At 39.3% G+C, this 57,671-nt stretch carries 41 protein-coding genes and 2 pseudogenes (1 of these 43 running past the window's edge); 25 read left to right on the top strand and 18 right to left on the bottom strand.

From position 1 onward, the window contains the following. On the top strand, positions 1-9,914 hold part of the coding region annotated (locus tag HT725_RS08810) for an FIVAR domain-containing protein (protein WP_173253430.1) (this coding region is incomplete at its 5' end). The annotated region extends 274 nt beyond the left edge of the window; 9,914 of 10,188 annotated nt are visible. Between the two features lie 251 nt (positions 9,915-10,165). On the opposite strand, the pseudogene HT725_RS10295 reads toward HT725_RS08810, so the two are convergent. From HT725_RS10295 to HT725_RS08775, 5 genes and pseudogenes are all read right to left on the bottom strand, one after another. Next, positions 10,166-11,642, bottom strand: a pseudogene (locus HT725_RS10295) (IS66 family transposase). Then, positions 11,617-11,823 carry a transposase gene (locus tag HT725_RS08790; protein WP_101514840.1) on the bottom strand — a complete coding sequence of 69 codons (207 nt, stop codon included), beginning with the start codon at positions 11,821-11,823 and terminating at the stop codon, positions 11,617-11,619. Before HT725_RS08790 ends, HT725_RS10295 begins: the two are co-directional and overlap by 26 nt. Beyond that, positions 11,823-12,227, bottom strand: a complete 405-nt coding sequence (tnpB, locus tag HT725_RS08785) for an IS66 family insertion sequence element accessory protein TnpB (RefSeq protein WP_240147151.1) — start codon at positions 12,225-12,227, stop codon at positions 11,823-11,825. The genes HT725_RS08790 and tnpB overlap by 1 nt, the downstream gene beginning before the upstream one ends. Further along, entirely contained in the window at positions 12,208-12,393 is a 186-nt protein-coding gene (locus HT725_RS08780; RefSeq protein ID WP_173218616.1) for a hypothetical protein, read from the bottom strand. The genes tnpB and HT725_RS08780 overlap by 20 nt, the downstream gene beginning before the upstream one ends. Positions 12,394-12,488: 95 nt before the next feature. Continuing rightward, positions 12,489-14,585 (bottom strand): GH92 family glycosyl hydrolase, encoded by a 2,097-nt coding sequence (locus HT725_RS08775; RefSeq protein WP_173218606.1) that lies wholly within the window; start codon positions 14,583-14,585, stop codon positions 12,489-12,491. Between the two features lie 170 nt (positions 14,586-14,755). On the opposite strand from HT725_RS08775, the gene HT725_RS08770 reads away from it, so the two are divergent. The 8 genes from HT725_RS08770 (at position 14,756) to HT725_RS08735 (ending at position 32,080) form a co-directional block, all read left to right on the top strand. Beyond that, the gene (locus tag HT725_RS08770) at positions 14,756-16,036 is read left to right on the top strand and encodes a glycoside hydrolase family 125 protein (RefSeq protein WP_173218608.1); all 1,281 of its coding nucleotides are present in this window, start codon (positions 14,756-14,758) and stop codon (positions 16,034-16,036) included. Between the two features lie 97 nt (positions 16,037-16,133). Next, entirely contained in the window at positions 16,134-18,779 is a 2,646-nt protein-coding gene (locus tag HT725_RS08765; protein WP_173253429.1) for an alpha-mannosidase, read from the top strand. A gap of 83 nt (positions 18,780-18,862) precedes the next feature. Beyond that, positions 18,863-19,732 (top strand): ROK family protein, encoded by an 870-nt coding sequence (locus HT725_RS08760; RefSeq protein WP_173253431.1) that lies wholly within the window; start codon positions 18,863-18,865, stop codon positions 19,730-19,732. Beyond that, the gene (locus HT725_RS08755) at positions 19,726-21,606 is read left to right on the top strand and encodes a beta-N-acetylhexosaminidase (protein ID WP_173253428.1); all 1,881 of its coding nucleotides are present in this window, start codon (positions 19,726-19,728) and stop codon (positions 21,604-21,606) included. Before HT725_RS08760 ends, HT725_RS08755 begins: the two co-directional genes overlap by 7 nt. A 226-nt stretch (positions 21,607-21,832) precedes the next feature. Then, positions 21,833-27,727 carry a DUF1542 domain-containing protein gene (locus HT725_RS08750; protein WP_173253427.1) on the top strand — a complete coding sequence of 1,965 codons (5,895 nt, stop codon included), beginning with the start codon at positions 21,833-21,835 and terminating at the stop codon, positions 27,725-27,727. 818 nt (positions 27,728-28,545) lie between these two features. Continuing rightward, positions 28,546-29,475 (top strand): sugar ABC transporter permease, encoded by a 930-nt coding sequence (locus HT725_RS08745; protein ID WP_007284784.1) that lies wholly within the window; start codon positions 28,546-28,548, stop codon positions 29,473-29,475. A gap of 13 nt (positions 29,476-29,488) precedes the next feature. Next, positions 29,489-30,412 (top strand): carbohydrate ABC transporter permease, encoded by a 924-nt coding sequence (locus HT725_RS08740; RefSeq protein WP_000818348.1) that lies wholly within the window; start codon positions 29,489-29,491, stop codon positions 30,410-30,412. Positions 30,413-30,601: 189 nt separating this feature from the next. Beyond that, positions 30,602-32,080 (top strand): ABC transporter substrate-binding protein, encoded by a 1,479-nt coding sequence (locus HT725_RS08735; protein ID WP_173253426.1) that lies wholly within the window; start codon positions 30,602-30,604, stop codon positions 32,078-32,080. 145 nt (positions 32,081-32,225) lie between these two features. On the opposite strand, the gene HT725_RS10290 is transcribed toward HT725_RS08735, so the two are convergent. After that, the gene (locus tag HT725_RS10290; protein ID WP_225904702.1) at positions 32,226-32,612 is read right to left on the bottom strand and encodes a hypothetical protein; all 387 of its coding nucleotides are present in this window, start codon (positions 32,610-32,612) and stop codon (positions 32,226-32,228) included. 183 nt (positions 32,613-32,795) lie between these two features. On the opposite strand from HT725_RS10290, the gene HT725_RS08725 reads away from it, so the two are divergent. The 3 genes from HT725_RS08725 to HT725_RS08715 are packed head-to-tail and all read left to right on the top strand — an operon-like array spanning position 32,796 to position 35,227. Next, positions 32,796-33,143 (top strand): LytTR family DNA-binding domain-containing protein, encoded by a 348-nt coding sequence (locus HT725_RS08725; protein ID WP_112444768.1) that lies wholly within the window; start codon positions 32,796-32,798, stop codon positions 33,141-33,143. Next, a complete protein-coding gene (locus tag HT725_RS08720; protein WP_173253425.1) occupies positions 33,140-33,889 on the top strand; it encodes a response regulator transcription factor in 750 nt (249 codons plus the stop codon). The genes HT725_RS08725 and HT725_RS08720 overlap by 4 nt, the downstream gene beginning before the upstream one ends. Before the next feature lie 3 nt (positions 33,890-33,892). After that, positions 33,893-35,227: a GHKL domain-containing protein gene (locus tag HT725_RS08715; RefSeq protein WP_164226698.1), complete on the top strand. Its 1,335-nt coding sequence runs from the start codon at positions 33,893-33,895 to the stop codon at positions 35,225-35,227. Positions 35,228-35,333: 106 nt separating this feature from the next. Here the strand turns inward: HT725_RS08715 and blpC are convergent, their stop codons facing one another. Genes blpC through blpA form a run of 3 tightly spaced genes read right to left on the bottom strand, consistent with a single transcriptional unit; the run spans position 35,334 to position 39,056 of the window. Beyond that, entirely contained in the window at positions 35,334-35,474 is a 141-nt protein-coding gene (blpC, locus tag HT725_RS08710; protein ID WP_164226699.1) for a quorum-sensing system pheromone BlpC, read from the bottom strand. Positions 35,475-35,530: 56 nt separating this feature from the next. Next, positions 35,531-36,892 carry a bacteriocin secretion accessory protein gene (locus HT725_RS08705; RefSeq protein WP_173253424.1) on the bottom strand — a complete coding sequence of 454 codons (1,362 nt, stop codon included), beginning with the start codon at positions 36,890-36,892 and terminating at the stop codon, positions 35,531-35,533. Between the two features lie 10 nt (positions 36,893-36,902). After that, a complete protein-coding gene (gene blpA / locus HT725_RS08700; RefSeq protein WP_173253423.1) occupies positions 36,903-39,056 on the bottom strand; it encodes a peptide cleavage/export ABC transporter BlpA in 2,154 nt (717 codons plus the stop codon). Between the two features lie 307 nt (positions 39,057-39,363). On the opposite strand from blpA, the gene HT725_RS08695 reads away from it, so the two are divergent. The 7 genes from HT725_RS08695 (at position 39,364) to HT725_RS08665 (ending at position 44,465) form a co-directional block, all read left to right on the top strand. Continuing rightward, positions 39,364-39,591: a Blp family class II bacteriocin gene (locus HT725_RS08695; protein WP_112444780.1), complete on the top strand. Its 228-nt coding sequence runs from the start codon at positions 39,364-39,366 to the stop codon at positions 39,589-39,591. A 51-nt stretch (positions 39,592-39,642) separates the two neighbouring features. Further along, positions 39,643-40,017, top strand: a complete 375-nt coding sequence (locus HT725_RS08690) for an immunity protein (protein ID WP_173253422.1) — start codon at positions 39,643-39,645, stop codon at positions 40,015-40,017. 5 nt (positions 40,018-40,022) lie between these two features. After that, complete coding sequence (locus HT725_RS08685; RefSeq protein ID WP_173213201.1) at positions 40,023-40,241, top strand: hypothetical protein; 219 nt, start codon at positions 40,023-40,025, stop codon at positions 40,239-40,241. 79 nt (positions 40,242-40,320) lie between these two features. Then, positions 40,321-40,569, top strand: a complete 249-nt coding sequence (blpZ, locus tag HT725_RS08680; protein ID WP_112444786.1) for an immunity protein BlpZ — start codon at positions 40,321-40,323, stop codon at positions 40,567-40,569. 538 nt (positions 40,570-41,107) lie between these two features. Next, positions 41,108-42,301 (top strand): OFA family MFS transporter, encoded by a 1,194-nt coding sequence (locus HT725_RS08675; RefSeq protein WP_173253421.1) that lies wholly within the window; start codon positions 41,108-41,110, stop codon positions 42,299-42,301. A 195-nt stretch (positions 42,302-42,496) separates the two neighbouring features. Then, positions 42,497-43,483, top strand: a complete 987-nt coding sequence (locus tag HT725_RS08670) for a rhodanese-related sulfurtransferase (RefSeq protein ID WP_173253420.1) — start codon at positions 42,497-42,499, stop codon at positions 43,481-43,483. Between the two features lie 121 nt (positions 43,484-43,604). Continuing rightward, positions 43,605-44,465 carry a DUF4299 family protein gene (locus tag HT725_RS08665; protein ID WP_173253419.1) on the top strand — a complete coding sequence of 287 codons (861 nt, stop codon included), beginning with the start codon at positions 43,605-43,607 and terminating at the stop codon, positions 44,463-44,465. A 168-nt stretch (positions 44,466-44,633) separates the two neighbouring features. Here the strand turns inward: HT725_RS08665 and HT725_RS08660 are convergent, their stop codons facing one another. From HT725_RS08660 to HT725_RS08640, 5 genes are all read right to left on the bottom strand, one after another. Continuing rightward, a complete protein-coding gene (locus tag HT725_RS08660; protein ID WP_173253418.1) occupies positions 44,634-45,698 on the bottom strand; it encodes a DUF6574 domain-containing protein in 1,065 nt (354 codons plus the stop codon). 62 nt (positions 45,699-45,760) lie between these two features. After that, complete coding sequence (locus HT725_RS08655; protein WP_173253417.1) at positions 45,761-46,672, bottom strand: DUF4097 domain-containing protein; 912 nt, start codon at positions 46,670-46,672, stop codon at positions 45,761-45,763. Further along, positions 46,665-47,258, bottom strand: coding sequence for a DUF1700 domain-containing protein (locus HT725_RS08650; RefSeq protein ID WP_000198699.1), 594 nt, complete (start codon positions 47,256-47,258; stop codon positions 46,665-46,667). The genes HT725_RS08655 and HT725_RS08650 overlap by 8 nt, the downstream gene beginning before the upstream one ends. Further along, complete coding sequence (locus HT725_RS08645) at positions 47,245-47,571, bottom strand: PadR family transcriptional regulator (protein WP_000273855.1); 327 nt, start codon at positions 47,569-47,571, stop codon at positions 47,245-47,247. Before HT725_RS08645 ends, HT725_RS08650 begins: the two co-directional genes overlap by 14 nt. 139 nt (positions 47,572-47,710) lie before the next feature. Continuing rightward, positions 47,711-48,877: an MFS transporter gene (locus HT725_RS08640; RefSeq protein ID WP_173253416.1), complete on the bottom strand. Its 1,167-nt coding sequence runs from the start codon at positions 48,875-48,877 to the stop codon at positions 47,711-47,713. Between the two features lie 57 nt (positions 48,878-48,934). Here HT725_RS08640 and HT725_RS10470 point away from each other — a divergent pair. The 3 genes and pseudogenes from HT725_RS10470 to HT725_RS08630 all read left to right on the top strand — a co-directional run. Then, positions 48,935-49,082 (top strand): annotated as a pseudogene (locus HT725_RS10470) (glycosyltransferase family 2 protein); the annotation flags it as partial. Continuing rightward, on the top strand, positions 49,062-49,862 hold the full coding sequence (locus HT725_RS08635) for a glycosyltransferase (RefSeq protein WP_191995621.1): 801 nt from the start codon (positions 49,062-49,064) through the stop codon (positions 49,860-49,862). The pseudogene HT725_RS10470 and the gene HT725_RS08635, both read left to right, overlap by 21 nt. A gap of 85 nt (positions 49,863-49,947) precedes the next feature. Then, positions 49,948-51,798, top strand: coding sequence for a nucleoside-diphosphate sugar epimerase/dehydratase (locus HT725_RS08630; protein ID WP_164226305.1), 1,851 nt, complete (start codon positions 49,948-49,950; stop codon positions 51,796-51,798). 105 nt (positions 51,799-51,903) lie between these two features. On the opposite strand, the gene HT725_RS08625 is transcribed toward HT725_RS08630, so the two are convergent. Genes HT725_RS08625 through sdaAB form a run of 3 tightly spaced genes read right to left on the bottom strand, consistent with a single transcriptional unit; the run spans position 51,904 to position 54,107 of the window. Beyond that, positions 51,904-52,533 (bottom strand): HAD-IA family hydrolase, encoded by a 630-nt coding sequence (locus tag HT725_RS08625; RefSeq protein ID WP_173253414.1) that lies wholly within the window; start codon positions 52,531-52,533, stop codon positions 51,904-51,906. 21 nt (positions 52,534-52,554) lie between these two features. Further along, the gene (sdaAA, locus tag HT725_RS08620) at positions 52,555-53,427 is read right to left on the bottom strand and encodes an L-serine ammonia-lyase, iron-sulfur-dependent, subunit alpha (RefSeq protein WP_000500050.1); all 873 of its coding nucleotides are present in this window, start codon (positions 53,425-53,427) and stop codon (positions 52,555-52,557) included. Positions 53,428-53,435: 8 nt separating this feature from the next. After that, on the bottom strand, positions 53,436-54,107 hold the full coding sequence (gene sdaAB / locus HT725_RS08615) for an L-serine ammonia-lyase, iron-sulfur-dependent subunit beta (protein WP_020899976.1): 672 nt from the start codon (positions 54,105-54,107) through the stop codon (positions 53,436-53,438). A gap of 241 nt (positions 54,108-54,348) precedes the next feature. Between sdaAB and HT725_RS08610 the strand changes: the two genes are divergently transcribed. Beyond that, a complete protein-coding gene (locus HT725_RS08610) occupies positions 54,349-54,969 on the top strand; it encodes a LysM domain-containing protein (RefSeq protein WP_173253413.1) in 621 nt (206 codons plus the stop codon). Positions 54,970-55,019: 50 nt separating this feature from the next. On the opposite strand, the gene HT725_RS08605 is transcribed toward HT725_RS08610, so the two are convergent. Further along, on the bottom strand, positions 55,020-55,883 hold the full coding sequence (locus HT725_RS08605; protein WP_173213233.1) for a helix-turn-helix transcriptional regulator: 864 nt from the start codon (positions 55,881-55,883) through the stop codon (positions 55,020-55,022). Positions 55,884-56,063: 180 nt separating this feature from the next. On the opposite strand from HT725_RS08605, the gene HT725_RS08600 reads away from it, so the two are divergent. Continuing rightward, positions 56,064-56,909 carry an ABC transporter ATP-binding protein gene (locus HT725_RS08600; RefSeq protein ID WP_173253412.1) on the top strand — a complete coding sequence of 282 codons (846 nt, stop codon included), beginning with the start codon at positions 56,064-56,066 and terminating at the stop codon, positions 56,907-56,909. Positions 56,910-56,924: 15 nt separating this feature from the next. Further along, the gene (locus tag HT725_RS08595; RefSeq protein ID WP_173218682.1) at positions 56,925-57,653 is read left to right on the top strand and encodes a hypothetical protein; all 729 of its coding nucleotides are present in this window, start codon (positions 56,925-56,927) and stop codon (positions 57,651-57,653) included. Positions 57,654-57,671 lie beyond the last annotated feature (18 nt).

Raw genomic sequence — 57,671 nt, 5'->3', positions numbered from 1 at the left:
CGACTCAAGGGAATCTGCAAGCTTTGTTGGCAAACCTAACCCTAGACTCTATGAAGGCTCTCCACGATGAAGTGGAAGCGGGTCTAGCAGCAGCTAATGCAGTTTTGAGCGACCCTAAAGCGACACAAGCGCAAGTTGACGAGCAAACAAGGGCTATGGAAGCCCTAATCAGCCGTGTCAACCAAGCCTTGACGCCTGCCCTAGAAAATCCAACAATCTTGGAAAAAGCAGGTCTAGCATCTACAGACCTCACATCTACAGGTATAACTTCTACCGGACTCGCTACTCCAGACGGAGCTGTGACCGAGCAACCAACCGGAGGGAAGCGTCGTAGAGGAGGAGGCTTGAGCGCGACAGCACCAGCTGCAACCCAAGACGCTTCATCTGCTGGAGGGAACGCAACTACTCCTGGAGCTAGCTCTAGCTCTCAAGCTACTCCACAGGCACTCCCAACCTACACCAACACAGAAGGTAAAAATGGTGTTTATGACCTAAAAAAAGAGTTAGAGTTTATCACTAATCAACTCCGAGCTAACAATGCGTCGGAAGATAAAATCCAAGCAGCCAAGGCAGCCGTTGATAAGTTCAATGAAGCCTTCTCTAAAGGAGACACTATCAGTCAATCAGATTTTGATGCGGCCTTAGCAGATCTGAAAAAATCACGTGAACTTATCGAAGGAGTTCTTGCTGAAAAAGAGGCTAATGGAGCGGTTGTTTCAAATCCCCTTGAACCACGGGTTTCTAAGAGGAATGAGTCTGGTTATTCACTTGATGATGATGAAGATGACATCGAACATGAGCAATCTTCAGATACAGAACCAACAACCATCCAACCGCGTTCGAACAGGACACCTCGCTCAGTTGATAGTGTTGGAATATATAATAATAAAAATAGGTACTACTTTGATAGAGGACAAGACCCCGCTAGTCCATATAGCCGATACACTTATGCGTTTTTTAATGAGCGTGCTGTCAGAGGTTCTGGAAATCCAGATAGAATTAGTAGACTACAAGGATATTTGAAAGAAACAGTAACCCCAACAACAGAAGGTTTTAGATGGAATATTGAGATTAACCCTGGAAGAAATGATTTAGATGGTATTAGCTTCATGTTTACGGTGCCTAACGGCCAAAATATTAAACAAGATACAGTAACAGTAACTAAAACCGATAACGCTGGAACAACTTCGAATTCAACCCAGGGTAGAGGTAATAATCAAGATATGGTTACTGGATCATTGAGTGCGGCTGGAGCAAACAGTGTAGTGAAGGGAACTCCCGAGAATACGAATGCTGCTGGAGTAGGAACTCCAGGAAGCCCTAATTACTATTTAGTAGGAAATGTAGATGAGTTTTATAGAAGCGGATTAGCAATCCGAAATACACAACCAGATGCATTCCACAGTAGAGGGGATAGCGAAACTGTACCAGCTAACTCAGAATTACAATCAAGAGCAGAAAGAGAGTTAGGAAATCAGAAACTACAGAGAATTAAAGATTCTAGAGGAGTAACTTATTACGGTAGAATAGCAGGGAATACGAGTTATACAATTACTTTCAAAACGCAAGGTAATAACGATTTAAATAAATTAGATTATTTATCTGTATTAAAAGGTATTAAAAATGGAGAAAAAACTTATTTAGGAAGTATAGTGCACGTTAGAACAGATAGTGAGAAGGGATTTGCTGATAAAAACATATATCGTCTTCAAGGTAATGGCTATTATGAAGTTGAACAAAATACGGCATATTATACGTCTAGATACCTAGGAGAAGGAATAAAAGTTAAAGAGAAAAATGGTAGCGCTGCTTATGCTTATGAAAGATATGAAGATAAGCCGTTAGATCCAAATGTTAAAGGAGTTTTAACGAATGGTGGTTTAGAAGGTTCTGACAAGGCTTTCGATATAGATGGTCAATCTTATGGTGATTATTATAACGAAGGTGATCAAAAGATAGATAAAGAGACTGCTAAAAATAATGTATTGAATAATGGACAAATCATCAGATGGTACAAAGGAGATAGTGAGCTTACTAAAGAACAAGTAACTTTAGATGCTATATCTACAGCAGGGGTTCACACTTATAAGTATAAAGTTTCGTATAATGATGGTTCCTCTAATGAAGGAGAAATCCATTTTGTAACAAAACCTAAAAAACCTGAAATAACAACAGATATAGAAACAAAACTAGGGCAAACACATGATGTTACAGTGAGAAATATTGAACCACATAGTGAGGTGACATTATATAGAAAAGGTGTAAATAATCAAGCTGATTCACTTATAGGTACAGTTACAGCTAACGGTCAAGGAAATCAAGTTACGTTTTCAAGAGTCAATCTTCAAGCTGGGACTTACTATGTGAAACAAAAAGTGGGAGGAAGTTGGTTAAATCGCCAAAATAGCAGTATTGAAGGAGTTTATTCTGATCCTTCTTCTGATAAAAAAGTAGACGGATTAAGAGTAGGGACTACTGGTTTCTTTGGTAGCGGTGATAGAATCGATAGAAAACCAATAGGAGAATATTTAGTAAAAGACAACCCAAGAGATGCGGAGTTACTCCACGCCTTTATAGCTGAGTCTCCAGATGGAATTAAAAATGTAGACGTGGAAAATCCAGACAACTTACCTGGATTCACTAAAAATCAACCGTCTAACGCATCTAGTGCCACAAGAAAAGGGATAAATGTACGTGTGCCGGCAAGAAATATTCAGGGTTCTTATAAACTTATATTTAAAGCAACTTCTAATAGTGGTGTAACGAAAACATTTACCACGGTTATTAACTATCCGCCAGCAGCCCCATCTTTTGAAACAACATCAGAAAACTTGAAAGGGAAAGCTCAAGAGAATCTAAAAACAACCCAGCCGCCTATCGTTATAAATGTAAAATCTGTGAGTGTTAGTAATGGTAGGGTGCAAGATGGTAAAAAATGGAAAGTCTTTTTGGTTAGAGGTGGACGCAATAATGATGATTATCCTTCTAAAGCAGTAGATTATGAAATTATCGCTGAAACAAATCCAAGAGATGGAGATGGAAGAGCCGAATTTACACCTGATACTTTCAAGGTGGATAAATTAGGAACTCACCCACTTCGACTTATAACTGCATTGATAGATGAAAAAACAGGAAAAATAGATGAAAACTTGGTTTCTACCTTGAGTACCGATAGTATACAAGCGACTAATCCAATAACAAAACACCAAATAAAGCCGGAAGTAAGTCAAGATCCAGATACTTTAGAAGTTACTGCCAAAGTTGGACAAGGTGGGGCTAATAGGGCGAGGGTTACTTATTTCCCTCCGGGAGTCTTTGGCGCTAACGAAACATTCACTAAAGTAGGAAATTCATGGGTCAAAGATTCACAAAACAATAACAATATAACTATTTCGAATAATTCAGATGGAACAGGGACAATCCATATTCCATACGGGACGAGTATAAAGAACTATCCAGTTGGAGTTAGTCAACGTGAAGAAGGACAAAGTCTAGATTCAGATAATAATAATGTAATAGTAAAAGGAGATGAAACGGCACCGAAGGTGAGTTTAGGAGATACTGTTCTTCCGACTACTGCAAATGATGCTACAACTCCGATATACAAGGTTGTACAAGGAAGTGCATTTGCACCGAAACTTAAGATTTGGGATAATATAGGTAGTGTCAAGGAGTTGAATATAACAGATATCCCTGCTGGAATTACTAAACAGAATTTTGGAGATCAGTTCCAAAGTCAAACAAATGCCAAAGAAAATAGTAAATATAGTGGTTCGACATTTAGTGGGAATGTTGCAGATACGCAAGAGGTAGGGCAACATACAGCTCAAATTACCGTAAAAGACGCATCAAATAATACAGCTACTTACTACTTGCGTTATGAGATTCTTCCAAAGGTAGAAGTTAAACAAGCTAAGTTTCCGCAAGTTAAAAGTAAAGCATTACAAAATGGAGACAATCCTGAAACTTATATTCAATTCAAAAGTAATAATCAAAATGTTACTAAGCCAGCAGCGGATGTAGCTTGGGAAAGCCAACCAAATACAGCAGTTGAAGGTCTGGATAAAACAGGAGTAGTAAAAGTTACCTACCATGTAACAGATGAGAACGGTCAACCTAGAGATGAAGTTAAAAATGTAACAATCAATACGCCAGTCTATCACGCGACTGTAAATGGTAACGGTATTTATGAAACAACAGTAGGCACTAACTTCTCAGCTTCTACCAGTGCAACAGGGAAGTATTTAACTTCTAACTTTAACACTAATGTTAAATATTATTGGAAATCAAACAGAGAGAATGGATATTCTGAATATGGAGGAGATACACGTAGCCAAACTGCAGATTATCTAGGAAAACGTACGGATACAATTCGAGTTTTCTATCCAAATTCTAATGATCGTCAGGATTTTCAAGATAAACGTTCAGAAGACCATGTGATTACGTTTGTGTCTAAACCTAAAGTGCCATCTGTTGATGCTACCTCACTAGCTGGAAAAGCGAATAAGACAAGCCAAACGGTAACAGTTAATAACGTTACACCAGGAACAACAGTTAAATTATACAATGGAGATATTGAGATTGGTTCTGTAAATGTGCCGAAAGTTAATAATGAGTCTTATACAGCTGTTAAAAATAATGTTACGGTAACAGTAAATGGTAGATTACCGCTTTCTGACAATATTCGTGCAAAAACGATTTATATGCCGAATGATAAAGATCAAAAAGTAGAATCTGATTTTAGCGCTGGTGTAAGTAGTACGACACAGGCACCATCGAAACCAAGTATTTCTCAAAGTCCAGAAGATTTAGTAGTGAAAGCGAAAGTAGGGCAAGATGGGGCTACAAAAGTGACACTTACTTATGTTAATGCAAATGGAGTCACTAAAACAGTAAGATTTACGAAAAACAATGGAAACTGGGATAAAGATAATGCGAATGCTGATGCTACAGTATCAATTACAAATGAGACTGATGGTCTAGGTGAAATTCAACTTCAACAAGATACAGCACAGGCAGGTTCTGAAGTGACTGTTAAACAAAAAACGGACACATCAGATTACAGTCCTTCAATAACAATAAAAGCTCTAAGTAGATTAGATGGTATAACAAATGTTGCTCAAGCAGATGGGTCTGTGGATATCCGTGTTCCGGAAGATGCGACTCGTATGAGTTTAACTTATACACCGACAGGGCAAACTACGTCAACAACATTAGAATACACGAAAAACGGTAGAACATGGACATCTCATAATGGAATAAATACTTATTCTGATGAGCGAAAAATTTCTATTCCAAAAGGTACTGTTGAAGATGGTACTACAGTTTCGGTTATTGCTTCAAACGATAGTAAAACAACTACTAATGTAAAAAGTAAAGCTAAGTTTGAACAACCTAGTGCAACGACTAGTGCTACACGTCAAAATGGAGATGTAGAAGTTACATTACCAACAAACGCTGAAGAAGTTACACTAAACTATAAAAATAAAGAAAATGTAATGTCGACAGTAACTGTATCTAAACGCCAAGGTAATACTTGGACAGTAGGAAACTTACCAGATGGAGTAAGCTTCAGTGATGGTAAGGTTACATTTGATTACAGAAAAGTAAATAGAGATACTCCTATTACAACATCTGCTACTAGAGGAACAGGAGAGGAGAAATCACAACAGAGTACACAGACAGTTACTATACCAGAGCATGTAGCTCCGAGAGCGACGAATGTTGTTATTCCAGCTAATGGAACACCAAGTAATGAACAATTATCTGCAGGTGTAGAAGCTAATAATAAACGAACAGTTGTTGCTAAGGAACAACAAACCGCTGTTGCGGCTGGAACTAAAAAGGTGGTTAAAACTACATTAACTTATCAAGACAATTCAACAGAAGAAGTTGATGTAACGGTAATTTCACGACCACTAGCTCCGAGTGTTGATAATTTAGAAACTCGTTCTTCAGTTTCTGGACTTCTATCAACTGCTCGTACTATTTCAGGTCAAGCTATGGCAGGAGCCGAAAAAGTAAAATTAACTTTACAAGATGGTAACGAGAAAGAAATTAATGTTTCTAGCGATGGTAGATGGACTTATACACTAACATCAACTGAATTACTTACACAAACAACCTCTAGATTTAATGCGAAATACAGTGATAGACAAATTAGTGTTGTACAAGTTAAAAATGGTGTAGATTCAGAACCAACTAGAGTTGGTGTTCTAATGGGTAGAGCTACTGTAGATACTCCACTTCAAGCTGGTCGTACTATAACTGTACACATACCACATGATACAACTGGTGGATATATCCGCATAGGAGGTTCAGTAAGAAATGGTGGAGTAGACATCGGATTGAAGAAAGTGGGAGATAATTGGACTTTAGAAACAGACACAGCTACGACTAATAAACTTGAATTAACAGCAGAAGTAGATCCAGATAATCAAGCTATGACTAAAGTTACACTAAAAGTTAAAGATAATAGTATATATAATTCACCGTTTACAATCGGTTCAGAGCAAGGGGCTGTAAAATTCAGAGCACACTTCTATAATGGAGGAGCAATTAATCAACCAATTGATGTTAATCGTCAGGCTGAATTAAATTGGATTCTTTCAGAAACTCCTACAAATACAAGACCGACAATCAAACTAACTAAAGAAGCTGGGACTGAGACACCTAAACTTAAGGATAATCATGTATTCGCTTCACCAACAGTTGATGAACTTAAAGGATATTTTGAGGGAAGTGACGTTGAGGACGATAATGGTCTAACAGTAGGTTATGCAGCTTCGAACACAGGAAAATTACGAGTTCGTGTATTTAAAGACAGAGATACATCTGCGAACAGACAAGGTACATCAGTATCTGCTGTAAATAACAGAATACCAGCAGGAAATTATACACTTGTGTTGTCTACTGTTGATGCTGCAGGTGAGGAATCTAATGTTATTGAGAAGAACATTGTTGTTAAAACTATGGCAGACTTCTACAGAGGTTTGTTAAAATATCCAACAGAAGCAGAAAAAGCGACTTTTGGTAACGATGATCTTGAAGGTGATAATTTCAAACAAGAAGCAAAAACACGTTTTGCAGACAAAGTTCGAGAAGCGAATCAAGGAAATGCTAAACTTCCTGCAGATGTGACTTACACAACAGGAGCTGATAATGAGAAAGCCAGAACAGTTGTTGCTAACTTCCCAGATGGTTCTACTATTGATATTTCTCATGCATTAGTAGCAAAACCAACGAAACCTACAATTAACCCAACAGAAGGTCAAGGAGAAAGTGCTAAATTAAGTGATACGGATCGTACAATTTCTGGTACAGCGCTTCTAAGTGCAACGAAGGTAACTATTCATTTCCAAGATGGTCGTGGTGAAAGAGGAAGTCAAGATGTAACACCGGTTAATGGAAAATGGAGCTATAACTTACCAGCAAATCGTTATCTTCGCCAGACTGATGACACATCAGTTATAGGTTCGTCGTCAGTTCCGTTATCAGTAACACAGACAGTCTTTGATGCTGTTAGTGATAAAGAGAATATCTATGTAGCAAAACAAAGAAACTTCGAAGGTAGAACAATCACGCAACCAAAAGGAAGCGAAGAACTAAAAGCTTTAAAAACTGATGCTAGGAAGGGGATTAAGTATACTGAGAAAAATATAGAAAAAGAGTTCCCAAGTGATTTTGATGCAACATGGCTACAAACACCGAATATTGATACAGTAGGAAAAGGAACATATAAAGTACAAGTAACAGAAAAAGAACAATCTGACACAAGTAGACCTGGCGAGTACGATGTAACAATTATAGTAACAAATCCAAAACCTGTAGAGTTGACCTACGAGAATAAGGACAACGGTACAACTCGTATTAAATTACCGACAGATGCGGATAAAGTAAGGTTAACAATTCCAAAAGGAAATAGAATTGAAGAATATACTCTTACTTCAGAAAATAATTGGGCACTACCATCTAACTCTGGAATAACAAGAGAAGGAGATTACTTAGTCCTAAACTCTAATTCTGTCGATGGGAATCGTCAAGTAACAGCAATAGCTACTAAAGGTGAAGGAGAACTTAAGAGTCAAGAGACACCAACTTCTATTCTGATTCCTACACATGATGTTCAAGTGTCAAAAATCACGAAAAAAGCGGGCGAGTCAACGGCAAATGAAGAGTTATTTGCTGCGATTGATGTAGATAATAAAGACTCAGTATCTTTAAAACAAGGTACAAATTATCCGACTACAGTAGGAACTTATAATCTGGAAGTTGTGGTAACTTATGCAGATAGAAGTACTGAAATAGTTAGAGTACCTTATGAAGTAACGGCAGTTGACAAATCAGGCTTAACAACAGCTAAAGATGAATTAGCAGCAGCGATAGCAGCAAATGCAGACAAAGTGGACAAACCACAAAGCAAAGTAACAGCGTACGAAACAGCTAAGCAAGACGCAGAAACAGCTAAGCAAGACGCAGAAACTGTAATTGGAGATGGCAATGCGACAGCAGAACAAGTAAGAACTGCATTAAATAAAGTAGAAGCAGCTAAAACGAAATTAGAAAACGCAACAACAGCGTTGAACAATGCAGCAACAACGCCAGCTAAGGACAAATTATCAAAAGAAGCAGCGGCATTAGACAATAGAGCAGATACAACAAACAAAACACCAAACAGTGTTACAGCATACAATAATAAAGTAGCTGAAGCGCAAAATGATATAACGCAAGCGAAAGCAGCGGCGCAAGCAGTAGCAGAGAAAGGTGATAATGCAACAGCAACAGAAGTATCAGATGCACAAGCGAAGGTAACCGCAGCACAAGAGAAATTAGACGAAGCTAAGAAACTGTTAGTAGCTGTAGAAAACAAATCAGGCTTAACAACAGCTAAAGATGAATTAGATACAGAGGTTAATAAGGTTGTAGATACAGAAGGTAAGACACCAGCGTCAGTAGCAGAGTACAATGCAGCAAAACAAGCAGCACAAGCAGCATCTGCAGCAGCGCAAAAAGTATTAGACAACCAAAACGCAACAGAACAAGAAATCCAAGCAGAGATAACGAAAGTAAATGCAGCGAAAGATAAGTTAACAGCGGCAGCAAATGGATTAAAACCAGCAGCAACAGCGCAAGCAAAACAAGGATTAGAGGCACCAGTATCAACAGACGGAATGACACCAGATAATAGTGGTAACACTCCAGTCCCTGGTGTGACGACAGACGATAGTAGCAACATCATTCCTGCTACTCCATCGTCTACTGTTGGACAGGCTCAAGCAAGTACTCCAGCTCAAGAAACACCAGTTTCTACAAACACTCCAAACAATTCAGGCAATACGGTGACTCCTAGCGAGACTCGTCCTGTTGACAAGTCTGAGCTTGCTCGATTGGTTGAAGAACTGGAAACTCGTTTGAAAGACTTGGATGGTATAGATAGTACAACGCTTGAGTCAGCTAAAGCTCTTCTTACAGAGATTAAACAAGCTCTTAATGACGAAAGTTTGACAGGGTTCGATTTGCGTGATATTGTTAGAAGAATGAGAGAGGTAATAGACTCCTTGAAAGGTGTGAAAGAAGACCAGCAAAATCAAGAAAAAGATCAGATGAAATACGATAGTCAGACAACTACTGAATTTTCATATGTAGTAATGCTTGGCAGTCTAATTGCCCTCCTTGGTCTCCTTCTCTTCCTCATCGCTCGTCGTAAGAAAGAGTCAGAACTCAAGAAATTACTCAAGGAACTAAGCAAGCTTGAAGCAGAATTGGATTCTACAAGTGTAGATGCGAAAGTTCTCGACCAAGCACGAGAAGCACTCGCTCAAGCAGTTGCCTTCCTAGCCAATGAGAAAGAGTCTGACCACACAGAAGATGAGTTGATTGAGAAACTCAAAGCTATTCTTGCTCAGCTAAGATAAGCAAAGTTTAGACGAGTCGTAAACTAGCTAGAATAGTGATTGAAAGAATGTTGGAAAAACTCAATTTGAGGTGAACATTCAGAAAATCTTTCTCTGATAAAACGCATAATATCAAGCTTTTTAAGGCAAGGTATTATGCGTTTTTATCATTTTGAAACTTTTTCTTCCGTAACGTAACCGCCCAATAACGAAGTCTATTGAAAAATCTCCAGACTAGAGAACTCACGGATAGTTCCTAATCTGGAGATTTCTTATTTGCACTTTTCTTGTACAACTTTAGTCCATGGTAAATAAGCCTCTAAAACCTCTTTGTTTACGAGAGTTTCCTCGTTTGGAAGACATTCTAGAAGATAGGATAGATATTTCTCACTATTTAGTTGATGACGTTTAGCTATTTCCAATAAGCTCATAATAATAGCTCTTGCTTTAGCTCCTTCAAAACTTTGAGAAAACAACCACCCTCGCTTTTTTAAACTGAGCTCAGGCTAAAAGAGTCCACTGGACTCTTTTACTCCGTCCCATAACCAATGATTTAATGGCGCGTTCAGCTAGATTATTGGAAAGGACCAGATGTCCGTCTTTCAAAATGGCCTTAAAGGTTTCTTCATACTTGAGACTGTATTCAATTGCCCTTCCTAGTTTTGAACCAGGTAAAACTGACTGACGCCGACACCAAGCAAAGAAGTCTTCCATTAGGGGTTGGAGCTCTTCTTGACGTTTCTGTAGTCGTTCATCAGCTGGCAAAACCTCCCAGTCTCTTTCCAAGGCAAATAACTGGTCACAATAAGCTAAACCTTTAGCTCCTAAGGATGACTTATCTGCTTGCTTGGGGGTGGATTCAAAAAACTTCCTTCTCACATGCGCCCAACATCCAACAAGTTCAGCTTCTTCCAGTTGACGATAAGCTTCTAGCGGTTCGCAGTTTACCAAGCTTAGCGTCGCCTTGCTCCTAAACCTTGGACTGCTATCCCATAGGCAGAACTAGAGGACTAAAGTCCTAAGTTACTGCCGTAACATGTCACAATGCACATATCCAGAATAATCTCCTAGGAATTCTTGTACTACTGAACCACTTCGACGCTGATCATGGTGGTACAGCGTGATTCCTTGCTTCTCAGCTTTCCCAGACAAAAAAGTCCAATAGTAGGTCAGATGGCTATCACTCTCTAGCACCCTATAAGAAGTTTCATCCGCATGAAGTAAGGGCTGAGTCAATAGTCTCTCTCGCAAGAGGTTATAGAGGGGCTCCAAATAGTATTGACTCGCCTTGATATGCCAATTAGAGATTTCCTTACGTGTGATTGGTAAACCCATCTTAGCCCAATCTTCTTCTTGGCGATAATTGGGGACCTTCAGATTAAACTTCTGATGGATGGTGTGAGCGATAATAGAAGCTGAGCCAAGGCTATGCGCCAAAGGGGCTTTAGGGATAGGAGCTTTCACAATTTTATCACTCGGATTTTTCTCACTGCATGCTTGGCACTTATAAGCGTGTTGGGTATGATCTATTCGTTTTAATTGCGCAGGAATAAAGACTAATTCTTGTCCTTGAAAACTCGCTCCAATCTCTTTTAGCTCTCCCTGACAGTCAGGGCAAATGCAGTCCTCTAAGCGATGATGAACTTCTTCTGAATCAAATTGGGCAAGAAGAGCTTGACGTTTCCCTTTAGCTTTCTTACGTTTATAGGTGATTTCTTCTCTTTCAACTGGGAACCTCTCCATCTTCATCAGATGAAGCTTCCTCCTCAAAAAGGCTGACTTGTCCAGATGGACAAACACTTTTCTCAGAGGATTTTCCATAGAGCTTTTGCGTTAGATAAGCCACTTGTTCACGCAGAAGGGTAAGTTCATTGGTGAGACTATCAATTGTAGCACTCTGTTGTTGAATGATTTTTAATAAGTCTTTCATCATCTTCCCTCTCTGTTTTCTAACTTTATTATACTAAAAAGAAAGTCCTCATTTAAATAGAAATCACGACTTTCTGATGAATTTATTTGGGGAGTGATAGAAAAGCCCTTCATAAGCCAATCTACTTGTTCAGGCGTGAGAGCTTTGACATCCTTTTCTGTACTTGGCCAAGTCAGTTTACCATTCTCAAAGCGTTTATAAAGTAGCCAAAATCTTTGACCATCCCAGTAAAGGGCTTTAAAGCGGTCTTTACGTCCACCACAAAAGAGAAAGACTTGATCTGAGAAAGGATCCAATTCAAAGTTGGTTTTAACGAGATAAGCCAGTGAATCAATGCCTTGTCTCATATCCGTTTTCCCACATACGAGATAGACCTGCCCTAGGCTAGATAGATGAATTGTCATAAAGCAACACCTTATCCAAAAGCCGTTCTACCATTTCGAGATTGAGAGATTGAAAAAAACTTAGTTCAAGCTTGCCAATACGAACTTTAAGCAGAATATCATTTCTCTTTTTAGAATAAAAAGGACGAGATTGTGGAATCTCTACAGGAACAATAGGCTGTGGTATTACAATATCCTCCAATAGTTTTACTTTACGAATAGTATACAGGAGGTCTTCCATGAATGATAGATACCTTGTTATGACGCGCTTACTTTTGTATTTCAGGAAGTGAACGGCTGACTTGGTAACCAGCTGAGGGTAAAGGTTAACTGCTCAACTTTTAGGAGATCTTGGTGTTGAATAGTTGATACTAGTTTTTTGTCCAGTCGGCATTCTTTGACAAAGTTGAAGTGGCTGTGGTTTTGCTCCGTATGAATATCTAGCCATTTATTTTCTTTAGCAAGGTAGATACGGAGATGGTCAAAGAGAGGGATTCCGAGATCATAGATTGATTTTCCTGGACAGGTCGGATAAAATCCGAGAGCTGACCAGATGTACCAAGCAGAGAGACTACCATTGTCTTCATCGCCAGGATAGGCTTGCCAGCTTGGATGAAAGGCTTTCTGACGGAGTGTCTTGATAAGAAGGGCAGTATAGTCAGGGTAGTTACTGTAGCGGAAGAGATAAGGAATGTGGAAGCTAGGCTGGTTGGAAATAGCTATTTGTCCAAAAGGAGCAGTAGCCATTTCGCTCATTTCGTGAATCTCGTAACCATAGCCTGTTGTCTCAAAGAGGGGAGCATCTTGACAGGCTTTCAAAAGATAGTTGCTGAAGGCTTCTTTTCCACCCATAAGTTGGATTAAGTCTGGGATGTCGTGGAGGACGCCTAAAGTCGCTTGAATGGCAGAGCATTCGGCATAATCACGTCCCCAACTATAAGGAGAGAAGTCAGGGCGGAAGTTGCCTTGCTTGTCTCGCGCTCGCATGTAACCTGTCTCAGCATCAAATAGATGGCGGTAATTTTGTGAAGCAGTCCTATAGGTTTCCGCGATGTCATTCTGACCAAGTTTTTTGGCACAGCTGGCGATACAAAAGTCACTATAGGCATAGTCTAGGGTATGACTGACACTTTCGTGGTTGTCGGTAGAGAGGTAGCCTAGTTCTTGGTATTGGGCTAGTCCGTGGCGACCATTGATGCCGAGAGGGTCGAACTTGCTGGCTGTTTCAAGCATGGCTTGAAGGAGTTCTTCTTCCAAGTTGGGAGCCATGTCCTTGCAGGCGCTATCTGCGATAATGCCGTCTAAAAGAGTACCCGGCATCATGCCACGTTCATCTGGAGCCAACCACTTTGGAAGGTAACCAGTATCGCGGTAGCTATTGAGAAATCCTTCTAAAAAGCGACGATAGTGTTCCGGTATGATAAGGGCAAAGAGGGGGAAGGTGGTGCGGAAGGTATCCCAGAAACCATTGTTGCTGAAGAGAACCCCGGGCTTGACAGTACCAGTAGCCAGATCCATGTGGATGGCTTGCCTTGACTCATCAACCTCATAAAAAGTCTGTGGGAAGAGGAAGAGTCTGTAGAGGCAGTGGTCAAAGAAGGTTCGGTCAGCCTCTCCTGTCTCTATAACGTCAAAACGATGGAGGAGATTTTCCCAGTCCGCTTGGGCATTTGTTTTACAGTTATCAAAATCGTCTGGAGGTAGATTAAGAACAGCTTGAGAGTGAGAGATGAAAGAAGTGGCTAGCTGAATTTCAGCATGACTACTTGCTAAGTCAATTCGCCAGTCCCCACCTTCTTGGCTGATAGCAAGAACATCCGTATTCATTTGCAGGGCAGTGAACATCGTTAGTGGATTTTTGTTGGTTTCAGTTTTTCCTTCTTGTCGTAGGGCAAGATTCCTCTTATCTACTTGCTCCACGGTCAGTTCATCTGCTGCGTGAAGATAGAGGGAGAGGGCTTTGCCTTGCTTTTGCTCCAAACGAATAGAAGCACCGTAGCAAGTCGGTGTGAGCTGGGTTTCAATCTGATAGCGCAGGGAGAAAATTTTCAGATAATGAGGTTGGAAAGAGGCCTTATCCATATCATAGGAAGACTGACGATGGAAGAGGCTGTCTCCACCTAGCTGGCCTGTGACAGGAGTCAGGAGGAGCCAAGAGTAGTCCCCAATCCAAGGACTGGGCTGGTGGGTTAGTCGAATCCCCTGAAAGATAGGCAGATGCGGATCGAAAAACCAAGAGCCCTCCTGGTCACTGGTCTGGGGTACAAAGTAATTCATCCCAAAAGGCACGCCTGTGTATGGCAGGGTATTTCCCCGAGAAAAGGCATGCTTGCTGGCAGTTCCAAATCGGGTATTGATGCTTTCAAGTAGTGGTTTCATAGTCTTTCCTTTAGCTGTTTTTCTACATTATATCAGAAAAAGATAGCCTTTAGAAAAGGAGTTTCAAAGATAACTATTTTGTAGAAAAATGACTATCATTTGTGTATGTATTTTCTGTCTCAAAAGCTATATACTGAAAATGAAACTTGTTTGAAAGAGGATACTGCACGATGATTTATTCAAAAGAAATTGTTAGAGAATGGCTAGGTGAAGTAGCAGAACGTGCTAAGGACCATCCAGAGTGGGTGGATGTTTTCGAGCGTTGCTACACCGACACCTTGGACAATACAGTTGAAATCCTAGAAGATGGTTCAACCTTTGTGCTCACAGGAGATATTCCTGCTATGTGGCTTCGGGATTCGACAGCTCAACTCAGACCCTACCTGCATGTGGCTAAAAGAGATTCGCTCCTGCGTCAGACCATTGCAGGTTTGGTCAAACGTCAGATGACCTTGGTACTCAAGGATCCTTATGCCAATTCCTTCAACATTGAGGAAAACTGGAAGGGGCACCATGAGACTGACCACACAGACCTTAATGGCTGGATTTGGGAACGCAAGTATGAGGTGGACTCGCTTTGCTATCCTTTGCAGTTGGCTTATCTCCTCTGGAAAGAGACTGGCGAGACTAGTCAGTTTGATGAGACTTTTGTCGCAGCGACTAAGGAAATTCTCCATCTTTGGACGGTGGAACAAGACCACAAGAACTCTCCTTATCGTTTTGTCCGAGATACGGACCGCAAGGAAGACACCTTGGTAAATGATGGCTTTGGACCTGATTTTGCAGTGACAGGCATGACCTGGTCAGCCTTTCGTCCGAGTGATGATTGCTGTCAGTATAGTTACTTGATTCCGTCAAATATGTTTGCTGTAGTAGTCTTGGGTTATGTGCAAGAAATCTTTGCAGCATTAAACCTAGCTGATAGCCAGAGTGTTATCACTGATGCTAAGCGCCTCCAGTCTGAAATCCAAGAAGGTATCGAAAACTATGCTTACACCACCAACAGCAAGGGCGAAAAGATTTATGCCTTTGAAGTGGATGGTCTAGGAAATGCTAGCATCATGGATGATCCAAACGTACCAAGTCTGCTGGCTGCACCTTATCTGGGCTACTGCGATGTCAACGATAAAGTGTATCAAGCAACTCGTCGTACCATTCTGAGCCCTGAAAATCCCTACTTCTACCAAGGAGAATACGCTAGTGGTCTCGGAAGTTCTCATACCTTCTATCGCTATATCTGGCCAATCGCCCTTTCTATCCAAGGCTTGACAACAAGAGATAAGGCAGAGAAAAAATTCTTGCTGGATCAGCTGGTTGCTTGCGATGGTGGTACAGGTGTTATGCACGAAAGCTTCCACGTGGATGACCCAACTCTCTACTCTCGTGAATGGTTCTCTTGGGCCAACATGATGTTCTGTGAGTTGGTCTTGGATTACTTGGATATTCGCTAAGGAGCGCGCTTTCGCTCAACCGATTCTTGTCAGAATCACAAATTTACATTTAAAACGTTAACAATAAAAATTTAAATTTAGAATGAGGTTTTACTTCATGGAAAATGTTGTTGTACATATTATCTCACATAGTCACTGGGATCGTGAGTGGTACTTGCCTTTTGAAAGCCACCGTATGCAGTTGGTGGAATTGTTTGACAATCTTTTTGATCTCTTTGAAAATGATCCTGAGTTCAAGAGTTTCCATTTAGATGGACAAACTATTGTCCTTGATGACTACTTGGAGATTCGTCCTGAAAATCGCGACAAAGTCCAACGGTACATTGACAAAGGAAAATTGAAAATTGGTCCTTTTTACATCTTGCAAGATGACTACTTGATTTCAAGTGAAGCCAATGTCCGTAATACATTGATTGGTCAAGCAGAATGTGCAAAATGGGGCAAATCAACCCAGATTGGTTACTTCCCAGATACCTTTGGAAATATGGGGCAAGCACCTCAAATCCTTCAAAAATCAGGGATTCACGTAGCAGCCTTTGGGCGTGGTGTGAAGCCGATTGGATTTGACAACCAAGTCCTCGAAGATGAGCAGTTTACTTCCCAGTTTTCAGAAATGTACTGGCAGGGTGCGGACGGAAGTCGTGTCCTCGGTATCCTCTTTGCCAACTGGTACAGTAATGGGAATGAAATTCCAGTTGATAAAGATGAGGCCTTGACCTTCTGGAAACAAAAATTGTCAGATGTGCGTGCCTATGCTTCGACCAACCAATGGTTGATGATGAACGGATGTGACCACCAGCCTGTGCAGAAAAATCTGAGCGAAGCTATTCGTGTGGCAAATGAACTCTTCCCAGATGTAACCTTTGTTCATAGTTCTTTTGATGAATATGTTCAAGCCGTGGAAAGTGCCCTACCAGAGCAATTATCAACGGTTACAGGTGAGTTGACCAGTCAGGAAACAGATGGTTGGTACACACTTGCCAACACTTCTTCATCTCGTATTTATCTCAAACAAGCCTTCCAAGAAAATAGCAATCTCCTAGAGCAAGTAGTGGAGCCACTAACTATCATCACTGGTGGTCATAACCACAAGGACCAGTTGACCTATGCTTGGAAAACTCTTTTGCAGAACGCGCCCCATGATAGCATCTGTGGCTGTAGCGTGGACGAAGTTCACCGAGAGATGGAAACTCGTTTTGCCAAGGTCAACCAAGTAGGAAACTTTGTTAAGAGCAATCTTCTTAACGAATGGAAGGGTAAAATCGCTACGTCTAAGGCTCAAAGTGACTATCTCTTTACGGTTATTAACACAGGTTTGCATGATAAGGTTGATACTGTCAGCACAGTGATTGATGTTGCGACTTGTGATTTCAAGGAATTGCACCCAACAGAAGGATACAAGAAGATGGCTGCTCTTATCTTGCCAAGCTACCGTGTGGAGGACTTGGATGGGCGTCCTGTAGAGGCTAAAATCGAAGACCTCGGAGCTAATTTTGAGTACGATTTACCAAAAGATAAGTTCCGCCAAGCTCGTATTGCTCGTCAAGTGCGCGTGACCATTCCAGTTCACCTAGCGCCACTTTCTTGGACAACTTTCCAATTGCTGGAAGGAGAACAAGAACACCGTGAGGGTATTTACCAAAACGGAGTGATTGATACACCATTCGTAACGGTGAGTGTGGATGACAACATCACAGTTTATGACAAGACAACTCACGAAGCCTACGAAGATTTTATCCGCTTTGAAGATCGTGGGGACATCGGAAACGAGTATATCTATTTCCAACCAAAAGGAACAGAGCCAATCTATGCAGAATTAAAGGGCTACGAGGTCTTGGAAAACACAGCTCGCTACGCTAAGATTTTGCTCAAACATGAATTGACCGTGCCTGTCAGTGCAGATGAAAAGCTAGAAGAAGAGCAAAAAGGCATCATCGAGTTTATGAAGCGTGAAGCTGGACGTTCAGAAGAATTGACAAGCATTCCTCTTGAAACTGAGATGACTATCTTCGTTGATAATCCACAAATCCGTTGCAAGACTCGCTTTACCAACACTGCCAAAGATCATCGTATCCGTCTCTTGGTCAAGACTCACAACATGCGTCCAAGCAATGATTCTGAAAGCATCTATGAGGTGGTGACACGACCAAACAAACCAGCTGCTTCATGGGAAAATCCTGAAAATCCTCAACACCAACAAGCCTTTGTTAGTCTGTATGACGATGAAAAAGGTGTGACCGTATCCAACAAGGGATTGAATGAATACGAAATCCTTGGAGACGACACTATTGCCGTGACTATTTTGCGTACGTCAGGTGAGCTAGGTGACTGGGGTTACTTCCCAACACCAGAAGCACAATGCTTGCGTGAGTTTGAAGTCGAGTTTGCGCTTGAATGCCACCAGGCCCAAGAACGCTTCTCAGCCTATCGTCGTGCTAAAGCCTTGCAGACACCATTTACCAGCCTTCAACTTGCTAGACAAGAAGGAAGCGTGGCTGCGACTGGTAGCCTCTTGAGTCATGCGGCCCTCAGCTTACCGCAAATCTGTCCAACAGCCTTTAAGGTAGCTGAAAATGAAGAAGGCTATGTTCTTCGTTACTACAATATGTGTAGTGAAAATGTACGTGTACCAGAAAGTCAACATCTCTTCCTTGACCTACTTGAACGACCATACCCAGTTCATTTAGGACTATTGGCTCCACAAGAAATTCGTACAGAATTGATTAAAAAAGAAGAAATCTAATTTCAAAAAGTAAACATAAAAAGAAAGGAGGGGCGAAAAGGTAAGAACTAACTGCTGATTCGCCCCTTTTTATGGTAAAAACAATGACCATTGCAACGATTGATATCGGAGGGACTGGGATTAAGTTTGCCAGTCTGACTCCTGATGGGAAAATACTAGATAAGACAAGTATTTCAACGCCTGAAAACTTGGAGGATTTACTAGCGTGGCTAGATCAACGCTTGTCAGAACAGGATTACAGTGGGATTGCTATGAGCGTTCCAGGCGCGGTCAATCAAGAGACAGGTGTGATTGATGGCTTCAGTGCGGTGCCCTACATTCACGGCTTTTCTTGGTATGAGGCGCTTAGCTCTTATCAGATTCCTGTCCATCTGGAAAATGATGCCAACTGCGTTGGACTCAGTGAATTACTAGCTCATCCAGAGCTTGAAAATGCAGCCTGTGTCGTGATTGGGACAGGGATTGGCGGAGCCATGATGATCAATGGCAGACTGCACCGAGGTCGCCAAGGTCTGGGTGGAGAATTTGGCTACATGACAACTCTTGCTCCTGCTGAAAAGCTCAACAACTGGTCGCAACTAGCGTCAACTGGGAATATGGTACGATACGTGATTGAAAAATCTGGTCAGACTGATTGGGACGGTCGCAAGATTTACCAAGAGGCTGCAGCAGGAAATGCCCTTTGTCAAGAAGCCATTGAGCGCATGAACCGTAATCTGGCGCAAGGCTTGCTCAATATTCAGTATCTCATCGATCCAGATGTCATCAGTCTGGGAGGCTCTATCAGTCAAAATCCAGATTTTATTCAAGGTGTCAAGAAGGCTGTAGATGACTTTGTCGATACCTACGAAGAATACACGGTCGCACCAGTTATCCAAGCTTGCACCTATCATGCAGATGCCAATCTCTACGGTGCCCTTGTCAACTGGTTACAGGAGGAAAATCAATGGTAATTTTTACAGGACTTAGTTCCAAACAAACTCAGGCAATCGACTTGCTGACAAAGCATATTTCTTTACCAGATGTTGAGGTGTTAGTCACTCAGTCTGATCAAGCTTCTATCTCTATCAAGGGTGAGGATGGTCACTATCAATTGACCTACCGCAAACCTCACCAACTTTATCGTGCCTTGTCCTTGTTGGCAACAGCTCTAGTAGAAGGTGACAAGGTAGAGATTGAGGAACAAGCAGCTTACGAAGATTTAGCCTATATGGCTGACTGTTCGCGCAATGCGGTGCTGAATGTCGCTTCTGCCAAGCAGATGATTGAACTCTTAGCTCTCATGGGCTATTCAACCTTTGAACTTTACATGGAAGACACTTACCAGATTGAGGGGCAGCCTTACTTTGGCTATTTCCGTGGAGCTTATTCAGCAGAGGAATTACAGGAAATCGAAGCCTATGCCCAGCAGTTTGACATGACTTTTGTGCCTTGTATCCAGACCTTGGCCCACTTGTCAGCCTTCGTCAAATGGGGTGTCAAAGAAGTCCAGGAGCTTCGTGATGTGGAGGATATTCTTCTCATTGGCGAAGAAAAGGTTTATAACCTGATTGATGGCATGTTTGCTACTCTATCTAAACTACAAACTCGCAAGGTCAATATCGGGATGGACGAAGCCCACTTGGTTGGCTTGGGACGTTATTTGATATTGAACGGTGTGGTGGATCGTAGTCTCCTAATGTGTCAACACTTGGAGCGCGTGCTGGATATTGCTGACAAATATGGTTTTCACTGCCAGATGTGGAGCGATATGTTCTTTAAACTTATGTCAGCGGATGGCCAGTACGACCGTGATGTGGAAATTCCAGAGGAAACTCGTGTCTACCTAGACCGTCTCAAAGACCGTGTGACTCTGGTTTACTGGGACTATTATCAGGATAGCGAGGAAAAATACAATCGCAATTTCCGCAACCACCACAAGATTAGCCATGATCTTGCCTTCGCAGGAGGTGCTTGGAAGTGGATTGGATTTACACCTCACAACCATTTTAGCCGTCTAGTGGCTATCGAGGCTAATAAAGCCTGCCGTGCCAATCAGATTAAAGAAGTCATCGTAACTGGTTGGGGAGACAATGGTGGTGAAACTGCCCAGTTTTCTATTCTCCCAAGCTTGCAAATTTGGGCCGAACTAAGCTATCGCAATGACCTAGACCGTTTGTCTGCTCACTTTCAGACCAATACTGGTCTATCGGTTGAAGATTTTATGCAGATTGACCTTGCCAACCTCTTGCCAGACCTGCCAGATAATCTCAGTGGTATCAATCCCAACCGCTATGTCTTTTATCAGGATGTTCTCTGTCCGATTCTTGATCAACACATGATACCTGAACAGGACAAACCACACTTTGCTCAGGCAGCTGAGACCCTTGCTGAAATCAAAGAAAAAGCTGGTGCTTACTCTTACCTCTTTGAAACTCAGGCTCAGTTGAACCAGATTTTAAGTAGCAAAGTCGATGTGGGACGGCGCATTCGTCAAGCCTATCAAGCAGATGATAAAGAAAGTCTGCAAGAAATCGCAAGACAAGAATTACCAGAACTCAGAATCCAAATTGAAGACTTCCATGCCCTCTTTAGCCATCAATGGTTGAAGGAAAACAAGGTCTTTGGTTTGGATACAGTTGACATCCGTATGGGCGGACTCTTGCAACGCATCAAGCGAGCAGAAAGCCGCATCGAGGCTTATCTGGCTGGTCAGCTTGACCGCATCGACGAACTAGAAGTGGAAATCCTGCCATTTAACGACTTCTACGCAGACAAGGGCTTCGTAGCCACAACAGCCAACCAATGGCATACCATTGCGACAGCTTCGACGATTTATACAACCTAAAACAAGAACACCTTGCCTGGTGCAGGGTGTTTCGCGTGAAACAGAAGAATTGGATAAGATGCATGATACCAAGCTTAGTTCATAACATTTGATTTATAAAACAAAAAAGAGTATAATGAGTTATGCCAGTCTAAAATATGCATAAATATTTTAGGGGGGGGGGCTTTTTATTTGTCCTTCCATTATATATTAACCGATAATTATCGGAAAAGGAGCAAAATGATATATGTTTTATAAAGGTAATGAAGATAGAGAAAAACGCTTGCGGTTTTCGATTCGTAAGGTTAGTTTTGGTGCTGCTAGTGTTGCAGTAGCAGCCTTGTTCATGTTTCCAGGAAATGGGACAGTGTCTGCCACAGAGCAAGGTGTAACCCCAACTAATGAGGGAAGACAAGGCTCACCACTGAAAGACCCAGATGTCCAGAATGGAACCTACGGGGCGACTCCAGTAGTCAGTCAGTTGGATGGAAATTCTGGTAGCAGTGAGACTACTGCTCCGGAAGGTCAAGAAGAAACAACTACTCCAACATCTACTGATGCAAGCGCACTATCAGTCGAATCACCTACTGTTTCAAAAGAGAAAGAAGAAACATCTACTACTGCCACTCCAGCGCCAGTAGTATCATCGACTGCTTCAGCAACAGAAAAAGCAGAAGAAAAAGCTACATCTGACTTGGATAAAAAACAGCTGGAAGATTACGTAGCAGAAATTGATGCTAAATTAGCCTCAGGTAGCTATGCGACTAAGACAGATGAAAGTGTTGCAACCCTTAAAGAACATTTAGAATTAGCAAAACTTGCCCTAACAACAGCCACAAGTCAAGAGGAGTTGACAAAAGCTTATAGAAGACTCTTTATGACAGCGAGCAGCGGTTTACGTAGTAAGCCTAAAGCGCAAGTGGAAAGTCCTAAACTAGATACCACAGAAGGAAAAGCGACTGTCGGTAAGAAAGCTAGCAATACTGAGAAAGCTACAGGAAGCAACTCTATCGCAAACTCAGGACAACATGATCCACGTAATAGACAAGCCCTAGATAGAAATAATCCATTCCGAACAGGTGAGACAACGACTGATACTGATCCAGCTGCGAACCAGACTTACACAGCACCAAGCGCTGATGCGAGTTTAGGTACATTAGTTAATGCGTTAAAAAATTTACCCGACGTAATTGAAAATAATGCAAAAGTAAAAGATATGAATACTCTTGGTGATGAGAAAAATGTAGCTCCTGGAACTGTAAAAGAAATAACTGAATTTGGTGGATGGAAAGCAGTAGGAGAAAATGGAAAATTTGCAATTGCAAAAGCTACTGATAAGGGAGTTTTCCCTCTTGAAACTATCAATATTCCAAATACAAATCAAGCCTGGATAGAGGAACAATCATTTGACAGAAATAGTAAATATATGCTTTTCCTTTCGAAAGTTAGAACAAAAGCCAATCAAAATGAAGAAGCTTTTGATGGAAAATCATACTTATCTTCAGGAGAAGGAGGACCGAATGGAGCAGTTGTTGCTAGGGGAACAAAATGGTTCGATGGGATTGAGAAAACATTTAAATCATATACTCCTGACACTGGAAGTAAAGTGAAAATTAAATTTAAAACAGGATATACTGGGATTGTAGAAGCGGGCTCAAGAAAGACACGTGCAAATTATAAAGTTACAGTTTTTAATACTACCGATGGAAAAAATGAACAAATTTACTCTGCAGAATTTGATCCAGGTGTAAGTAAATCAAATTCCGAGATGACAGTTGTAGCAGCTCAAAATGGTAGTGGCGGAGCAGTTCGTGTAGGAGGAACAACTGAAACTGCAAAAAATACGGCTCTAGAAACATTGTCGCAACCTAGATATAAGCCTGGTTCTGGAGGTACATTTGAAAGTAAGGATATTGTATTAGCACCTGGTGTAAAAACTTATAAAGTAGTTATTCGAGCGGCAAATGACGAATTGTTAGGTATGAGTTATCAATCTAGCTTTTTACAATATGCATTACCGATTACAGGGCTAGATTATACAATTAATCAAGAAACGAATGAAGTAGCAAAAAATTTATTACAACGTGTTTATAATAAATTGAAAGAAACAGAGGCTGCTGATACTAAAGGTAAGACAGAAACAACTATCAACGCTTATAAAGCTCAATTAGAAAATGTTAAAAATTTATTAGAAGGTGATTTAAAAGCTACTCAAGATTATAAAAATCTTGCAACTGCTGTATTAACAGATCAAGAAGCTCTAAGAACTGATAAATCAAAGTTGAATACATCAAATACTAATTTATTAGATTTAATAAATGAAAATCCAGATCCAAGAATCGGGAAGACACCAAATTCAAAAGTACCGTATGAGACTGCGAAACAAGCAGCAGAAGAAGCTCAAAGAGAAGCACAGGGAATATTGAGCCAAGAAAATCCAGATCCAGATGTAGTAGCTGCTGCTGTAAGTAAACTAAATGAAAAATTAGCAGAGTTAAAAGCAGCTAAAGCGGGATTAGTAGTAGCTGCGACTGATGCACAAAAATCAAAATTGGCAACAGATGTAGTAAAATTAGTAAAAGCAGACACAAAAGGAAAAACTCAAGATAGCATTGATGCGTATGAAATAAAATATAATGCATTAAAAGCAGAATTAGATACAGCAATAGAAGCAGCAAAAGCTGTAGCGAATGCTCAAGAAAATGCAAGCAAAGTGTCAGCGTTAGAGGCACAAGAAAAAGTTACAGAAGTAAAAGAAAAATTAGCAGAAGCAAAAGAATTACTAAAAGATAAAGGAGATGTAACAGAATTAAAAGTAGCTAAGAATGATTTAAATAATTATATTAATCAGCAATTAAATTTAAACGTAACCCAAGGAAAAACAACGTCTACAAAAAATGCTTATGATACTGCTAATCTAGCAGCACAAAAGTCGGTAAATGATGCCCAGTTGGTAATTGATAGTCAAAATTCAACAATTGAAGATGTCGCAAATGCATTAGCAGATGTGAACGCTAAGAAAACTGCGTTAGAGGCAGCCAAAAAAGCCTTGGCAGATAAAGTAACTGAAGAACAAAAAGCAGCGTTAGGAAATGTAGAAACAGACTTAGCAGTGTTAGGTGAAAATGACTTAGAAGGAAAAACACCAACAAGTAAACAAGCCTATACAGCAGAAGTAGAAAAGATTAAAACTGCGATAGAAGAAGTAAAACGTGAAGCAAAAGACCTTGTAGCTAATGCCGATGATAGAACACAAGAATCAGCAAAATTGGTACAAGCTAAAATTGAAGGGTTAAAAGCGAAGTTAGAAGCAGCTAAAGCGGGATTAGTAGAAAAAGCAAATAAAACAGAACTAACAGATGCCAAACAAGCTTTAGATGACCAAACAAAAGAAGCTGACCCAACAACAGGTAAAACAACTTCTACAAAAGCAGCGTATGAAGCGGCGAAACGTGCAGCACAAGAAGAAGTGAAAGCAGCCGCAATCGTGATTGCCAATGAAGACGCTACGACAAAAGAAGTGGCAGAAGCGTTGGCAAAAGTGAACGCTAAGAAAGCAGACCTTGAAAAAGCAAAAGCAGCCTTAGTAGATAAAATAACTCAAGACCAAAAAGATGAGTTAGCGAATGCTGATGAGGATCTTAAATTAGCAGACAAAACTGGTAAAACGAATGATAGTATCAAAGCTTATAATGATGAAGTTGGCAAACTAAGTGCAGAATTAGAAGCAGCGAAGCAAGCAGCTAAAGATTTATTAGCTAAAGGAGATAATGCTGGTGAATTAGAAGCTTACAGACTTCAAGCTAAGATTGACAAGTTGAAATCTAAACTAGCAACAGCAGCAAAACTTCTAAAAGATATTGATAAATCAGCTGTTAAGAAAGAAGTTGAAGAAGCTGCTAAGAATGCAACAGATACTATTGAAGCGAATGTAGATTTGCCAGCTGATAAAAAAGCAGAAGCGAAAGCAAAAATAGCCGACGAAGCAAATAAAGCAATTGCTAAGGAAGCAGCCAAAGCAGACTTAGAAGCAGCTCAAGCAATTAAAGAAAAAGTGATTGCTGGCAACGAGAAACTTTCTGATGACGAAAAACAAGCCGTTAAAGAACAAGTTCAGAATGTTGTAGATGAAGCTAAGAAAGCTATAGATGCTGCAACAGAGCAAGTAGCGGTAGATAATGCAAAAACAACTGGTAAAGAGGCTATAGATGCACTAAATCCAGTAGGAAAAGAAAAAGCATTAGATGAGATCCAAAAAGTAACAGAAGCTAAGTTAGAAGCAATTGATAAGAACGAGAAATTATCAGAAAAAGAAAAAATCAAAGCGAAAGCAGAAGTTGCAAAAGCTGCCATTGCTGTAGTGGAAGCTATCAATGAAGCAACAGATCAAGCAACAGTAGATGCCAAAGTGACGGAAGGTACTAAGGCTATCTCATCAGTTGCGGAAGTTGGAAAAGATCAGGCTAAGGCAGCAATAGACTCAGCCCTATCTGCTAAGGAAACTGCAATCGACGCCAACGATAAACTTTCAGACGCAGAAAAATCAGCAGCCAAAGCAGCAGCTAAGAAAGCCGCAGAAGATGTTAAGAAAGCTATTGAAGCAGCTACAACACAAGCAGAAGTAGATGCCAAAGTGACGGAAGGAAGCCAAGCTATCTCATCAGTTGCAGAAGTTGGAAAAGATCAGGCTAAGGCAGCAGTAGACTCAGCCCTATCTGCTAAGGAAACTGCAATTGACAGCAACGCTAAACTTTCAGAAGCAGAAAAATCAGCAGCCAAAGCAGTGGCTAAGAAAGCGGCAGAAGATGCTAAGAAAGCTATTGAATCAGCTACAATACAAGCAGAAGTAGATGAAGCTAAAACAACAGGAATAACAGCTATATCAGCATTAAATCCAGTAGGGAAAGAGAAAGCCCTAGCAGAAATTGATACAGCTTTAGCAGAAAAATCAAAAGTGATTGATGCAAGAACTGATTTATTGACAGCAGAAAAAACTACTGCCAAAAAAGCCGCAGAATCAGAAGCAGAAACAGCTAAGGATGCGATTCGTAAGGCAATGAGTCAAGACGATGTCGCTAAAGTAACAGAAGTTGGAAAAGCTAATATTGCAAAGATTGATCCAGTAGGTGCAAAAGCAGCATTTAAGAAAGCTGTTGAAGAAGTACTGGCAGATAAGCTGAAAGAAATCGATGCGAGAACAGATTTAACTTTGGAAGAAAAAGATAAGAAAAAAGAGTCGGTAAGAGAAGAAGCGGAAGCAGCTAATATTGCAATCGACAACTCCACAACCCAAGCAGAACTCGATAAAGTTCTCAGAACCTTCTTATACCAAGTTGATCAAGATGCACTTGTAGCTGATCTTCCAGAATTAAAACTAGAAGATGCCCTGAAAGCTTTAATCAATGGAGTAGTGAAAGTTGAACGCGGTACAGCCCTGTCCCAAGCAGATGTGTTAGCGAAATTAGATTTACCAGAAGAAATCTCAGTCCTCAATATGGTATTGCCTGATACGAATACTGTCGGCACTAAAGTTGCTACAGTGACATTAAGACTAGCGGATGGAAGTGTACAAAAACTTGAAGTTCCAGTTGAAGTGATTTCACAAAACAATCAAGATATGATACCTCCATATAATGGTGGAAACTACGGCCCTTCTGCCGATGACGGAATGACGAACACTCAAGCCAAAGTGAATAAATCCAAGTTAGAAAGTGCTATTCATCAGCTAGATGAGCTAATCATCCAAGAATCCTCTAAGCTTGATGCAGAAACTGCAAAAGAAGCGAATGCATTATCAGCAGATGCTAAGAAAGTATTTGCTAACGCAGACGCAAGTCAAGCAGAAGTAGATACAATGGTGAAACGTATTGAAGACTTCATGGCTAAAGTTTCTCCAGTAGCTGACCATGTAACTCCAGCTAATGACCAAGATGCTCAAACACCAGCTGTAGCTCCAGCTACTACTCAAGCAGCAAATGCCAACCAAGAAGCATCAGCACAAGCAAATGCGCCTAAAGCATCTAAAGAATTGCCAAATACAGGTACAGCAGATTCTACTGTAGCTATGGTAGCAGCTGCCGCAAGTGCCTTACTTGGTCTTGGTCTTGCAGGACGTCGTCGTAAAGAAGACGAAGAAGCTTAATTGGTAGATTGTTTGATAATTATCAGATGATAAGTCCGATTTTCAAAGCTGAAACAAGTACCTCTCATAAGAAAATCTCCTAGCAGGAAAGCCTGCTAGGAGATTTTTGCATGTCAGGAAGTGGACGGCAAACTGTAACCATTCAATAACGAGGTATATTGAAAAATTTTCAGACTCGAAAACTCACTGATAGTTACTAAGCTGGAGATTTCTTATTTGCACTTTTTATAGGGAGTCAGTCTCGGAGAAATCAGACACTATAATGAACTGAGTCTGGACTAGTACAATATCGCTTCTAAAACATTGTTATAAATTGATTTGGCCTTGCCTTATACTCAATGAAAATCNNTTGCAGATGGAAGCTGACGTAGTTTGAAGAGATTTTCGAAGAGTATTAGCTTTCTAAAAAAGTTGAGAAAATCAGTACCTTTATTTTTAGACAGAGCTCATGATGAGTTTTGAGAAAAAACGTTAAAAAGAGAAAAACCTCTATTGTCAAAAGTATAAGGAACTTGATAATAGGCCTTTTTTCTAAAAATAGTGGGCTTCATTGCTCCTAAAATTTAGTTTGAGAGACTAGCACAGGGTAACAGAGTGACGCCATCACGGGGCTAATAGAGATAAAATAAACAATTGATTTAGGACATTTGTTTGATAGTGGTGATAAAGTTTTAAATCTGCTACATAATTTGTGGAGTTTTTTCTATAATTAGGAGTTTAACCTAATCTGCAAATAGGAGTATACTAATAATGTAATCGTTATCAAAAGTCTAAAAAAGAATTTTTAGATGGATATCAAAATAAAAAGGGAGGAAATTATGAATAAGTTTTCAAAAACCTTGAGAGACAACTGGATCTTTCTCTTGATGGTTTTGCCAGGGGCACTCTGGTTGATTCTATTCTTCTACATTCCAGTATTTGGGAACGTGGTTGCCTTCAAAGACTACCACATGACCAGTAATGGTTTCATAGATAGTATCATAAATAGTAAATGGGTCGGACTCGATAATTTCAGATTCTTATTTAGTTCAAGAGACGCCTTTATTATCACACGAAATACGGTCCTCTACAATCTTGGCTTCATCTTTCTAGGTTTAGTTGTGTCTGTAGGGATTGCCATTATCCTCAGTGAACTCCGTTCCAAGAGAATGGTGAAGATTTTCCAAACTTCTATGTTGTTCCCTTACTTCTTGTCTTGGGTTATCATCAGTTTCTTTACAGATGCCTTCCTAAATATTGATAAAGGGGTGTTCAATCATTTATTGGAAAGTCTTGGTCTAAAAGAAGTCAACTTCTACGCTGATTTGGGAATCTGGCCTTATCTCCTACTTTTCCTAGGTATTTGGAAAGGTTTTGGATATAGCAGTGTCATGTACTATGCGACAATCATGGGAATTGATCCAACCTACTATGAAGCAGCGACAGTGGACGGAGCCAGCAAATGGCAGCGGATTCGCAATGTAACCATTCCGCAGTTGACACCATTGGTAACTGTATTGACCATCCTTGCAGTTGGAAATATCTTCCGTGCAGACTTCGGTCTTTTCTATCAAATCCCTCACAATGCTGGTCAGCTTTATAACGTAACCAACGTCTTGGACGTATATGTATATAATGGTTTGACCCAGACAGCGGACATCGGGATGGCTTCAGCAGCAGGTCTCTACCAATCAGTAGTCGGCTTGATTCTGGTGGTTCTATCAAACTTACTGGCAAGACGAGTTGATCCAAACTCAGCTTTGTTCTAGAAAGGAGGAGAATATGGCAGAAAAGAAAATTAAAAAAGAAAAAATTGATAATGTCGGCATTCACTCCTTCAGTAAGAAAGCAGATATCTTCTTCAGTATCATTTCGGGTTTGATTGCCCTCTCTTGTATCCTACCTTTTGTATTCGTTATCATTATTTCAGTGACAGACGAGAAAAGCCTCCTCCAATACGGCTACAGCTTCTTCCCATCCCAATTTGGATTAGACGGTTTTGAGTTTTTGGCACAGTTTAAGGATAAAATCTTACAAGCCCTCTTCATCTCAGTCTTTGTAACCGTAGTTGGGACATTTACAAATGTCTTTATCACAACAACCTATGCCTACGCTATTTCACGGACAACCTTTAAGTATCGCAGATTCTTTACCATCTTCGTTCTGCTCAGTATGTTGTTCAACGCTGGTTTGGTACCAGGTTATATCATGGTGACTCGTGTGCTTCAGCTTGGGGATACTGTTTGGGCCTTGATTGTTCCAATGCTTCTCTCACCATTTAACATCATCTTGATGCGTTCCTTCTTCAAGAAGACCATTCCAGAAGCCATTCTCGAATCGGCTCGTATCGATGGTGCCAGTGAGGCTCGGATTTTCTTCCAAATCTGTTTGCCATTGTCACTACCAGGTATCGCAACCATCACGCTTTTGACAGCACTTGGTTTCTGGAATGACTGGTTCAACGCCCTTCTTTACATCAAGAGTGACAACTTGTATCCATTGCAATATTTGCTCATGCAAATCCAACAAAATATGGACTACATTGCCAAAGCGGTCGGCTTGACTGGTCAACTGGGAGTTGCTCTACCGAAAGAAACAGGTCGTATGGCCATGGTTGTGGTTGCAACCCTTCCAATCGCGATTTTGTATCCATTCTTCCAACGCTACTTTGTAAAAGGTTTAACTATCGGTGGTGTGAAAGAATAGTGCTTATTGAGAAAGAACCTTTCTCAGTTCCCAACTTCCCTTGTGTGAAGTTAATACTCTTCGAAAATCTCTTCAAACCGCGTCAACGTCGCCTTGCCGTAGATATATGTTCCTGACTTCGTCAGTTTCATTGAGTATAAGATCATTACATTGTTTATAAGTTTAAAAATAAAAAAAGGAGTTTTTATCATGAAAAACTGGAAAAAATATGCTTTTGCATCTGCTAGTGTAGTCGCTTTGGCTGCAGGTCTTGCTGCTTGTGGAAATTTGACAGGTAACAGCAAAAAAGCTGCTGATTCAGGTGACAAACCTGTTATCAAAATGTACCAAATCGGTGACAAACCAGACAACTTGGATGAATTGTTAGCAAATGCCAACAAAATCATCGAAGAAAAAGTTGGTGCCAAATTGGATATCCAATACCTTGGCTGGGGTGACTATGGTAAGAAAATGTCAGTTATCACATCATCTGGTGAAAACTATGATATTGCCTTTGCAGATAACTACATTGTAAATGCTCAAAAAGGTGCTTACGCTGACTTGACAGAATTGTACAAAAAAGAAGGTAAAGACCTTTACAAAGCACTTGACCCAGCCTACATCAAGGGTAATACTGTAAATGGTAAGATTTACGCTGTTCCAGTTGCGGCCAACGTTGCATCATCTCAAAACTTTGCCTTCAACGGAACTCTCCTTGCCAAATATGGTATCGATATTTCAGGTGTTACTTCTTACGAAACTCTTGAGCCAGTCTTGAAACAAATCAAAGAAAAAGCTCCAGACGTAGTACCATTTGCAGCTACTAAGAACTTCATCCCTTCTGAGAACTTTGACTACCCAGTAGCAAACGGGCTTCCATTCGTTATTGACCTTGAAGGGGATACTACTAAGATTGTAAACCGTTATGACGTTCCTCGTTTCAAAGAACACTTGAAGACTCTTCACAAATTCTATGAAGCTGGATACATTCCAAAAGACGTAGCAACAAGCGATACTTCCTTTGACCTTCAACAAGATACTTGGTTCGTTCGTGAAGAAACAGTAGGACCAGCTGACTACGGTAACAGCTTGCTTTCACGTGTTGCTAACAAAGATATCCAAATCAAATCATTCACTAACTTCATTAAGAAAAACCAAACAACACAAGTTGCTAACTTTGTCATCTCAAACAACTCTAAGAACAAAGAAAAATCAATGGAAGTGTTGAACCTCTTGAATACGAACCCAGAACTCTTGAACGGCCTTGTTTACGGCCCAGAAGGCAAGAACTGGGAAAAAATTGAAGGTAAAGAAAACCGTGTTCGCGTTCTTGATGGCTACAAAGGAAACACTCACATGGGTGGATGGAACACTGGTAACAACTGGATCCTTTACATCAACGAAAACGTTACAGATCAACAAATTGCAGATTCTAAGAAAGAATTGGCAGAAGCTAAAGAATCTCCAGCGCTTGGATTTATCTTTAACACTGACAATGTGAAATCTGAAATCTCAGCTATTTCTAACACAATGCAACAATTTGATACAGCTATCAACACTGGTACTGTAGACCCAGATAAAGCGATTCCAGAATTGATGGAAAAATTGAAATCTGAAGGTGCCTACGAAAAAGTATTGAACGAAATGCAAAAACAATACGATGAATTCTTGAAAAACAAAAAATCATAAGATCAATTGATTTCGTGTATTCATTCCTAACTCCTAAAATAAGAATCACTGCTTTCCTCAGGTTGGTCTGGGGAGGGCAGTGATTTTTTGAAAGTTGTTGAAGCCATGTATGCTGAGGAAATGTATAAAGACTACCAAACCTAATTTATTTCAGGTTATTATAAATACCATCTAAATATGAGTGAATTTCTTGTCGTATAGATTGTAAAGAATGATTTCTAGCTGTATCAATGACACCGAATATTCTGTAATGACTACGGAAAAGTTTATCATAATCAATGTAACTTCCTATGATGATAATGTTGGCAAATTCAGAACGGAGTCGTATATCTTCTATATAAGAATACATTGTATCTGAAGATAAAAACATTGATTTTATGATAAAATAGGTAGTAGTGTTATAGGAATAGATGATACGCCTAGAAACTATAATTCTCGTTTTTGTTGATAAGTTTTCTTTAATATAAGAATTGATGTCACTTGTGATGATATATCCTAATAATGAAAAATGTAGAATTTGAATTGTATCCATATTTCTCCTCTGGCTCTATCATATCAAAAACATCCGATAGAAGATGTCGAAATCTTAGATTGTATAACTGTTAGCATGAAATGTTGAAAAATAACCATTTATGATAACTCAGATACCTTTTAAGATTTTTTCCATCATAGGATACTAGTTTTGATATGATATAGGAGAGTAAGGAGGAAAAATATGCAAGAATATATTTTAAGCCAAGGCAGAGCAGTTGTTAAAGTGCCTCATTCTAAGGTTTACTATGTGACAACACATCCTACGAAGGCACATGCTGTTATTTTTATTACAGCTGATGGAGTATTTGAGAAGTATATGAGCCTAGCTAGAGTTGAGGAAATGAGTCTGGGGAAATTGTTCAGGTGTCATAGAAAGTTTCTTGTTAACTTATCCAAAGTAATAGGATTGAAGTATGAAACGAAGACCATTTTATTTATGGATGAAAGAGTATCGGATATTATCTGCTCTAGAAGATATTTTAAAACTGTAAAAGAAAGATGGTTAAATACTAAAGGAGACGAGAAATGAATATCTTTATATTAGAGGATGATTTTATACAGCAGACTAGGATGGAAAATCTGGTGTATGATATTTTAGAGAAGAATTGTTGGGAAGTAAAGCACTGTGGTGTTTATGGTAAACCGAATCAATTGTTAGAAGATATGATGGAACGTGGAGGTCATCAACTTTTCTTTTTGGATATTGAAATTAAAAACGATGTTAGAAAAGGGTTAGATATTGCTTTGGAAATCAGAGATAGAGATCCAAATGCAGTCATTGTTTTTGTAACAACTCATTCAGAATTTATGCCTGTTAGTTTTCAATATCAAGTATCAGCTTTAGATTTTATTGATAAGGAATTGCCTGAAAGCTCTTTTAGGGAACGTGTGGAAAAGGCAATCGCTTATGTTCACAAGAATAAACATCAACTAATGACTGAAGATTCTTTTGTGTTTACAAATTCTAAAGCACTCGTTCAGGTTCCATTTTCGGATTTGCTTTATATAGAAACGTCAATGATTCCTCATAAGCTAGTTCTTTATTCTATGAGAGAAAGAATAGAATTTTACGGTAAAATTTCTGATATATTGAAGCAAGAACCCAGATTGGTTCAGTGTCATCGTTCTTTTATTGTGAATCCTTATAATATCTCTTCAATAGATAAGGAAGAAAAACTAGTCTATTTGAAGAACGGGTCAAGTTGCCTAGTATCTAGGTTAAAAATGAGGGAATTGCTGAATATAGTTAAAGATTTACATGATAGTAAGGAGTAGTAAATGTCTTTTGTGTTAGTATCTTTGAATTTTTACATACTTTTATTTCTTCATGCAAAAATTTATGGCTATCAATTGACTATAAAGAGATCTTTAGAGTTATTGCTTTTCTATTTTTTATTAGAGTTTTTACTTTTAATCTTGATTAAGACGTTCTATATCCCTGTTGTTATTACAGTACTAGATTATCCCATCTTTTTTATTATCTACACATTTTTGTTGGATAAAAAGAAGTACAGTCTGATATTGACACTTTTTTATGCTCTGTTTCCTATCACATTTTGGTCGATTATCTATGATTTCTTTGTTGATTTTATTATTCCTAATTTTGCTAGTTTAACAGACATATATGTTTATTACGATGCCACAATTTTCTCGATTTTAGCAAGTCTCCTATCTTTGCTTATAATAAAAGTTTTTCAGTATGATTTTAGCTATCTAAGAAGTAAAGTGTTGGATAAACATTTAGCTCAAATAATGAGGATTGCTAATGCTGCAATGTTGGGTTATTTTATCTTGGTTCCTTTTATTGGTTATATTAAAAAAATCTTGAACTTATCTATAAATCATTATCAAGGAGCTATAACTGCAATCTATTTCTTTTTATTTATCTATTTTGTCAATATACTGGATAGAAATGTACGTGAGGAATTGCAAAAAGATTTAGTACTTCAAAAAGAGATTCAACTTCAAAATCTTAAGAGCTATAGTAAACAAGTAGAAGGACTTTATCAAGAGGTTAGAAGCTTTAGGCATGATTATGCAAATATCTTAACAAGTTTAAAGATAGGAATAGACCGAAAAGATATTGATTTAGTTGCTCAAATTTATGACAGTGTCTTGAAAGACTCAGGGAAAAATTTAAAAGATACAAAATTTGATGTAGTGAGATTGAGAAATATAGAGGATTTATCCTTGAAGAGTTTATTAATCTCAAAATTATCCGAGGCTCAGAGTTTACTAGTGCCAGTTTCTTTGGAAATAGAAAAACCAATTACTATCAAAAAGATTGAGGAAATTGATTTTTTAACAGTTGTTTCTATATTGTTAGATAACGCGATAGAGGCCGCTGCAAGCGCCACTGTCGAGGAACCTCTAAGTGTTTGTTTTTTTGAAGATATTAGAAGTAATAAGCAAGTTTTAATTATCCAAAATCCGACCCTAGATAGAGAGATTGATGTTACAAAAATATTTGAGAGAGGAATGTCGTCTAAAGGGCAGAATAGAGGAGTTGGTTTGTCTAATGTTAATAGTATTTTGACAAAATACCCAAATATCATTCTAAAAACTACAAGTTCTAATTTTAGATTTAAACAAGTCTTAGAGATAGAAGTATAGGTGGGGATGGGTGACTTGTATCTTCTATAATCTTTTCATGATAAAACGCATAGTATCAGTCATTTTGAAATCTGATATTATGCGTTTTTATAATTCTATAGATTTTTTATGGTTTGAAAGTAGTCCGTAATTTTAATGGTGTTGTTATAGTTTCATATAGCTCTTCCCACCATCCTCCACCTGTAATCTGGTTGAGTTCAGTAGTTGTTAGTTTTTGAAATGAAGTTAGGTTTTGTTTCTTATCCATGTTATGATTCTCCTTTTTGATAAGATAATAAATAGTTATAGAGTGTTATCTGAAAATTAATCAGAATGGGTTAAAATTTTATCTTTGAAATAATCAAAATATGTTTTCTTTGCAGTTACACTAGTGACGCGACCTTGTAAGCCGTATTGGATGAGTTTACTATCCTCATTAGATAGTTTTGCAAGAGCGGTTAATTTAAAGAGATTTCCTTGCTCTGTTCTGGTAGGAGTTTGATCAATTGTCTGAAGTTGGCCGATGATGGTGGTGCAGTGATTTCCAATCTTCTCCAGTTTTAATCTTACAGTTTGTCCTTTATCTAGTAGAGGTAGATAGTCAGAAGATACGTAGTAAGTGATTAGTACTTCTCTTGTATCTGTGATGACAGGGAATATTTGAGCAATTTCTGTACCAGTTGGAATTCTATTTTTACCTTCAAATTCACTGTTTAAGTGAATGATACCTTTACTTGGAGCGGTTAAAGTATTGTTTTCTAAGCGCTGCGTTGCTTGATCTAGCTGTACTTTTAATTCTGTTAATTGATTCTCCACTGTTAGTTGTTGCTGTGAGGCTGTTTGTAAAAACTGTGTGCGGAGTACTTCAATTTTGGTTGCTAAACTGTTATCATAAGTTGCTACACTTCCGATACCAGCTTGCTGAATTTTGAGGCTTGCGATAGATGATTCAAGACCTGCAATACTTTGATTAATCTGAGATAAAAATGGCTCCTCTGCAGTTCCTTGTGTTTGTCTTTGTGAGGCTACAAGATAACGATTCAAAATTGACTGGTGCGGATTGCCAGTTGGTAAGCGTGCTCTGTTATTTATGATAGCATCTCTCAGCTCTTGATATTCTCCAATCTGTTGTTGAACTTTTGTAATTTCTTGTTCGATGGCTGATGAACTGCTATTGGCAAGATTAGCTTGATTTGAAACTTCAGTGTTAGTCTTTGAGATACCCAGTTCAATATCATGAGCTTGTTTAGTAAAATTCATAAAGGTATTATGGTAGCCAAATTCATCCTCGCCAGAAAAAAGATCAGTCGCTTTTTCTAAGCTTTGTTTCAAAATTCCAAGTCCTTCTTTTTGCTTCTCAAGTCTTTGTAATTGAGTTTCTAAGGCAGTTTTCTGACTTTCTTCCATTGTTTCAGAGTATTTGATGAGTAAGTCACCTTTTTCAACTACTTGATTTGCCACTAAATGATTAGCAAGGATAGGATTATCACTGGTTGACTGAATAGATGCAATGACACTTGTAGGGGCGATTTCTCCTTGGGAAGTAACAGTAATTTCTTTTGTGGCAACAAGGGAGAAAATCAAGATGAAAGTAAACAGTAATGAAAGAGGTATAATTAACACTGTCGCATAGTTATGGTAACGTCTCTGATAAAACTCGACGCTTCTAAAAAGATTAGGATTCATGACATTCTCCTTATTTATTGAATAGATGATGGTAGAAGCCTTGCGTCTGCATTAACTCTTGATGACTACCAACTTCAATGATTTTCCCCTGGTCAAGAACAATGACACGGTTAGTCCGTTCAGCTATACTGAGACGATGGGCTACAAAGAGAATGGTTTTATCAGTGAGGGACATAAGATTATCTATAACTTTTTTCTCAGTCAAGACATCAAGACCGCTAGTAGCTTCATCTAGTATTAAAACAGGAGCTTTAGTTAAAAGAGCACGAGCGAGAGCGATTCGTTGCTTTTGTCCTCCTGATAGACCAGCTCCATCAGAGAGCTGAGTTTGATAGCCCATAGGCATTCTTTCAATGTCTTGACGGATTTCAGCTAATTCACAAGCTCTTAGAATATCTTCTTGGCTAATCATATGATTACCGCCCAAGGTTAAATTTTCCAAGATAGAGCCATTAAAGATATAGGCTTGTTGAGGTAGGTAATTGATATGACGGCGCAAAACTTTTTTATCAATGTTTTTAATATCCTGATGATTGATGGAAATATGTCCTTTGTAGGGTTCAAAGAAATTGACAATCATTTTGGCTAAAGTTGTTTTACCAGAACCACTAACTCCAACTAGGCTAACCTTATCTCCTTGTTTAATCGTGAGATTAATATCTGTTAAGGTATCTCGTCCAAAACCATACTTATAAGAAAGGTCATCAAATTCAATATCGCCCATCAAAAAAGGTGAATGAACAGGATTTTCTTGAACTTGAAATTCAGATTCGACTAGATAGACTTCGTTCAAACGGTTATTAGCAACCTTCGCAGATTGGAGTTTGGTTTGGAGGTTGATAATATTTTCCATAGGAGTTGTAAAGTAAGAAAGAAGTGTGTTAAAGGTAATCAGCTGACCGATAGAAATTTTACTCGACATGACTAATTGAGCGCCAAACCATAGGATAAGGATATTCAGAACTAATTTTGTTCCCTGCTTTAAACTCGTTTGTAAAATAGAATATTTACTGAGTTTAAAGGATTTTTCCAAATACTCTACAAATTCGCTGTCTATATTTTGATAGCGATTTTCTTCACTCGTGAGCGACTTTATAGTTTCAATCCCGTTGATATCTTCGATAATGGCAGAGCTAACCATAGAATTACTTTGCATGACATCATGGTTCATTTTTTCGAAAGGCTTCATAAAAGAAAAGATGATGAACATGTATATAGGAATGGAAATAAGAGAAAGAAGGAAGAGATTAGGGTTTTGTGCCAGTAAGACGCCCCCTACAAGAATCAGAATAGAAACATCCAGAAAAAGAGAAAGAATGGTAGAAGCCAAGGCATCTATAATAGAGTTAGCATCTGTGAACCGTGAAATGATTTCTCCTGTACGACGTGTCGCAAAGAAAGACATAGGAAGTTCAAAAATATGGCGAATATAGGATAAAATCACATCAATGCTTAATCTCTGGCTCAGAACGGTTAGGAGATAATCTCTGGAGAAGCTCATGACTTGTTGGAGGATATAGGTGATAACCAGACCAACTGAGATGATTCCTAAAGTTGATTTCATCTGATTTGGAATGTATTCATCCAAGATTCCTTGAAGATAATAAGAACCACCTATATTGATAATCGTGACCAATAAGCTTGAGAGAACAATGTAAGCAATGAGAGATTTTTGTTTGAAAATCAGAGGAAGGAAGCTTAGTAGGCCATTCTTTTTATCTTTATGGGGTTGATAGCTGGGTTTGGGAGCTAGAAAAATAGCTACTCCAGTCCATTCAGAGAAAAAGCGTTCTTTTGACATTTTGGTGATTTTTACAGAAGAGTCAGGATCACCAATAATCAGATAGTCTTTCTTTGTTTGATAGACAACATAGTAATGTTGGAGTTTTCCTTCTTTGTTAACGTGAACGATAAAAGGATAGGGGACATCACTCATATCAAAGAGAGTTTTATCTGCTTGAACAGGTCTTGTTTCAAAGCCCATTTCATCAGCGGCTTTTACAATGCCAAGAGCAGTCGTCCCTTCTTTATTGGTCTTTGCAAGTTCTCTCAAGTGAGCTAGAGAAAAATCTGAACCATAGAATTTAGCAATCGAGGCTAAGGCAGCAACACCACAGTCTCTAGCATCTATTTGAGGAACAAATGTACGTTTATAAGAAGTCATTGGCAATTCCTTTCATATAGTGTATATGTCTATTATGCCAAACTTTGCTAAAAAACTTCTTGTTAAATCGTAAATGGTATTTATATTGTCATGAACAGTAATTTTTATTAAGTAAGATGAACCATCGATTTTTATAGTTGATGATAGTATATATTAGTTTTAGGCTTTGATAAAATTTATGAAAAACATTTCGTGATGAAAAAAAGACATTTTATGATTTTAAAAAATGATATTAGTTAATTATGATATATTGATGTTGTCAAGGTTGCAACAGGACAAAAATTAAAAATAAAAAGGAGTATTTGTCATGGATACAAAAATGATGTCACAATTTTCTGTTATGGATAATGAAATGCTTGCTCGTGTTGAAGGTGGAGATAAAGTAGGGGCTGGAGAAGTTGTTCAAGCATTAGGAATTTGTACAATAGGAGGTGCAGCTCTGGGGAGTGTTATCCCAGTTGTGGGAACTCTTGCCGGCGGGGTTTTAGGAGCACAGTTTTGTACAGCGGCTTGGGGAGCTTTTAGAGCAAGTTAAACTTTTAGCGATATAGTAGATTGGAAATAGTAGTAAAAGGAGGTGATTTATATGAAATACAGATTATTTCTTATTATTTTCTTGAGTAGTGTTTTGGATATTCTTTTAGGTACATTTTTGAAAATCTCGAATGTATCGATTGGGTGGATTGTTCTCTACAGTGGCTTATTTGAAGCAGGAGTTTTCCTTCTTGCTAATAAAGGTTTGGCGGTAAAAATCAAGGAATCAGACATTCAAAAACGCTTTAAATTTATTTTTGGAAAAACGGTATGGTTTCAAATTCTTTTGCTCATCTTTTTGGCGGTAAAACTTTATCTTGGTTTGGATGAGAGACTGATTTTACTTTATGGAAATATTTTCATTGTCTTTAATGCCTTAGTTTATCTTTTGTCTACTAGCCAAATTAATTTAACAAAGAAAGTGTGAAAAGAATGGAACAATCAGTAAATAATTTTATCATTTTATCCGATGAAAAATTAACAATGATAACAGCTGGTGATAAACAACTTGCAGACAGATTTTTAAGTGGAGTAGGAGGTGCAGTTGAGGGGCTTTCGCTTTGTGCACAGACAATCCCCTTCCCAACTCCGCAGATTTATTTAATTTGTGCAGCTGGTGGGGCGGCAGCTTCAGTTTTATGGCCACATTAGAGGATTTAGTTAGGATATAGAATTATTAATCTGGGTATCTCTTTACGCTTATACTCTCTATACTGTATAGGAACGTATCATGTATAAACACTTATTTTTTCCATATTCAAAAATCTTAGACTGGTTGACACCCTATATTCTAGTCTTGGCTTCTGACACCATTGCATTTAATGTTTTTGTGCTAACCTTTGTATCTGTAGTGGTTTTTTCTTTCCTGAATCCCATGCTAGCTTTTATAGCTATATTCTTAGGGGCTGGCTATGTTGTCGGGTTTTGGTTATTAAAATGGTTTGTTTTAGAGAGATTGGAGGTAAAGGATGACTTGTAGGAAGGTGTACTTAGTGTTTAAGTGGTTATCTTTATGGTCGTTTTCAATAAAGATTATACCTTGTTTTTGATTTTTAGTATAGTAACGTCAAATGTAGCTCCTTACATTCATTCCTAACTCCTAAAATAAGAATCACTGCTTTCCTCAGGTTGGTCTGGGGAGGGCAGTGGTTTTTTACCTTATTTAGATAATTATCCGAATTAGATGATATAAACAATATTAAAATGATAACAGATGATTAAAATATTAAAATTTCTTATATCTTTATTAATTTTTCTTAAGTAGATTTTTAGAATAAAGTAGCTTATAATAAGAGTACAATGAAAGCGCTTAACATTGTGAAAATTCATCTTGTTCTGATTTAAGAGATCTATAGATACAAATTTTTAAGCAGTCGTATATAGATGTATGTCATTTACACAGTTCTATATACTTAAAAATTTATAGAATGATCAATTTAAACGAGGTAGGTGAAAAAATGATAAAAGTTGTTCTCTATTCTTTTTAGGAACAAGAAATTTTACATGAGGTTATTCAAATGAAAAAAACACCCAATCGATGGTTAATTTTGGCAGCAGCCATTTTAACGAATCTATCTCTAGGTGCTGGTTACGCCTGGTCAGTCTTTCAAAAGGCGCTGCTAGAAACCAATGCTAGTCAAGGATGGGTTCAAGCCCAAACTTCTTTGGCCTTTAGTATTTCTTTTGCAATGGTACCTGTTGGTATGATTATTTTCGGTCCTAAGGTTGATTCAGCAGGACCTAAGAAATTTGTATTCCTAGGTGGTATTCTATTCGGTGCTGGTATGTTTGCTACTGGATTTGCTACTTCTCTTCCAGTCCTGTACCTCACTTACGGGGTTGTCCTAGGACTTGGTATTGGTTCAGCTTATGGAGCATCTACTTCAGTTGCCACTAAGTGGTTCCCAGATAAAAAAGGTTTAGCTGGTGGTTTGACAGCAGCAGGTTTCGGGTTAGGCCCGCTCATTATCGGTCCAGTTGCCAAAGCTTTGATTGCTTCTATGGGTGTTTACTCAACATTCAAAGTATTGGGTATCATTCTTCTAATTGTTATTTGCACTTCTTCATTGGTAATGGAAAAAGCTCCTGCAGCAGCGTCGGCAGCTGGAACAGCTCAACCAGAAGGTAAAACTTACAAAGAAATGCTTCGTGATGGAAATTACTGGCTTCTATGGTTGATTTACGTTCTTGGTGCTACTGGTGGAATGATGATTATCGGTACTACAGCATCAATTTCTGACCAGTATAAACTTGTAGGAGAAGCTACACTATTCGTTATGCTGGTATCTATCGCTAATACATTTGGTCGTATCTTCTGGGGTACGGTATCTGATAAGATTGGTCGCTATCCTACCGTTATTGCCATGTTTGGAGCGGTTGCTACTGGTTTGTTGCTCACAGCCTTATTCAAAGGTCCTGGAAGCATCTTGGCCATCCTTGGAATTATGATGGTTGCCTTGTCATTTGGAGGCTTCCTCGGTTCATTCCCAGGAATTACTGCTGAAAACTGGGGAGTTACATACGTAGGGACAAACTATGGATGGATGTTTACTGCTTATGGCGTAGCTGCTATTGCTGGTCCTCAGTTAGGAGCACGTCTTGCACAGGAAAACCAAGGAGATTATACAATGGCCTTCTTTATCGTTATCGGCATGGCTATCCTTGGTATTCTACTCCAACTGTTCTATATGGCTAAAGCTAAAAAAGTTTAAAAATGAATCCTTGGAAAATCCAAGGATTTTTTAAAATATGATTGATACTAAGTGTAGTGTACAAGAAATTTTTTTCTAAATTGAAATATAGCAATTTCCAGTCAAATAAATTGCATTCGTTTTCTCAAGCAGGTATACTAGTATGGATAAATAAAAAATTTAGAAAATTTAAGAATAGAAAAGAGAACAAATCTTATGGCAAAAGATATTCGTGTCTTACTTTACTACCTTTATACTCCAATTGAAAATGCAGAGCAATTTGCTGCAGACCACTTGGCTTTCTGTAAATCAATCGGCCTTAAAGGCCGTATCCTAGTCGCTGACGAGGGAATTAACGGAACAGTTTCAGGTGACTATGAAACAACTCAAAAATACATGGACTACGTTCACAGCATCCCAGGCATGGAAGACCTCTGGTTCAAAATTGACGAAGAAAGTGAACAAGCTTTCAAGAAGATGTTTGTTCGCTACAAGAAAGAGATTGTCCACCTTGGTTTGGAAGACAACGACTTTGACAATGACATTAACCCACTTGAAACAACAGGTGCTTACTTGTCTCCAAAAGAGTTCAAAGAAGCCCTTCTTGATAAAGATACCGTTGTCCTTGACACACGTAACGATTATGAGTACGACCTAGGACATTTCCGTGGGGCTATCCGACCAGACATCCGCAACTTCCGTGAATTGCCACAATGGGTTCGTGATAACAAGGAAAAATTCATGGACAAGCGTGTCGTGGTTTACTGTACAGGTGGCGTTCGCTGTGAGAAATTCTCAGGCTGGATGGTTCGTGAAGGTTACAAAGATGTTGGTCAATTGCACGGAGGAATCGCAACTTACGGTAAAGACCCAGAAGTCCAAGGTGAGCTTTGGGATGGGAAAATGTACGTCTTTGACGAGCGTATCGCCGTAGATGTCAACCATGTCAACCCAACTATCGTAGGGAAAGACTGGTTTGATGGAACACCATGTGAACGTTATGTCAACTGTGGAAATCCATTCTGTAATCGTCGCATCCTGACGTCAGAAGAAAATGAAGACAAGTACCTTCGTGGATGCTCACACGAGTGCCGTGTTCACCCACGTAACCGCTATGTTTCAGAAAATGAATTGACACAAGCTGAAGTGATCGAGCGCCTAGCCGCTATCGGTGAAAGCTTGGATCAAGCAGCTACTGTATAAGATCAAACAGTCCTCAGGGGCTGTTTTTCTATGCTTTGTACTCAAAAATCTAAAGTTTGTTTCTGTATCTTTCAGGAAAATAAGGTATACTGTATGTAAACGATTTCAAAGGAGCCCAGTTATGGCGAAAACATTTTTTATTCCAAATAAACAGAGCATTTTAGGAGAACAGGAGATTTTGACTGCCAAGTCGATCTTGGCCTTGGTAGATGGCTTGGAGTCACATAGCTATGATGCAGTCTATCTCCGTCAGCCTCTTAACCGTCTCGAATATATCGAGTGTGCGATAGTGGGGCAATCACAATTTCTCTTTAAAGTTAGCTATGCTGATGGTCAAAAGGCTTACCGTATCGATCTTCCTGACCTATTAACGAAGACAGACTGGCGGATTATCAAGTCGTTTTTAGATGCCCTGCTTGCTTATACAGGAACTGAGATTGAAGGACTAGATGGTTTTGATTTTGAAGCGTATTTCCAGGCAAGTATTCAAGCCTATCTAGCAGACACTGTAGCCCATTTTACGATTTGCCAAGGAATTTTTAATCCTGTTTTCTTTAGTCATGAGGATTTGAAAAGCTTTTTAGAGGAAGATGGCTTGGCTCAATTTGAAGCGCGTGTACGTGCGGTTCAAGAGACAGATGCCTACTTTGCAAGAGTTTCCTTCTATCAGGATGGAGGAGGGCAAGTGCATGGCGTTTACCATCTGGCTCAAGGAGTCAAGACAGTGTTGCCGAGAGAACCATTTGTTCCTGTAGCCTATATGGAGCAATTGGTGGATAAGGAAGTCCAGTGGGAAATCGACTTGGTTCAAATTACAGGAGATGGCTCTAAACCAGAAGACTATGAAGCCATCGCTCGCTTGGACTATGCAAAATTCCTAGAGTCATTACCATCAGAATCTTACCACCAACTAGATGCCAATCAATTAGAAATACAACCCATCTTAGACAAAGATTTTAAAGCATTAGCACAAGAAGAGTAAAGCAGAAGCAGGTCAATCGACTTGCTTTTTGATATATAAAAAATCCTGCCATGGAAGACAGGATTGCTACTCAATGAAAATCAAAGANNGACTGACAAAGTCAGGAACATATATCTACGGTAAGGCGAAGCTGACGTGGTTTGAAGAGATTTTCGAATAGTATGAAGTTTAAAGAAAGGTTAAGATACGGAGATAATCCCCAATCAGTGCCACTTCAGCTACAAAGAAGAGGAGGATAATGACTCCGTTCACAAGGACAGATAAGAATAACTGATAGAAGGAGTCGGTTTCACTTGCTTGACTAGGTCTCGTAATGATATGGAGGCTAGCAAGCAGAATGATTCCAATGCTAATCACACACAAAAGGGCTGAAAATCGTAGGCTATCAAAGAAGGCAAAGAAACTAGCAATGGCAGTTAGGAAGATTGGAATTGCCAAGAGTTGACTATATTGTTGGAGAACCTTTTCTAGCGTCCAGTCCTTTTCTTGGTAGATAAATCGTCTCACAACGAAACTGCCCAAGAGGAATGAAAAGAAGAAGAGTGTTGTTGCTACTAGGATAGAGATAATCGAAAAGAGATTTAATGAAGCAAATTGTTCAGGGAAGTGATTATGCATAGTTGCTATATGTCCATAGTAAGCATGTTTGATGTGGTAGATACTAAAGAAAAAGGAAGATGCAGAAAACAGAATGAGCAAGAGAAAGGCTGTGTAGCTGTGTGTGCTACTTGTTTCAAGCTTGCTTGTAGGAGATTTGAGAGCCTCCACTAGCCAAGACCAAAAATCAAGCACTTGCTCTTTCCATCTATCCGTAGATTTTGGAGCTTGGTCGGGAATATAAGGACTTTCTAAGGATTTACTGAGAAGAAGTGGCTCTTTCGTAGTTGTTTTTTGCTGAGGAAGTGCTTCTGGACTCTCTTCAGCTATAGTGACTTTTTCTGTTTCTTTAGAAAGGTCTGGCTCTTCTTCAGTAGAATCTAATGCTTTCTTTTCTTCTATTTCTGTTCTCGTTTCACCGTCTTCAGGCGTTTCAATTGTCTCTTCTTGCTGGCTTTCCAGTTCGACTGCAGCTTGAGAGACTTCCTCCTCTACTTGAGTATTTTTTTCAATTGGTGTATCGAGATCGGCTATCGTTTCTTCAGCCTTGTCTGCAACCTCTTGAGCTTGCTCTTCAGGCTTGTTCTTGCTTGTTGTTTTTACAAAATCATTACTTTCAAACCATTCTTGTTTCATGGTAGAACCTCCTTTTTAGTTAGATAAATATGCTTCTATAGTAGCAGATGTAAGCGTTTTTGTCAACGTCTGCTTGGTGTGGATATTAGTTCAATATCATCATCAGATCTAGCAATGAGTTGATCCTTGACATCGGTTTTTTCAGTTTTGTAAGGGTTGCTTAATTCCGTGCCTCTTGATTCAGGCTCTTCTCTTGTGAATTGGAAGATAGAACCGTAGTTACTTGAGATGTCCCAGTTAATTCGTTGGCTTTCTTTCTGGTCTAGGATGATTCTGAAATAATCTTTGGCAGTTAGTTCAACCTTACCATGGACTTGGATATTTTCAGCGTGGAAGTGATTCTCTGTTGACTCTAGCTGACTATCTGTAAGGTCTGTATCAAAGATATTGACGATATTGGGAGTTGTGAGTTTACTGTTTTTGATACGACTTCCTTCAATTCGGAGGATATAGCTGTTTGTATTGAGGGTCGCATTTTCAAGGCTAGCATTTATGATGGTGGTTTGTCCACGATTGCTTGAGATGTTGATCCCTTTTAGAGTTCTCCCTTTTGGCAGTCTGAGAATAACTTCTTCAAAACGACTAGAGTAGCTACTTGCGATATGAAGAATTCCGCCAATTCCAGAAGAGATAAATGGACTTTCAGACAGTTTCTTATCAGTGAGACTCAGAGTTCTATCGTTCTGATTGGTGATAAGATCATGGTGAGCAGAAAGAGATGGATGGTAAGAAATGTGGATTTGATCATCGAAAGAGTCTGTGATGGTCAGCGCGTGTTGGTGGAGAGTGATTTCTAGGTTTTCGACTTCCTTGCCAAAGGTTAGTTCTTCCGTACGGCTATCATAGACAGGTTCTTTGGACAAGGAAAGTAGGCTCTTAATCCCATCAGATTGGATACCTACAAAGAGCAGGATAAAGCCGATAACGGTAGTCACCACACCAAAAATGAGAAATCCTTTTGTCAATTTACGCATGCTGGTCACCTCTCTTTCCTTTTTTAAGAACAAATTGCACCAAGCGAACAATGAGTAGACCGAAGAAGCGAGCTACATAGGAAATACCTAGTAAGACTAGTGAAGAAGCACCGATAGCCAGTAAACCAGAACCGAAAATCAAGATAAAGGCTGATTTGGCTTGGGCTAGGACAGTGAAACTTTCAACTAAAAATAGGAATCCGCCGATGATACCCAGTATGGAAACCGCAAAGAAAGCCAAGATGACAGTCAAGGCTGCCACAAAGATTGCGAACAGGGACACGAGGATGGCGATTCCCAGAGGAATACCGATGGGTGCTGCAAGGAGGGCTAACAAGGCGATATGCAAAATTTGTCGGTTATTTTTTTGAGCAGGTGCCTCATTGATTTTTTTATCGAGAAGATTAGAGAGAACTTCGTGGGCCGCTTCTTTGGGAGTTCCCAAACTAGCAATGAGTTCTTCTTCTCCTTCGACTCCAGCATCGTCAAAGAGTTCCCTGAAATAGTCCATGGCTTCAATTTGGTCAGCCTGAGGCAGTTTTTTGAGATAAAGTTCTAGCTGAGTCAGGTATTCAGTTCTTGTCATGGCGGATACTCCCTTCTATGATGCCATTGATGGTGTCTGTATAGAGTGTCCATTCATCTTTTAGGGTCAAGAGTTGCTCTATACCACCATTTGTCAAGGAGTAGTATTTGCGCATGCGACCTTGGAACTCTCTAGAATAGGTTGTCAGAAAGCTATTGCCTTCCAATTTTTTTAGGATAGGATAGAGTGTGGATTCTTTGATATTAGCGATCAGCTTAATGGTTTGGCTAATCTCATAACCATAAGAATCCCCTTTTTCCAGTACGGCCAAGATGAGAAATTCAATCAAGGCAGAGGATGTTGGAAAGTACATGAGAAACCTCCTTTTCTAATGTGTAAGATTTTTATATATAATTTTTCTACACATACATTGTACATCTAAAAGAAAGCCCTGTCAAGAGAAATGTGTAAAATTTTTATATATAAAAAAACTTCTAGGAAAAACTAGAAGTTTAAAGGATTTTATCAGCTCTATCCACTGTAAAGAGGGCTACAGTCATCAGGATATCGACGAGTAAGAGGGCAGCTACAGCTGGCACCCAAGAGTGGAAAAGGTCAAAACTGTAACCAAATAGCGTTGGCCCAAAGGCTGCTAGGATATAGCCTCCTGTTTGAGAAAGGCCGGACAATTGGGCTGTCTTTTCAGGGGCGCTTGTCTTGAGTGAAAAGTTGACCATGAGATAAGGGAAGAGGGCACTGGTTGCGGTTCCAATGAGAAGATGGATGGCAAGCCAGTAAATGAAATGATTGATTGGGAAAAAGAGCATGGAAATACCGATCACACCAGCCAGTGAAACCAGAGTGAGCATGAGCTGACGGTTGCGAGTAGATAAACTAGTTGTCAGGCTTGGGATGGTCATTGAAAAAGGAATGCTGATCAGCGAGAAGATAGAGGTCAGCAAACCAGCTTCGTGACTGGATAGACCTGCATGGATGGCCATGGTAGGTAACCAGGTCATAGCGGTATAAAAGAGCAAGGATTGAAAACCTGCAAAGATAATCACTGCCCAGACCTGTTTATTATGCATGACCTTTGTTTTGCTTTTTTGTTTGGTTTGTGGAGCCAGTCTGTGATTATAGCGGTGATTAGGGAGCCATACTAAAAAAGTTGCTAGGCAGAGCAGGGTGAGGAGGATGATAAGTCCTTTCCAAGAGCTTGCTTGTGTAATGGGCACAGCCAGATAGGAAGCCAGAGCTGTCGCAATCCCCATAGACGTCACATATAAGGTGGTCAGAAAACCAATTTTCTTTGGCTGATTAGCTTGGATAAGACTAGGAAGCAGCACATTAATGACTGCGATACTTGCCCCAACCATCAAGGTTCCTAGATAGAGGAGAGGTAAATTGATTAGTCGAATAAGTGAGCCAATGGTTAAGAAGAAGTGGCTGTAGGTAAAGAGATGCTCCAAGCCGATTTTCTGAGCTAGTCGGGTAGAAAAGAGTGAGAAGAGGGTAAACATGAGGAGAGGAAGGCTGGTCAAGACACCAAGTGAACTAACTTCTACCCCCAGCCCTTGCGAAATATCTCCCAAAATAATGGGTAGAACAGTAAAAGGAGTCCGCAAGGAAACACCAATCAGGATAATACCTGGAACAAAAAAGAGTGATTGTTTTTTCATATAATACCTCTTCTAACTGATTTTAATAACAGCTTATTTTAAGGCTTTTTCACTATAATGTCAAGTAAGGTTTCTGGCTTTCAAGATAAAAATGGGAAAGTCTTGAAAATTATGATAAAATAGTGGAAGGAAATTTATACATTGGAGAAAAACTGTGTCTGAAAAGCAAAAAATCAGCGTATTGATGTCGGTCTATATCAAGGAAAATCCGACATTTTTAAAGGATGCTATTGAGAGTGTTCAAAATCAGACCCTGAAACCGAGCGAATTGGTTCTGGTTGAGGATGGGCCTTTGACACCTGAGCTCTATCAGGTATTAGACCAGCTTGAAGCTGAGTCTGATATTCCAGTGAAACGCTATCCTCTTGAGCAGAATCAAGGTTTGGGTCTGGCTCTTCGACAGGGTGTTTTGCAGTGTCAGTATGATATTATTGCCCGTATGGATACGGATGATATAGCTGTTCCTGACCGTTTTGAGCAACAGGTTCAGCTAATGGAGAAGGATAAGCTCGACCTATTAGGTGGACATATTGCAGAATTTATTGACAATCCTGATGAGATTGTTTCTTACCGTCGTGTTCCAACCCAGCATGCAGATATTGTAGCTTATCAAAGGATGAGAAGTGCCTTTAACCACATGACTGTCATGTTCAAGAAGGACATGGTTCTCAAGGCAGGCAACTATGAGGATGGCCTTTATATGGAAGATGACCTCCTCTGGCTCAACATGATTGCTGCAGGAGCCAAGACTGGAAATCTGGATCAAATCTTGTGTCAGGTTCGTGTCGGAGCAGGGATGTTTGAGCGTCGTGGGGGACTGCGTTACCTCAAACTCTATCGTCAAGCTCGTCAGCGCATGCTGAACCGAGGGCAAATTTCTTACATGGAGTATGCCAAGAGTGTTGCCATTCAGATGGTTGTTGCTCTTTGTCCAGGATTTGTCCGACAGTTTATTTTTATGAAACTGTTACGAAAAAGCAAGTAAAAGATTGTAGCAAATCGTAAACTGGATAAAAAGTGTTATAATAACAATGTAATTATTCGGCTCTTTTAAGGAGGAGTAAATTTCTATGAATAAAAAACTCACAGATTATGTGATTGATCTGGTGGAAATTTTAAATAAACAACAAAAACAGGTTTTCTGGGGAATATTTGATATTTTGAGTATGGTGGTTTCCATCATTGTATCTTATATTTTATTTTATGGGCTGATTAATCCAGCACCTGTTGACTACATTATCTATACGAGTTTGGCCTTCTTGTTTTATCAATTGATGATTGCATTTTGGGGCTTGAACGCGAGTATTAGTCGTTACAGCAAGATTACGGATTTCATGAAAATCTTTTTTGGTGTGACTGCCAGCAGCGTCTTGTCATATAGTATCTGCTATGCCTTCTTGCCACTCTTCTCCATCCGTTTCATCATTCTCTTTATCTTGTTGAGTACCTTCCTGATTTTATTGCCACGGATTACTTGGCAGTTAATCTACTCCAGACGTAAAAAAGGCAGTGGTGATGGAGAACACCGTCGGACCTTCTTGATTGGTGCCGGTGATGGTGGGGCTCTCTTTATGGATAGTTACCAACATCCAACAAGTGAATTAGAACTGGTTGGTATTTTGGACAAGGATGCTAAGAAAAAGGGTCAAAAACTTGGTGGTATTCCTGTTTTGGGTTCATATGATGATCTGCCTGAATTAGCCAAACGTCATCAAATCGAGCGTGTTATCGTTGCGATTCCGTCGCTTGACCCGTCAGAATATGAGCGTATCTTGCAGATGTGTAATAAGCTGGGTGTAAAATGTTACAAGATGCCTAAGGTTGAAACTGTTGTTCAAGGACTTCACCAAGCAGCTACTGGCTTCCAAAAAATTGATATTACGGACCTTTTAGGTCGTCAGGAAATTCGTCTTGACGAATCGCGTCTGGGCGCAGAACTGACAGGTAAGACCATCTTAGTCACAGGGGCTGGTGGTTCAATCGGTTCTGAGATCTGTCGCCAAGTTAGCCGTTTCAATCCTGAACGCATTGTTTTGCTCGGTCATGGGGAAAATTCAATTTACCTTGTTTATCATGAATTGATTCGCAAATTCCAAGGGATTGATTATGTACCAGTGATTGCCGATATTCAAGACTACGACCGTCTGTTGCAAGTCTTTAAGCAGTACAAGCCAGCTATTGTTTATCATGCAGCTGCCCACAAGCACGTTCCTATGATGGAGCGCAATCCAAAAGAAGCCTTCAAAAACAATATCCGTGGAACTTACAACGTTGCTAAGGCTGTTGATGAAGCCAAAGTACCTAAGATGGTTATGATTTCGACAGATAAGGCGGTTAATCCACCCAATGTTATGGGAGCAACCAAGCGCGTGGCGGAGTTGATTGTCACTGGCTTTAACCAACGTAGCCAATCGACCTACTGTGCAGTTCGTTTTGGGAATGTACTTGGTAGCCGTGGTAGTGTCATTCCAGTCTTTGAACGTCAAATTGCTGAAGGTGGGCCTGTAACGGTCACAGACTTCCGCATGACCCGTTACTTCATGACCATTCCAGAAGCTAGCCGTTTGGTTATTCACGCTGGTGCTTATGCTAAAGATGGAGAAGTCTTTATCCTTGATATGGGCAAACCAGTCAAGATTTATGACTTGGCCAAGAAAATGGTCCTTCTAAGTGGACACACTGAGAGCGAAATTCCAATCGTTGAAGTTGGAATCCGTCCAGGTGAAAAACTCTACGAAGAACTCTTGGTATCAACAGAACTTGTTGATAACCAAGTTATGGATAAGATTTTCGTTGGTAAGGTTAATGTCATGCCTTTAGAATCCATCAATCAAAAAATTGAAGAGTTCCGCACTCTCAGTGGAGATGAATTGAAGCAAGCCATTATCGCCTTTGCCAATCAAACAACCCACGTTGAATAAAAAAGAAAAGCGCATATTATCAAGTCTTGAACCTAGGTAATATGCGTTTTGTTATGTATAGATTGCCTCATTTTCTTCTGAAATGGAGTTGTTGCCCAGTCTATGTTATTGAAAATAGGCCAAAACTTCTATGGGTTTGTGGGCGATATAATCAGGCTGATAGTTTAGCAAATCTGCTTGCTCCCCAAATCCCCAAGTGACGGCCAATTTCTGAATGCCTGTTTCTTGAGCTCCAAGCATATCAAACTTGGTATCTCCGATGATGGCTTGTTCCGGTGCTAGTTGATGTGTCTGCAAGGCTTGGCGAATGACATCTGCCTTATGGGGTGCTTCAGAGCTGGAGCCATAAATGCCATCAAAGAAATGATAGATTCCCAAGTTTTTAGTCATGTCTTGAGCGGTTGGAGTATTCTTTGTAGTGGTGATATAAAGAGGGTAATTGCTCGATAACTTCTCAAGCAAGTCTACAATCTGAGGAAAGAGTTGAGCTTCATGGATGCCTTTCTCCTTATAGTAAGAACGGTATATCTGAACAGCCTCAGAGATTAGTTCTTTGGGAAGGCAAGTCGCAAAACTACTTTCGAGGGGCGGCCCCATAAAACCACGAATCGTTTTGGCATCAGGGCTAGGCACCCCCAGCTCCTTAAAGGTATGGGTAAAGGCATTGTGAATCCCGATAGAACTGTCGACGAGGGTTCCATCCAGATCGAAAAAAATCGCTGTGATAGAGGTCATGGTTTCTCCTATTTGATAAGCTTATTCTCCGAAAATTTCTTTTTGTAAGCGACGACCAGTAGGGGTGGCAGCGAGTCCACCTTCAGCTGTTTCACGAAAGGCGGTTGGCATGCTTGCTCCTACTTGGTACATGGCATCGATAACCTCATCTACAGGAATTTTAGATTCGATCCCTGCCAAGGCCATGTCTGCTGCGATGAAGGCAAAGCTAGCTCCCATGGCATTGCGTTTGACACAGGGAACTTCGACCAAGCCGGCAACAGGGTCACAGATGAGGCCCAGCATATTTTTAATGACAAAGGCAATGGCCTGACTGGCCTGATAAGGTGTTCCACCAGCAGCTAGAGTCAAGGCGGCGGCACTCATAGCAGAGGCAGAGCCGACTTCGGCCTGACAGCCACCTTCAGCACCTGAGATAGAGGCGTTGTTTGCGATGACTAGTCCAAAGGCACCCGCAGCAAAGAGGAAATCCAGCTGTTGCTCGTGGCTGAGGTCTAATTTTTCAATAGCAGCAGTTAGAACTGAAGGCAGACAGCCAGCACTTCCAGCGGTCGGAGTGGCACAGACCAAGCCCATTTTAGCATTGTGCTCATTGACTGCAATGGCATTTCGGGCAGCAGAGAGAATCGTGTAATCTGACAGAGTTTTTCCGTTTTTGATGTAATGATCCAGTTTGGCAGCATCTCCACCTGTCAGGCCACTACGAGATTTATTTTCATTGAGACCAAGTTGGACAGAGGCTTTCATGACTTCCAAATTGCGTTCCATGAGAAGGAAGACTTCTTCACGTTCGCGACCGGTCAATTCAAACTCTGTTGTAATCATGAGTTCTGCGACATTTCCTTGAAAGTCTAGTTCTGCCTGCTCGACCAATTCTTTGATAGAATAAAACATGCTTCCTCCTATTTAAAGAAATTGACATTGTGGAGATGAGGGATTTTTCGAATTTCTTCGATGGCCTCATCACAGTTGCGACTGTCAACTTCGATAATCATAATGGCTTTTTCACCAGCTTTTTCACGAGTAACATTCATCTGGGCGATATTGATACCATAGCGGGAAAGGGCCTCTGTTACGAGGGCAATCATACCTGGAATATCTTGATGAACAATGATGATAGTCGGTGTATTCATATTGAGAGAGACGGCAAAGCCATTGAGTTCGGTTACCTGAATATTCCCGCCACCGATAGAAATACCAGTCACGCTGATGGTTTTGTGAGTATTTTTGACGGTAATTTTAGTGGTGTTTGGGTGAGGGGCATTGCTGTCTTTCTGAATGGTCCAGACAATCTTGATGCCGCGCTTGTGGGCAATTTCCAGGCTGTTTGGGATTTCAGGATCATCTGTATCCATGCCTAAAATACCTGCAACAAGGGCTAGGTCTGTCCCGTGACCACGATAGGTCTTGGCAAATGAGTTAAATAGTTGGAATTCGACTTCTGTCGGAGTATCATCAAAAATGGAAGAGACAATCTTCCCAATACGAACAGCTCCAGCGGTATGGCTACTAGATGGGCCAATCATAACTGGTCCGATGATATCAAAGACAGATTGAAAACGAAGTGATTTCATCAGTTTCCCCTTATAAAAATTCTTATCTCTATTATATCAAAGAATGAGGGGCTTGGCTTTAATTGTAGATGAAAACCTTTCTAATACCTCAAATAGCATAAAAATAGTATCTTTTATGACAAAAAACACCTTATTTAGGGAAATAAAAAATAATTTTGTAATATTTCTACATAAAAGTGTCAAGAAACGGTAATATTTAAAGGGTATGATAGAACTATAGAAAGAAGGAGAATTTTCAAATATGAAATCAACAACTAAAAAGATTAAAACAACTCTTGCAGGAGTAGCTGCCTTGTTTGCAGTATTTGCTCCATCATTTGTATCTGCTCAAGAATCATCAACTTACACTGTTAAAGAAGGGGATACACTTTCAGAAATCGCTGAAACTCACAACACAACAGTTGAGAAATTGGCAGAAAACAACCACATCGACAACGTTCATTTGATTTATGTTGGTCAAGAGTTGGTTATCGACGGTCCAGCAGCGCCAGTAGCCCCAGCTTCAACGACTTATGAAGCTCCAGCAGCCCAAGATGAAGCTGTTTCAGCTACAGTGGCAGAAACTACAGAGGTAGAGGAAGAAACTCCAGCAGTAAGCGAAACAGTAGCAGAAGAAACTGTTGCTTCAACTGTCAGCGGATCTGAAGCAGAAGCTAAAGAATGGATTGCACAAAAAGAATCAGGCGGTAGCTACACAGCTACAAACGGACGTTATATCGGACGTTACCAATTGACAGATTCATACTTGAACGGTGACTACTCAGCTGAAAACCAAGAACGTGTAGCAGATGCCTATGTTGCAGGACGTTACGGTTCATGGACAGCCGCTAAAAACTTCTGGCTTAATAACGGCTGGTATTAAGAAATAACGAACAGAATAATATGAAAAGGTCGAGGAAATCCCTCGACTTTTTATATGTCCTTCGCTTGATAATAGTTCTCCACTTCTTTTTTGAGATGAGACAGCATAGAAGTTTCCTCGGTCAGCTCTAGAAGTGAGAAACCTTTTTGGATAGATTTAGCATCATCCCTACAAATTCCGATACGGACATAGCAGATAGCAAGCCTATCGTAGTGCTTCTTTTTCTTGGCATCCTCTAGTAAAGTATAGCAGATTTGTTGGCACATGTTTTTGTCTTGATGGTATAAGTAAATGGTGGACAGATTGAGTAGGATTGCCATTCGTAAGTCATATAAATGTTGATAGTTTTTATAGACTTCCAAGCGTTGCAAGATTTTTCCAGTAATGAGATGGAGGTGTTCAATAGGAAAGCTGAAAAGGATGGTATTGAGGATTTTTAGATCATTTTCATACCATGTACCTTGTTTTTCAATTTTTTCCCAAAGTTTTTTGACAGTCTGTTTCACTTGGTCTGACAGTTGCTCTGTACCATGTTGACGGATATGAATGACAATTTCCAGCATATCCCTTATTTCTTCTATAGGCAGGTCGTGGCGGGTATTGAGATAGTTTTGGCATTTTTGAAATAGTTTTTCGAGTTCACTAGTTCCTAGGATTGAGCTCATATTGAGATAAGTTTGCATGATTTCTGTTCGTTGGCTTGGTTGATAGAGGTGGCAGATATAGTCAAACTCTTCAAAACTCATATTGATTTGCCGGAGAAGAAACTCCATATTTTCATATTTGGGAGTTACCTTGCCGCTTTCAATCTTTGATAGGCTGGTTCTTGAGAGGATATTCCCACAGACCTCTTCTTGGGTTAAGCCTTTTGACTCACGTATTTCTTTATAGACCTTTCCGAAATCATAACGCATGATTTTCTCCTTTTCGTGAAAAAAGTTAACAAATAATAAAATTCAATTAAAAATATTGTATCATAGTAACAGGAATAGTAAAAAAGAAAACTAAAATAATGTGTGAAAAAAGTTAACTAATTTTAAAACAGAGTAAAGAAGAGGTATACTGTAGATACAAAATACAGGGAGGAATAAAAAATGGAAGTTATAAATGTAAGTAAGCATTATGATCATTCAATCATTCTCAAAGATATAAATTTTGAACTTAATAAGGGTGAAATTGTTGGTCTAGTAGGGAGAAATGGAGTTGGTAAGAGTACATTGATGAAAATTCTTGTTCAGAATAATCAACCGACTGCAGGGAATATTATAAGTAGTGATAATGTTGGGTATTTAATCGAAGAACCAAAGTTATTTTTATCTAAAACAGGTTTAGAGAATTTAAAATATTTGTCAAATTTATATGGTGTTGACTACAATCAAGAAAGATTTGGGAGTTTGATTCAAGAGTTAGATTTGACTCAGTCTATTAATAAAAAAGTAAAGACCTATTCTTTGGGTACAAAACAAAAATTAGCTTTGCTTCTAACTCTCGTTACGGAACCTGATATATTGATTTTAGATGAACCGACTAATGGTTTAGATATTGAATCATCACAAATAGTTTTAGCGGTTCTAAAAAACTTAGCTTTAAGTGAAAATGTGGGAATTTTAATATCGAGTCATAAATTAGAAGATATTGAAGAAATTTGTGAGAGAGTTCTTTTCTTGGAGAACGGGCTTTTGACATTTCAAAAAGTAGGAAAAGATAGTCATAATTACTTGTTTGAGATAGCTTTCTCATCAGCTACAGATAGAGACATTTTCCTTACCAAACAAGAATTTGGGGATATTGTTCAGGAAGAGGGACTGAAAATTACTATGTCTGGGAATATTCAAAGTAGTGAGCTTTTTAAATTTTTTAACGAAAACTCTATTAAAGTAGTTGATTTTGAAACTAAAAAAGAGACGCTTAAAGATATTTATCTAAATCGTTCAAAATAAAGGAAGGTTATAATCATGAAATTAAATAAATTGAATTTTCTTAAGGAAAATATAAGAGATTTATATTCATCAGGCGTAATATATCTAGGATTGGTTATCTCGTTTATACCGCCTATACTGGTTACATTCTTTATTCTAAAGACTCAAGGGACATCACTTGGTATTAAGCATATTTCAAATTTTTATGCTATGCTCGGTATGTTAATGGCTGTTATACATGCTAACCGAATTATTAGCAGGGATTTTTCCCACAATACGATCAGTTTATTTTATAATCAACAGAAAAATCGGATGATTTACGTCTTGTCCAATTTTCTATATGCCATCTCAGTTTCCATTATCTATGCTTTGAATGGTATTGTGTTACTAGTCATCGTAAGTAAATTGGGTGTTCCAGGTGATTTAGGATTAGATTTTATTGTAGCCATTGTAGTCAATACAATTTTGTTAGTCCTATTTTATTTTCTATTATCTTACATTTTCTATTTATATAAATTGAAAAGTGGCTTGGTATTTGGTATTTTAGTAGCTTTACTACTCTTTGTCCCTAATATATTAAATACGATTATGATGAATACTAGTAATGATTTGTTTATCAAAGCGATTGAACTTCTTCCTTTTTATTCCTTACCTGTATTTGTTGCTTCAAATACGATGTCTATTAGTCAGTATCTTGTGGTAATCACTACAATCATTTTATTGTATTTTTTCACTCTCAAGAAAAGCAAGGAGTATTCATTTTAGTTTCATTTAGTATTATTT

Origin of the sequence: Streptococcus sp. 2579 (assembly GCF_013277195.1) — a bacterium.
Lineage (GTDB): Bacteria > Bacillota > Bacilli > Lactobacillales > Streptococcaceae > Streptococcus.
Note: the sequence above shows the minus strand (reverse complement) of the source record. Positions and strands in the feature narration are given on the sequence as shown.

Bases quoted from the DNA above. Each gene is read 5' to 3' on its own strand.
- HT725_RS08790 (WP_101514840.1), bottom strand. From the start codon at position 11,823: ATGAAAGACTTATTAAAAATCATTCAACAACAGAGTGCTACAATTGAT.
- tnpB (WP_240147151.1), bottom strand. From the start codon at position 12,227: ATGACAATTCATCTATCTAGCCTAGGGCAGGTCTATCTCGTATGTGGG.
- HT725_RS08775 (WP_173218606.1), bottom strand. From the start codon at position 14,585: ATGAAACCACTACTTGAAAGCATCAATACCCGATTTGGAACTGCCAGC.
- HT725_RS08770 (WP_173218608.1), top strand. From the start codon at position 14,756: ATGATTTATTCAAAAGAAATTGTTAGAGAATGGCTAGGTGAAGTAGCA.
- HT725_RS08765 (WP_173253429.1), top strand. From the start codon at position 16,134: ATGGAAAATGTTGTTGTACATATTATCTCACATAGTCACTGGGATCGT.
- HT725_RS08760 (WP_173253431.1), top strand. From the start codon at position 18,863: ATGACCATTGCAACGATTGATATCGGAGGGACTGGGATTAAGTTTGCC.
- HT725_RS08755 (WP_173253428.1), top strand. From the start codon at position 19,726: ATGGTAATTTTTACAGGACTTAGTTCCAAACAAACTCAGGCAATCGAC.
- HT725_RS08750 (WP_173253427.1), top strand. From the start codon at position 21,833: ATGTTTTATAAAGGTAATGAAGATAGAGAAAAACGCTTGCGGTTTTCG.
- HT725_RS08745 (WP_007284784.1), top strand. From the start codon at position 28,546: ATGAATAAGTTTTCAAAAACCTTGAGAGACAACTGGATCTTTCTCTTG.
- HT725_RS08740 (WP_000818348.1), top strand. From the start codon at position 29,489: ATGGCAGAAAAGAAAATTAAAAAAGAAAAAATTGATAATGTCGGCATT.
- HT725_RS08735 (WP_173253426.1), top strand. From the start codon at position 30,602: ATGAAAAACTGGAAAAAATATGCTTTTGCATCTGCTAGTGTAGTCGCT.
- HT725_RS10290 (WP_225904702.1), bottom strand. From the start codon at position 32,612: ATGGATACAATTCAAATTCTACATTTTTCATTATTAGGATATATCATC.
- HT725_RS08725 (WP_112444768.1), top strand. From the start codon at position 32,796: ATGCAAGAATATATTTTAAGCCAAGGCAGAGCAGTTGTTAAAGTGCCT.
- HT725_RS08720 (WP_173253425.1), top strand. From the start codon at position 33,140: ATGAATATCTTTATATTAGAGGATGATTTTATACAGCAGACTAGGATG.
- HT725_RS08715 (WP_164226698.1), top strand. From the start codon at position 33,893: ATGTCTTTTGTGTTAGTATCTTTGAATTTTTACATACTTTTATTTCTT.
- blpC (WP_164226699.1), bottom strand. From the start codon at position 35,474: ATGGATAAGAAACAAAACCTAACTTCATTTCAAAAACTAACAACTACT.
- HT725_RS08705 (WP_173253424.1), bottom strand. From the start codon at position 36,892: ATGAATCCTAATCTTTTTAGAAGCGTCGAGTTTTATCAGAGACGTTAC.
- blpA (WP_173253423.1), bottom strand. From the start codon at position 39,056: ATGACTTCTTATAAACGTACATTTGTTCCTCAAATAGATGCTAGAGAC.
- HT725_RS08695 (WP_112444780.1), top strand. From the start codon at position 39,364: ATGGATACAAAAATGATGTCACAATTTTCTGTTATGGATAATGAAATG.
- HT725_RS08690 (WP_173253422.1), top strand. From the start codon at position 39,643: ATGAAATACAGATTATTTCTTATTATTTTCTTGAGTAGTGTTTTGGAT.
- HT725_RS08685 (WP_173213201.1), top strand. From the start codon at position 40,023: ATGGAACAATCAGTAAATAATTTTATCATTTTATCCGATGAAAAATTA.
- blpZ (WP_112444786.1), top strand. From the start codon at position 40,321: ATGTATAAACACTTATTTTTTCCATATTCAAAAATCTTAGACTGGTTG.
- HT725_RS08675 (WP_173253421.1), top strand. From the start codon at position 41,108: ATGAAAAAAACACCCAATCGATGGTTAATTTTGGCAGCAGCCATTTTA.
- HT725_RS08670 (WP_173253420.1), top strand. From the start codon at position 42,497: ATGGCAAAAGATATTCGTGTCTTACTTTACTACCTTTATACTCCAATT.
- HT725_RS08665 (WP_173253419.1), top strand. From the start codon at position 43,605: ATGGCGAAAACATTTTTTATTCCAAATAAACAGAGCATTTTAGGAGAA.
- HT725_RS08660 (WP_173253418.1), bottom strand. From the start codon at position 45,698: ATGAAACAAGAATGGTTTGAAAGTAATGATTTTGTAAAAACAACAAGC.
- HT725_RS08655 (WP_173253417.1), bottom strand. From the start codon at position 46,672: ATGCGTAAATTGACAAAAGGATTTCTCATTTTTGGTGTGGTGACTACC.
- HT725_RS08650 (WP_000198699.1), bottom strand. From the start codon at position 47,258: ATGACAAGAACTGAATACCTGACTCAGCTAGAACTTTATCTCAAAAAA.
- HT725_RS08645 (WP_000273855.1), bottom strand. From the start codon at position 47,571: ATGTACTTTCCAACATCCTCTGCCTTGATTGAATTTCTCATCTTGGCC.
- HT725_RS08640 (WP_173253416.1), bottom strand. From the start codon at position 48,877: ATGAAAAAACAATCACTCTTTTTTGTTCCAGGTATTATCCTGATTGGT.
- HT725_RS08635 (WP_191995621.1), top strand. From the start codon at position 49,062: ATGTCGGTCTATATCAAGGAAAATCCGACATTTTTAAAGGATGCTATT.
- HT725_RS08630 (WP_164226305.1), top strand. From the start codon at position 49,948: ATGAATAAAAAACTCACAGATTATGTGATTGATCTGGTGGAAATTTTA.
- HT725_RS08625 (WP_173253414.1), bottom strand. From the start codon at position 52,533: ATGACCTCTATCACAGCGATTTTTTTCGATCTGGATGGAACCCTCGTC.
- sdaAA (WP_000500050.1), bottom strand. From the start codon at position 53,427: ATGTTTTATTCTATCAAAGAATTGGTCGAGCAGGCAGAACTAGACTTT.
- sdaAB (WP_020899976.1), bottom strand. From the start codon at position 54,107: ATGAAATCACTTCGTTTTCAATCTGTCTTTGATATCATCGGACCAGTT.
- HT725_RS08610 (WP_173253413.1), top strand. From the start codon at position 54,349: ATGAAATCAACAACTAAAAAGATTAAAACAACTCTTGCAGGAGTAGCT.
- HT725_RS08605 (WP_173213233.1), bottom strand. From the start codon at position 55,883: ATGCGTTATGATTTCGGAAAGGTCTATAAAGAAATACGTGAGTCAAAA.
- HT725_RS08600 (WP_173253412.1), top strand. From the start codon at position 56,064: ATGGAAGTTATAAATGTAAGTAAGCATTATGATCATTCAATCATTCTC.
- HT725_RS08595 (WP_173218682.1), top strand. From the start codon at position 56,925: ATGAAATTAAATAAATTGAATTTTCTTAAGGAAAATATAAGAGATTTA.